This is a genomic window from Streptomyces sp. SM10 (assembly GCF_002910915.1).
In the GTDB taxonomy this organism is placed as follows: domain Bacteria; phylum Actinomycetota; class Actinomycetes; order Streptomycetales; family Streptomycetaceae; genus Streptomyces.
Map to the genome: position 1 here is coordinate 1 of NZ_NEUF01000121.1, position 57242 is coordinate 57242.

General features: G+C 68.4%; 47 protein-coding genes and 7 pseudogenes (1 of these 54 running past the window's edge). 23 read left to right on the forward strand and 31 right to left on the reverse strand.

The annotated features are described in order from the left end of the window. Window positions 1-54 precede the first annotated feature (54 nt). Window positions 55-1749: an ISAzo13 family transposase gene (locus B9S57_RS18725; protein WP_103514838.1), complete on the forward strand. Its 1695-nt coding sequence runs from the start codon at window positions 55-57 to the stop codon at window positions 1747-1749. 127 nt (window positions 1750-1876) lie between these two features. Next, a complete protein-coding gene (locus B9S57_RS36410) occupies window positions 1877-2368 on the forward strand; it encodes a transposase (protein WP_374935959.1) in 492 nt (163 codons plus the stop codon). 8 nt (window positions 2369-2376) lie between these two features. On the opposite strand, the pseudogene B9S57_RS35560 reads toward B9S57_RS36410, so the two are convergent. Further along, window positions 2377-2728 (reverse strand): annotated as a pseudogene (locus tag B9S57_RS35560) (DUF302 domain-containing protein); the annotation flags it as partial. A gap of 166 nt (window positions 2729-2894) precedes the next feature. Between B9S57_RS35560 and B9S57_RS18740 the strand changes: the two are divergent. Genes B9S57_RS18740 through B9S57_RS18750 form a run of 3 tightly spaced genes read left to right on the forward strand, consistent with a single transcriptional unit; the run spans window position 2895 to window position 5408 of the window. Further along, window positions 2895-4259 carry a rhodanese-like domain-containing protein gene (locus B9S57_RS18740; RefSeq protein WP_103516714.1) on the forward strand — a complete coding sequence of 455 codons (1365 nt, stop codon included), beginning with the start codon at window positions 2895-2897 and terminating at the stop codon, window positions 4257-4259. Window positions 4260-4302: 43 nt separating this feature from the next. After that, a complete protein-coding gene (locus B9S57_RS18745; RefSeq protein ID WP_103516715.1) occupies window positions 4303-4668 on the forward strand; it encodes a rhodanese-like domain-containing protein in 366 nt (121 codons plus the stop codon). Beyond that, window positions 4665-5408 carry a sulfite exporter TauE/SafE family protein gene (locus B9S57_RS18750; protein ID WP_103516716.1) on the forward strand — a complete coding sequence of 248 codons (744 nt, stop codon included), beginning with the start codon at window positions 4665-4667 and terminating at the stop codon, window positions 5406-5408. The genes B9S57_RS18745 and B9S57_RS18750 overlap by 4 nt, the downstream gene beginning before the upstream one ends. A 21-nt stretch (window positions 5409-5429) precedes the next feature. On the opposite strand, the gene B9S57_RS18755 is transcribed toward B9S57_RS18750, so the two are convergent. Then, window positions 5430-5708 (reverse strand): metal-sensitive transcriptional regulator, encoded by a 279-nt coding sequence (locus B9S57_RS18755; RefSeq protein WP_103516799.1) that lies wholly within the window; start codon window positions 5706-5708, stop codon window positions 5430-5432. Between the two features lie 84 nt (window positions 5709-5792). Between B9S57_RS18755 and B9S57_RS18760 the strand changes: the two genes are divergently transcribed. Continuing rightward, entirely contained in the window at window positions 5793-6359 is a 567-nt protein-coding gene (locus tag B9S57_RS18760) for a rhodanese-like domain-containing protein (protein ID WP_103516717.1), read from the forward strand. A 133-nt stretch (window positions 6360-6492) separates the two neighbouring features. Here B9S57_RS18760 and B9S57_RS36415 read toward each other — a convergent pair whose 3' ends face one another. The 5 genes and pseudogenes from B9S57_RS36415 to B9S57_RS18775 form a co-directional block, all read right to left on the reverse strand. Beyond that, window positions 6493-6726, reverse strand: coding sequence for an MBL fold metallo-hydrolase RNA specificity domain-containing protein (locus tag B9S57_RS36415; protein ID WP_365912223.1), 234 nt, complete (start codon window positions 6724-6726; stop codon window positions 6493-6495). Window positions 6727-6762: 36 nt separating this feature from the next. After that, window positions 6763-7065: pseudogene (locus B9S57_RS36420) on the reverse strand (MBL fold metallo-hydrolase); the annotation flags it as partial. A gap of 161 nt (window positions 7066-7226) precedes the next feature. Then, a pseudogene (locus tag B9S57_RS36425) lies at window positions 7227-7367 on the reverse strand (IS3 family transposase); the annotation flags it as partial. 115 nt (window positions 7368-7482) lie between these two features. Next, window positions 7483-7635 (reverse strand): annotated as a pseudogene (locus B9S57_RS36430) (DDE-type integrase/transposase/recombinase); the annotation flags it as partial. A gap of 58 nt (window positions 7636-7693) precedes the next feature. Beyond that, entirely contained in the window at window positions 7694-8086 is a 393-nt protein-coding gene (locus B9S57_RS18775; RefSeq protein ID WP_181011393.1) for an IS3 family transposase, read from the reverse strand. On the opposite strand from B9S57_RS18775, the gene B9S57_RS34510 reads away from it, so the two are divergent. Then, complete coding sequence (locus tag B9S57_RS34510) at window positions 8079-8264, forward strand: hypothetical protein (protein WP_219818572.1); 186 nt, start codon at window positions 8079-8081, stop codon at window positions 8262-8264. The two genes, B9S57_RS18775 and B9S57_RS34510, sit on opposite strands and share 8 nt — an antisense overlap. 9 nt (window positions 8265-8273) lie before the next feature. Here the strand turns inward: B9S57_RS34510 and B9S57_RS18780 are convergent, their stop codons facing one another. Then, the gene (locus B9S57_RS18780; RefSeq protein ID WP_258036443.1) at window positions 8274-8993 is read right to left on the reverse strand and encodes a hypothetical protein; all 720 of its coding nucleotides are present in this window, start codon (window positions 8991-8993) and stop codon (window positions 8274-8276) included. Window positions 8994-9466: 473 nt separating this feature from the next. Between B9S57_RS18780 and B9S57_RS18785 the strand changes: the two genes are divergently transcribed. Then, entirely contained in the window at window positions 9467-10537 is a 1071-nt protein-coding gene (locus tag B9S57_RS18785; RefSeq protein WP_103516800.1) for an alcohol dehydrogenase catalytic domain-containing protein, read from the forward strand. Between the two features lie 26 nt (window positions 10538-10563). Here B9S57_RS18785 and B9S57_RS18790 read toward each other — a convergent pair whose 3' ends face one another. Continuing rightward, entirely contained in the window at window positions 10564-11259 is a 696-nt protein-coding gene (locus B9S57_RS18790; protein ID WP_103516721.1) for a response regulator transcription factor, read from the reverse strand. A 205-nt stretch (window positions 11260-11464) separates the two neighbouring features. Between B9S57_RS18790 and B9S57_RS18795 the strand changes: the two genes are divergently transcribed. After that, window positions 11465-13195: a GAF domain-containing protein gene (locus tag B9S57_RS18795; protein WP_258036444.1), complete on the forward strand. Its 1731-nt coding sequence runs from the start codon at window positions 11465-11467 to the stop codon at window positions 13193-13195. A gap of 104 nt (window positions 13196-13299) precedes the next feature. Here the strand turns inward: B9S57_RS18795 and B9S57_RS18800 are convergent. Continuing rightward, window positions 13300-14257: pseudogene (locus B9S57_RS18800) on the reverse strand (acetate--CoA ligase family protein); the annotation flags it as partial. Window positions 14258-14375: 118 nt separating this feature from the next. Here B9S57_RS18800 and B9S57_RS18805 point away from each other — a divergent pair. Both B9S57_RS18805 and B9S57_RS18810 read left to right on the forward strand, forming a co-directional pair. After that, window positions 14376-15281, forward strand: a complete 906-nt coding sequence (locus tag B9S57_RS18805) for a universal stress protein (protein WP_103516722.1) — start codon at window positions 14376-14378, stop codon at window positions 15279-15281. Then, a complete protein-coding gene (locus B9S57_RS18810; RefSeq protein WP_103516723.1) occupies window positions 15278-15934 on the forward strand; it encodes a CBS domain-containing protein in 657 nt (218 codons plus the stop codon). The genes B9S57_RS18805 and B9S57_RS18810 overlap by 4 nt, the downstream gene beginning before the upstream one ends. 44 nt (window positions 15935-15978) lie before the next feature. Here the strand turns inward: B9S57_RS18810 and B9S57_RS18815 are convergent, their stop codons facing one another. After that, complete coding sequence (locus tag B9S57_RS18815; RefSeq protein ID WP_103516724.1) at window positions 15979-16434, reverse strand: universal stress protein; 456 nt, start codon at window positions 16432-16434, stop codon at window positions 15979-15981. 279 nt (window positions 16435-16713) lie between these two features. Between B9S57_RS18815 and B9S57_RS18820 the strand changes: the two genes are divergently transcribed. Together B9S57_RS18820 and B9S57_RS18825 are read left to right on the forward strand one after the other, a co-directional pair. Then, on the forward strand, window positions 16714-17586 hold the full coding sequence (locus B9S57_RS18820) for a universal stress protein (protein ID WP_103516725.1): 873 nt from the start codon (window positions 16714-16716) through the stop codon (window positions 17584-17586). A 194-nt stretch (window positions 17587-17780) separates the two neighbouring features. Next, window positions 17781-18473 carry a pyridoxamine 5'-phosphate oxidase family protein gene (locus tag B9S57_RS18825; RefSeq protein WP_103516726.1) on the forward strand — a complete coding sequence of 231 codons (693 nt, stop codon included), beginning with the start codon at window positions 17781-17783 and terminating at the stop codon, window positions 18471-18473. A 41-nt stretch (window positions 18474-18514) separates the two neighbouring features. On the opposite strand, the gene B9S57_RS18830 is transcribed toward B9S57_RS18825, so the two are convergent. The 3 genes from B9S57_RS18830 to B9S57_RS18840 are packed head-to-tail and all read right to left on the reverse strand — an operon-like array spanning window position 18515 to window position 21990. Further along, window positions 18515-19513 (reverse strand): Acg family FMN-binding oxidoreductase, encoded by a 999-nt coding sequence (locus B9S57_RS18830; RefSeq protein WP_103516727.1) that lies wholly within the window; start codon window positions 19511-19513, stop codon window positions 18515-18517. 29 nt (window positions 19514-19542) lie between these two features. Continuing rightward, window positions 19543-20481 carry a universal stress protein gene (locus tag B9S57_RS18835; protein ID WP_103516728.1) on the reverse strand — a complete coding sequence of 313 codons (939 nt, stop codon included), beginning with the start codon at window positions 20479-20481 and terminating at the stop codon, window positions 19543-19545. A gap of 45 nt (window positions 20482-20526) precedes the next feature. Then, window positions 20527-21990 (reverse strand): nicotinate phosphoribosyltransferase, encoded by a 1464-nt coding sequence (locus B9S57_RS18840; protein WP_103516729.1) that lies wholly within the window; start codon window positions 21988-21990, stop codon window positions 20527-20529. A 240-nt stretch (window positions 21991-22230) separates the two neighbouring features. On the opposite strand from B9S57_RS18840, the gene B9S57_RS18845 reads away from it, so the two are divergent. Both B9S57_RS18845 and B9S57_RS18850 read left to right on the forward strand, forming a co-directional pair. Next, a complete protein-coding gene (locus B9S57_RS18845) occupies window positions 22231-23127 on the forward strand; it encodes a universal stress protein (protein ID WP_103516730.1) in 897 nt (298 codons plus the stop codon). Further along, window positions 23124-23990: a universal stress protein gene (locus B9S57_RS18850; RefSeq protein ID WP_103516731.1), complete on the forward strand. Its 867-nt coding sequence runs from the start codon at window positions 23124-23126 to the stop codon at window positions 23988-23990. Before B9S57_RS18845 ends, B9S57_RS18850 begins: the two co-directional genes overlap by 4 nt. A gap of 108 nt (window positions 23991-24098) precedes the next feature. Here the strand turns inward: B9S57_RS18850 and B9S57_RS18855 are convergent, their stop codons facing one another. Next, entirely contained in the window at window positions 24099-24731 is a 633-nt protein-coding gene (locus B9S57_RS18855; protein WP_103516732.1) for a CBS domain-containing protein, read from the reverse strand. 46 nt (window positions 24732-24777) lie between these two features. Then, a complete protein-coding gene (locus B9S57_RS18860) occupies window positions 24778-25362 on the reverse strand; it encodes a hypothetical protein (RefSeq protein WP_103516733.1) in 585 nt (194 codons plus the stop codon). Window positions 25363-25798: 436 nt separating this feature from the next. Here B9S57_RS18860 and B9S57_RS18865 point away from each other — a divergent pair, with 436 nt between their 5' ends. Continuing rightward, a complete protein-coding gene (locus B9S57_RS18865; protein ID WP_103516734.1) occupies window positions 25799-26833 on the forward strand; it encodes an alcohol dehydrogenase catalytic domain-containing protein in 1035 nt (344 codons plus the stop codon). A 384-nt stretch (window positions 26834-27217) separates the two neighbouring features. On the opposite strand, the gene B9S57_RS18875 is transcribed toward B9S57_RS18865, so the two are convergent. The 6 genes from B9S57_RS18875 to B9S57_RS18895 all read right to left on the reverse strand — a co-directional run bounded on the left by B9S57_RS18875 (window position 27218) and on the right by B9S57_RS18895 (window position 39555). Beyond that, the gene (locus tag B9S57_RS18875) at window positions 27218-27736 is read right to left on the reverse strand and encodes a transposase (RefSeq protein ID WP_258036445.1); all 519 of its coding nucleotides are present in this window, start codon (window positions 27734-27736) and stop codon (window positions 27218-27220) included. Window positions 27737-28022: 286 nt separating this feature from the next. Beyond that, window positions 28023-35297 carry a LamG domain-containing protein gene (locus B9S57_RS18880; RefSeq protein ID WP_103516736.1) on the reverse strand — a complete coding sequence of 2425 codons (7275 nt, stop codon included), beginning with the start codon at window positions 35295-35297 and terminating at the stop codon, window positions 28023-28025. 552 nt (window positions 35298-35849) lie between these two features. Continuing rightward, window positions 35850-37190 (reverse strand): DUF1254 domain-containing protein, encoded by a 1341-nt coding sequence (locus B9S57_RS18885; RefSeq protein WP_103516737.1) that lies wholly within the window; start codon window positions 37188-37190, stop codon window positions 35850-35852. A 42-nt stretch (window positions 37191-37232) separates the two neighbouring features. Then, a complete protein-coding gene (locus B9S57_RS36435; protein WP_374935960.1) occupies window positions 37233-38543 on the reverse strand; it encodes an SRPBCC family protein in 1311 nt (436 codons plus the stop codon). A gap of 235 nt (window positions 38544-38778) precedes the next feature. Continuing rightward, complete coding sequence (locus tag B9S57_RS18890; protein ID WP_103516738.1) at window positions 38779-39060, reverse strand: SHOCT domain-containing protein; 282 nt, start codon at window positions 39058-39060, stop codon at window positions 38779-38781. A 51-nt stretch (window positions 39061-39111) separates the two neighbouring features. Further along, entirely contained in the window at window positions 39112-39555 is a 444-nt protein-coding gene (locus B9S57_RS18895; RefSeq protein ID WP_181011395.1) for a DUF6325 family protein, read from the reverse strand. A gap of 162 nt (window positions 39556-39717) precedes the next feature. Here B9S57_RS18895 and B9S57_RS18900 point away from each other — a divergent pair, with 162 nt between their 5' ends. Both B9S57_RS18900 and B9S57_RS35570 read left to right on the forward strand, forming a co-directional pair. Next, window positions 39718-40053, forward strand: coding sequence for a hypothetical protein (locus B9S57_RS18900; protein ID WP_258036447.1), 336 nt, complete (start codon window positions 39718-39720; stop codon window positions 40051-40053). Beyond that, a complete protein-coding gene (locus tag B9S57_RS35570; protein WP_258036448.1) occupies window positions 39975-40580 on the forward strand; it encodes a hypothetical protein in 606 nt (201 codons plus the stop codon). The genes B9S57_RS18900 and B9S57_RS35570 overlap by 79 nt, the downstream gene beginning before the upstream one ends. Window positions 40581-40704: 124 nt before the next feature. Here the strand turns inward: B9S57_RS35570 and B9S57_RS18910 are convergent, their stop codons facing one another. From B9S57_RS18910 to B9S57_RS18925, 4 genes are all read right to left on the reverse strand, one after another. Next, window positions 40705-42093: a DUF2252 domain-containing protein gene (locus tag B9S57_RS18910; RefSeq protein ID WP_103516739.1), complete on the reverse strand. Its 1389-nt coding sequence runs from the start codon at window positions 42091-42093 to the stop codon at window positions 40705-40707. Window positions 42094-42126: 33 nt separating this feature from the next. Beyond that, entirely contained in the window at window positions 42127-42534 is a 408-nt protein-coding gene (locus tag B9S57_RS18915) for an SHOCT domain-containing protein (protein WP_103516740.1), read from the reverse strand. After that, a complete protein-coding gene (locus tag B9S57_RS35575; protein WP_258036449.1) occupies window positions 42531-42680 on the reverse strand; it encodes a hypothetical protein in 150 nt (49 codons plus the stop codon). The genes B9S57_RS18915 and B9S57_RS35575 overlap by 4 nt, the downstream gene beginning before the upstream one ends. 380 nt (window positions 42681-43060) lie before the next feature. Then, a complete protein-coding gene (locus tag B9S57_RS18925; RefSeq protein WP_103516741.1) occupies window positions 43061-45415 on the reverse strand; it encodes an arylsulfatase in 2355 nt (784 codons plus the stop codon). 442 nt (window positions 45416-45857) lie between these two features. On the opposite strand from B9S57_RS18925, the gene B9S57_RS18930 reads away from it, so the two are divergent. Continuing rightward, a complete protein-coding gene (locus B9S57_RS18930) occupies window positions 45858-47219 on the forward strand; it encodes an anaerobic sulfatase maturase (protein WP_103516742.1) in 1362 nt (453 codons plus the stop codon). A 66-nt stretch (window positions 47220-47285) separates the two neighbouring features. Here B9S57_RS18930 and B9S57_RS18935 read toward each other — a convergent pair whose 3' ends face one another. From B9S57_RS18935 to B9S57_RS18945, 3 genes and pseudogenes are all read right to left on the reverse strand, one after another. Then, entirely contained in the window at window positions 47286-47483 is a 198-nt protein-coding gene (locus B9S57_RS18935; RefSeq protein ID WP_103516743.1) for a hypothetical protein, read from the reverse strand. 123 nt (window positions 47484-47606) lie between these two features. After that, window positions 47607-50159 (reverse strand): LuxR C-terminal-related transcriptional regulator, encoded by a 2553-nt coding sequence (locus B9S57_RS18940; protein WP_308457407.1) that lies wholly within the window; start codon window positions 50157-50159, stop codon window positions 47607-47609. Between the two features lie 268 nt (window positions 50160-50427). Then, window positions 50428-51654 (reverse strand): annotated as a pseudogene (locus tag B9S57_RS18945) (PP2C family protein-serine/threonine phosphatase). Between the two features lie 239 nt (window positions 51655-51893). On the opposite strand from B9S57_RS18945, the gene B9S57_RS18950 reads away from it, so the two are divergent. Then, on the forward strand, window positions 51894-52883 hold the full coding sequence (locus B9S57_RS18950) for a TIGR00341 family protein (protein ID WP_258036450.1): 990 nt from the start codon (window positions 51894-51896) through the stop codon (window positions 52881-52883). 10 nt (window positions 52884-52893) lie between these two features. Here B9S57_RS18950 and B9S57_RS34515 read toward each other — a convergent pair whose 3' ends face one another. Continuing rightward, entirely contained in the window at window positions 52894-53223 is a 330-nt protein-coding gene (locus B9S57_RS34515; RefSeq protein ID WP_181011396.1) for a hypothetical protein, read from the reverse strand. 185 nt (window positions 53224-53408) lie between these two features. Continuing rightward, complete coding sequence (locus B9S57_RS34520; protein ID WP_181011397.1) at window positions 53409-53732, reverse strand: hypothetical protein; 324 nt, start codon at window positions 53730-53732, stop codon at window positions 53409-53411. Window positions 53733-54388: 656 nt separating this feature from the next. Between B9S57_RS34520 and B9S57_RS18960 the strand changes: the two genes are divergently transcribed. The 3 genes and pseudogenes from B9S57_RS18960 to B9S57_RS18970 all read left to right on the forward strand — a co-directional run. After that, window positions 54389-55036, forward strand: a complete 648-nt coding sequence (locus B9S57_RS18960) for a site-specific integrase (RefSeq protein WP_258036451.1) — start codon at window positions 54389-54391, stop codon at window positions 55034-55036. Window positions 55037-55504: 468 nt separating this feature from the next. After that, a pseudogene (locus B9S57_RS18965) lies at window positions 55505-56331 on the forward strand (IS3 family transposase). 407 nt (window positions 56332-56738) lie between these two features. Then, window positions 56739-57242, forward strand: partial view of a MerR family transcriptional regulator gene (locus tag B9S57_RS18970; protein ID WP_103516746.1) — the 5' portion only. 231 nt of this gene lie beyond the right edge of the window; only the first 504 of its 735 coding nucleotides appear in the window; it begins with the start codon at window positions 56739-56741; its stop codon lies beyond the right edge, outside the window.

Sequence of the window (57242 nt, forward strand, 5' to 3'; positions counted from 1 at the left end):
GGGCCTGCCGGGAAACAAGCCGTCGCTTCCGGGATTGTGGCTCGTTGTTGTGGTATGGGGAGATCGGAGGGGATCGAGACCGGGCTGGCGGCGAAGTTTCAGGCGCTGTTCCCGCACTTGGACGAGCGTCAGCGGCGACTGACCATAGGAGCGGAGGCACGCTCGCTGGGGCATGGCGGGATCAGGCTCGTCGCTCGCGCGGCGGGGGTGCGTGAGGGCACCGTTTCACGCGGGGCTGCTGAACTTGAGTCCGGTGACGTGCTGTTGGGACGGGTCCGCCGGGTGGGCGGGGGCCGCAAACGGGCGGTGGACCTGAATCCGGGGCTGCGGCCCGCGCTGCTGGCTTTGGTGGAGCCGAATGTGCGTGGGGATCCGATGTCACCGCTGCGGTGGACGGTGAAGTCGACGCGGCAGTTGTCCGCCGAGCTGGTCCGGCAGGGCCATCGGGTCTCGGCGGACACGGTGGCGGCGGTGCTGCGCGAGGAGGGCTTCAGCCTCCAGGGCAACGCCAAGACCACCGAAGGCAAGCAGCACCCGGACCGGGACGGACAGTTCCGCTATATCAACGACCAGGCCAAGGAGTTCCAGGCAGCAGGCGACCCCGTGATCAGCGTGGACACCAAGAAGAAGGAGCTGGTGGGCAACTACAAGAACGGCGGGCGCGAGTGGCATCGCAAGGGGGAACCGGTCCGGGTCCGTACTCACGACTTTCCCGACGCCGATCTGGGCAAGGCGATCCCGTACGGAATCTACGACCTGGCCGAGGATGCCGGCTGGGTCAACGTCGGCACCGATCACGACACCGCAGCGTTCGCCGTCGCCTCCATCCGCCGCTGGTGGCATGCGGCCGGACATGCCGCCTACCCGCACTCCGGACGCCTGCTGATCACCGCGGACGCAGGCGGTTCCAACGGACACCGGACCCGCGCCTGGAAGTTCGAGCTGGCCGCCCTGGCCCTCGAGACCGGCCTGGAGATCAGCGTGTCTCACTTTCCTCCAGGTACTTCAAAATGGAACAAAATTGAGCACCGGCTGTTCTCCCACATCACGATGAACTGGCGAGGCAGGCCGCTGACCAGCCATGACGTCATCGTCAACAGCATCGCCGCGACCACCACCCGCACCGGCCTCGCCATCCGGGCCGAGCTCGACACTGCCCTCTATGAGACCGGATTGAGGGTCAGCGACGGGCAGATGACCGCCTTGCCGCTGAACCGCCACGACTGGCATGGCGACTGGAACTACACCCTGCGTCCCGAGGAGCACCGTCGGGATGGAATCCCTCCCGTACTGCCTCAGCTCCAGCCCGGCCCCGGCCGCGCCTGGCTGGTCCACCCGGCCCTGACCGGCATGGACGACGAACGATGGGGCCAGCTCATCGGTGAGCTGGCGGCGGCCCGCACGGCCCAGCGGGAAGACGACCTACACCAGCGGCGCGGCGGCGACCGGCAGAAGACTCCCGCCGCCGGCCTCTACACCGGCCGGCGCCCGGGCCTCACTCTCGTCGACCGGCTCCTGGCCACCCTCCTCTACGAGAGGCTCGGGCTTCCCCAGGTCGCCATCGCCCGCCTCTTCGCGGTCGCGCCCCAGACCATCAACCGGCGCATCCGCAAGACCCACCAACTCCTCGACGAGATCGGGCACATCAACGCCCCGGCCGAGCACCGCCTCGCCACCCTGGACGACCTCGCAGACCTCGCCACACAGCTCGGAATCACCCCGCCACCGGAGATCAAGACGGCGAGTTGATAATCGGCAGGCCCTAACTGCCCTTGGTGAACGGGCAGTTCGACCCAAGGGGGTGCATGGGACCTTGTCCCGGCATGACCTACTTCGCCTGCTGGAGTCACTGTGTTCGGCAGATGGTCTCGAACTTGTGCGTGAAGTCGCCGAGCGGCTGTTGCAGGAGCTGATCGAGGCCGAGGCCACCGCGCAGATCGGCGCGGAATGGAACGAGCAGACGGCCGGGCGGACCGGCTACCGCAACGGGCACCGGGACAGGACGGTGACCACGCAGGCCGGTGACCTGGAGCCGGCGATCCCGAAACTGCGGGCCGGCAGCTTCTTCCCGAGCTTGCTGGAGCGCCGGCGCCGCGTCGATCAGGCCGTCTACGCGGTCGTCATGGAGGCCTACGTCCACGGGGTCTCCACCCGCGGCGTCGATGACCCCGTGGGGCGTTTTTGCGTGCGGCGAACTTGGGTCCCCGCACATCGAAGACGAGCTCTACGTGGCTTTGACCTGGCCTTTTGTGGCCATGCCCCCGTGGGGGCGTCGTTGACCGGTCCCGCGACAACCAGCGACCGTGCCGAGCAGGTTGATGCCTGCCGATGCGCGGCGGCGGCTTGTACTACTCCTTGCCGACGTTGAGTGCCGACAATGCGGGCGTCCAGTCGACGGGTGGCTTCCTCTGCGACGGGCGTCCTGCCTGTCGGTGTGACCATGGTCCTGGGGGCGAGGGCCTCGACGGTCGTGCGCGCGCCCTCGGATCGGACGACGACGTTGCAGGGCAGCAGCAGGCCGATGGAGCGGTCCGCTTCGATCGCCTGGTGGGCCAGGGGCGGGTTGCAGGCGCCGAGGATCAGGTAGGCGGCCCAGCTTCTCCTTCAGCGTGGCCTGTGCGTCGATCTCGGTGAGGATGCCGAAGCCCTGCTCGGCCAAGGCTTCGCGTACGGCCCTCACAGTTTCCTCGAAGTTGCCGTCCACGTGCACGGTGCGGCTGTAGGTCACGGCCGCTTCTCCTTCTTCTCGTCCGGCGTGCTGATCCGTCCGGTGTCCGACGGTCCCGCCCCGGGCAGAGAGGATCCAGCATGCGGAATATACCCCGGGGGGTACGAGTGTTACGGTGGACGACAGATACCCCCGGGGGTAATTTTCAGGCGAAAGGAGTACCCGCGTGTTCTTCGTTGACACCATCGAGCTGGAAGGTCTCGGCAACCGCAGCTACTTGGCCGGCGGTGAGAGCGCCGCGGTTGCGGTGGACCCGCCGCGCGACGTCGACCAGGTCCTGGCGGCAGCCGCCCGACGCGGTGTGCGGATCTCACATGTGGTGGAGACCCACATCCACAACGACTACGTGACCGGCGGCCTCGAACTCGCCCGGATCGCCGGCGCCCGCTACCTCGTGCCGGCCGGCGCGAACGTCTCCTTCGACCGAGTCCCCGTCGCCGACGGCGACACCGCCGACATCGACCCCGACAGCCAGGTGACGCTGACCGCGATCGCGACCCCGGGCCACACCCCGCACCACACCGCCTACGCCCTGCGTGAGGCGGGGCGGCCAGTGGTCGTCTTCACCGGCGGGTCGCTGCTGATCGGCACGGTAGGACGGCCGGACCTGGTGGAACCGCGGCTGACCGAGGAGCTGGCCCGCGCGCAGCACGCCTCCGCCCATCGCCTGGTCTCCGGTCTTCCCGACGAGACGGCTGTGCTGCCCACCCATGGTTTCGGGAGCTTCTGCTCCTCGGCCCAGGCCGAAGGGGAGGCGACCACGATCGGCAAGGAGAAGAGCGCGAACACCGCGCTGACCGTCGACGTGGACACCTTCGTCGCGGACCTGCTGGCCGGCCTGGAGGACGTGCCCGCCTACTACGCGTACATGGGTCCGGCCAACGCCGAGGGCCCCGCACCGCTCGACCTGACCCCGCCCGCCCTCGCGGACGCCCATGAGATCGCTGCCCGCCTCGCGGCCGGCGAATGGGTCGTCGACCTGCGCAGCCGGGTGGCGTTCGCCGAGGGGCACGTGGCCGGGTCGTTCAACTTCGAGGCCGACGGCAAGATCGCCACCTATCTGGCCTGGATGATCCCCTGGGGCAAGCCGGTCACCCTGCTCGCCGAATCCGCCGAGCAACTCGCCGACGCCCAGCGCGAACTGGTGCGGGTCGGCATCGACCGCCCGGCCGCCGCCGCCACCGGCACCCCCGCCGCCTGGCTGCCCGCCGGACAGACTCCGGCCTCCTTCCCTCGTTCCACCTTCGCCGAGCTCGCCGCCCATGGCAGCGGTGAGGTGGTGGTCCTGGACGTGCGCCGTGACTCCGAGCGTGCGAACGGCTGGATCGAGGGTTCGGTGCACATACCCGTCCACGAGCTCCACGGCCGCCTCGCGGAGGTTCCGCCCGGGACGGTGTGGGTGCACTGCGCCGGCGGTATGCGGGCCGCCATCGCGGCGTCCCTGCTGGACGCCGCCGACCGCGATGTCGTCGCCGTCGACGACGGCTTCGACGCCGCCAGCGACGCCGGCCTGCCTCTGACCACCGGCTGACAGGCCTCCCACCCACCGCACGAGAAGGAGAGAGGAGAACTCGATGTTCCTCTTCCGCCGAAGCCAGCCCCGCCTCGGTGTGGACCAGGCCCGCGATCGCACCAGCGGAGACACCTCGCACGCGATCCTGCTCGATGTCCGCGAAAAGCCCGAATGGAACGCGGGCCACGCCCCCGGTGCCGTCCATGCCCCCCTGTCGAGCCTCGTTGCTGGCGCCCACCTGCCCGCCGAAGCCTCTGGCCGGCCGCTGGTGGTGATCTGCCGCAGCGGACACCGCTCCCAGCAGGCCGCGAAACTCCTCACCCAGCGCGGCCAGCAGGCCGTCGACGTCAAGGGCGGCATGAACGCGTGGGCCGCCGCCGGACACCCCGTCCTCGACGAACGCGGGAATCACGGCCGGATAGCGTGACCGCACTCGTTCTCGCCCTCATCGCCGGAGCCGTCGTCGGCCTCGCCCTCGGAGCCCTGGGCGGCGGCGGCAGCGTCCTGGCCGTGCCCGCCTTGATCTACCTGCTCGGCTTCAGTCCGTCCGCGGCCACCACCGCCAGCCTGATCATCGTGGCCGCCACCTCCGCCACCGCCTTCTATGCCCACGGACGCGACGGTCACGTCGCCTGGAAAGCCGGGTCACTGTTCGCCGCCGCCGGCATCATCCCCGCCTACCTTGCGGGGGCAGCCGCCGGACATGTGCCGGAAGCCGTGCTGACCGTCGCCTTCGCGGTCATCGCGGCACTGGCGGCTGTACGGATGTTCCGCCCTTCCTCGTCCCAGCCGCCGGAGCGGATACGGCCCGGCAAGGCGGCCGGGGCGGGTGCCGGGCTCGGTGCGGTGACCGGGTTCCTCGGCGTCGGCGGGGGCTTCCTCGCCGTCCCGGCCCTGGTGAGCGTGCTCGGCCTGACCATGCGTCGGGCGGTGGGTACCAGCCTGCTTGTCATCACCGTCAACTCGCTCGCCGCCCTGGTCGCCCGCACCGGGACAGGCGGTGGTCTGGACTGGGGGCTGATCGGGCCGTTCGCCGGAGCGGCGATCCTCGGCGCCTGGGACGGCAAACGCCTCAGCACCAGGGTCTCCGGCAACAGCCTGCAAAAGGTCTTCGCCGGGGTGCTCCTTGCGGTGGCCGTGTTCATGCTGATCGACGTGATCGCATGAACACTACGGCCACCGCGTCAGTCAGGCCAGGGACAGGAACAGCTCCTCCAGTCGGGTCCGCATCTGATCGCGGTCACCGGCCGCCTGCCCGCCCTCGGCCATGCAGTGCTGCAGGCCGGTCGCGATGATCGCGAACCCGGCCCGGTCCAGCGCACGGGAGGCAGCTGCGAGCTGCGTGATCACAGCCTCGCAGTCCCGGCCCTCCTCGATCATCTTGATGATCCCCGCGATCTGGCCCTGAGCCCGCCGCAGCCGGTTGAGGACCGGCTTCAGCTCGTCGGCCGCCATCTCAAGTTCCACCATCCACCTCCCTGCATACCCCTAGGGGTATTATACGGGATCGGGTCACCCGCTCCCGGAACCTCACGGAAGGACCACCCGCACATGACCACCCCCACCGCCCTCATCCCCGCCCAGGCCGCCGCCCGCCTCGACGACTACACGGTCATCGACGTGCGCACGCCCGGCGAGTACGCTTCCGGCCACCTCCCCGGCGCCCACAACATCCCCCTCGACCACCTCCACGCCGCTCTGCCCGCCCTCAAGAAGGCAGCCGCCCGCGGCACCCTGCTCATGGTCTGCGCCTCCGGCAACCGCTCCACCACCGCCTGCACCGAACTCGCCGCAGCCGACATCCCCGCCACCACCCTCACCGGCGGCACCACCGCCTGGGCCGGCGAGGGGCACGCCCTCCGCCGCCCTGACAACGCCTCTCCCGTCTGGCCCATGGAACGCCAGGTCCGCCTCGCCGCCGGATCCCTGGTCGTTCTCGGCCTTGCCTCCGGCATCCGCTGGCGCCCCGCCCGCTGGCTCTCCGCAGCCATCGGAGGCGGCCTGGTCTTCTCCGCTGCCACCAACACCTGCGGCATGGCCGCCGCCCTCGCCAAGCTTCCCCACAACCAGCCCCGCACCACCGACCTCCACGCCACCCTGCAAGCCCTGCAGGACTGACACAGGTCTGAAGTCCGTGGACCGGGACAACCGGGCTTCGAGATGCACGTTCTGTCGGACGCGAACGGGCTGACCCTCCTCCTCGGCGAACATCCGTGTCAGGACGGCCGGACCGGGAGCCCCTCAGTTGTCCTCAGCGGATCAGGACAGCTTCGCCGGAGCGGGGAACCACGGCTGTCCAGCCGAGTTCCCGGTCGATCCGGTCACGCAGGGTCGCGGACGCCGCTTCTTCTCCGTGGACCAGGTAGGTGGTGTGGGGCGCGGGCGCAGCCTGCAGCCAGTCAATGATCTGGTCGGCGTCCGCGTGTGCCGAGAAATGCGGGATGTTCGCGACTTCGGCCCGGACCGCGATGTGCTCGCCGAACATCTTCAAGGTGTGGGCCCCGTCCACCAGGTCGCGTGCCCGGGTGCCGCGGGCGGCGAACCCGACCACGACAACCGCGTTGCGCGGGCTCGGCAGCAGCCGGTGCAGGTGGTGCAGCACCCGACCGCCCGTGGCCATACCCGCGGAGGAGACGACGACGGCCGGTCCGTCGACGCTGTTGATGTCGATGGACTCCTGGACCGATCTGGCGGCGAGGAACGGCTCAGGGCTGAGGGCGGACGGCCCTTGCGCGAGAATCTCGCTTCGCAACTCGGGGGAGTGGTCGCGCAGGGCCTCGCGGTATACGTCGAGTGCGGCCAACGCCATGGGGCTGTCCACGTAGACCGGAACGGTCGCCGCCGGGTGTCAAGCCCCGGGTTTTGTGGAGAGTGAGTTAGCTGGAGTGACGCAGGGGGTTCGGCCGCGTAGTGGGTGGCCTCGCGCTCGGCGGGGGTGATGTGCCCGAGCTCGCCGTGCAGGCGACGCTGGTTGAACCAGTCGACGTACTCGGCGACCGCGATCTCGACGTCGTTCATGGACGTCCGGGGCCCCTTGTTGCGGATCAGCTCGGCCTTGAAGAGGCTGTTGAACGCTTCGGCGAGGGCGTTGTCGTAGCTGTCGCCCTTGGACCCGACCGAGGCCACGGCCGCCTCGTCGGCGAGGCGTTCGGTGTAGCGAATGGCACGATATTGACCGGACTCCGCGGTCCGAGTGATGCGTGAGACCGGCCAGGTCGGCGCCGGTGTGCCGGCGGCGCCAGATCGCCATCTCCAGCGCGTCGAGGGCGAGGGCGAGGTCGGTGTAGAGGCTGGTGGCGACCTGCCAGCCGACGACCATGCGGGAGAAGACATCGATGACGAAGGCCGCGTAGACCCAGCCGGAGAGCGTTCTGATGTAGGTGATGTCAGCCACCCACAGCTGATTGGGAGCAGTTGCCGCGAACTGCCGCTCGACCAGGTCGGCCGGACGGTCAGTCTCGGGGGGCGGGGCGGGTGGTGCGCGGGCTCTTGGCCCGGATCACGCCGCGAAGTCCGGCCGCTCTCATCAGGCGTTCGACGGTGCAGCGGGCCACCTCGACGCCCTCGCGGACCAGCGCGGCATGAATCTTGCGGGCCTCGTAGACGCCGTAGTTGTCGGCGTGGATGCGGCGTATCTCCTCGGTGAGCTGCTCATCGCGCAGAGTGCGGGCCGACGGCGGGCGGGAGTGGGCGGCGTAGTAGGTGCTCGGCGCGTCCGTCTCGGCAAGGACGTCACAGATCGGCTGGACGCCGAACTCTCCTTGTACTGGTCGATGTAGGCGACCTTCATCGCAGTGGACGGTCCAGCTCTGCGGCGAAGAAAGCCGAATGGACAAGTTGGTCAAGAGATTGCCCGTAGGCATCGACCAACTGAGGCAGGACCGCATCCTCGAAGAAGCCCTTGGCAACGGCGCCGACCCCCTCCACCTCGCACACGTCTTCTCCCTCGGGGCCAAGGCCAGCCTCCGCTACACCAGCGCAGTGGCCGAATCGGAAGTGGAGCAGGAGCCGAACACCCGCTGATCTTGAGTTTTACTCCGCAGGGAGCCGTCGCCGGCCCTCCGGGGTGAAGGTGAAGGTCTGGCGGAAGGGCCCTGTTCCGAAGCGCACTGCAAGCAGGAGGGGTTCCTCGTGCTCAGGTGACCATGATTGCTCGGCTCCCGGAGCACTGCCGTTCCAGAGATCGAAGGACACCATCGGGTCCTCCGGGTTCTTCGTCAGGTAGCCGAGGGTCTTGCCGTAGTAGGGGTTGTTGCCGCCGAACAGCATGGACGGGGTACCGAACTCGTCGACGACGTCCGACCACACACGGTCCTCACCCGCCCACTGGCGGACCGAACCCTGCAGGACTGCGTATTCCTCAGGGTCCAGTACACGGTCAGGTTTGAGCCAGCCACGGTGGTGCGCGAACTCGGCATACACCGAGGCAATGACGTACTCGTGACATCGGTCCGGGATCAGGTCACGGAACATGCCCGCGAGGCCGCTGCTGGACCCGGCGCCGCGATCGTTCCAAATGCGCCGCTGGTCGACCAATGCCTCGGGCTGGCACTCCACGAACAGCAGGTGATCCATCAGCATGCGGAAGGCCAGCTCCTTCCCATACACTCCGGGACGGCGCAAGGCCAGGTCCAACTGATCGACGAGATACACACGTATCTCGTCGGAGGCTGCAAGCGACCTGGAAGTAGGCACACCACAGTTTCGCGCAAAATGCCGCCGGATCGCGATCGAGGGCCGGCCATTTTCCACCTGAGCTGGCTCCAGGGCCTTCGCCCACTCCCGTTCACTGTGGCAACCCGCCACTTCGAGGCGGCATAACCGCCTTCGAGCCCCTGAGTTTGCGCTACGGAGCCTTCAGATTTCCTGAACCCACGGAAGATCGGTATCGGCTCGCGCTACCGGTTGTCCGGTGGGTCGAGCGCGAAGTCGCGGTGACGACGATCCGGGTTCCACTCTCGGCGGCCCGGGAAACTGGGGGAAGGGCCGTGCGGGCCCTCGCCGGGACCGACCGGCCGCTTTCGCAGCATGACCGACTCCGACCCGTCCGCTGTGTGGTCGGAGCATCCGTCGCGGAAGCTGGTGCTCGCCATTTCCGCGGCATACGACGATTCATGTGGGGCCTTGGTGGTCCCGGACAGGTGCCGACCGGCCCAAGCGTTGCAGGCCTCACGATTGCGAGTCTGGTGACAGGCGCGTCGAACACAGCGGAGAGGGACGACGTGATGAAGGCACTGGTTTTCCAAGGCAAGGGGCGAAAGGCCTGGCAGGACGTTCCTGACCCCGGCGCAGAGAACCCCGGAGACGCGGTGATTCGCGTCGACGCGGTCACCATCTGCGGAACGGATCTGCACATCCTGAATGGAGACGTTCCCGAAGTGAGGCCTGGCACCGTCCTCGGGCACGAGGCTGTGGGGGAAGTGGTGGAGACAGGGGGTGACGTGCGGAGCGTGCGACCAGGTGACCGGGTGCTGATCTCCTGCATCACCGCATGTGGCCGTTGCCGCTTCTGCCGCGAGAACCGCTTCGGACAGTGCCGGGGCGGAGGCGGCTGGATCCTGGGGCACCAGATCAACGGGACGCAGGCCGAGTACGTGCGCGTCCCCTACGCGGATATGTCCGTCCACCCCCTGCCCGATTCGGTGAGCAGCGAAGACGCCGTCCTGCTGGCAGACATTTTCCCGACGGCGTACGAGGTCGGCGTGCTGAGTGGCGAGGTGGGGCCGGGGGACACCGTGGTCGTCATCGGGGCCGGGCCCATCGGGCTCGCCACCGTGGCCACCGCGCGCCTGTACAGCCCGCGCCGTGTGGTCGCAGTCGATGTCGCACCGTCCCGGCTGGACGCTGCGCGATCCGTGGGCGCGGACGTCACCGTCGGTGCGGACGAAGATCCAGAGGCCCTGGTGGGTGACCTCACCGGCGGCCTTGGAGCGGACGTCGTCGTCGAAGCGGTCGGAGTCCCCGAGACGTTCGAACAGTGCACGCGCATGGTGCGGCCGGGCGGGCGGGTCGCGAACGTAGGAGTCCACGGGAAACCGGCGACGCTCCACCTGGAGAGCCTCTGGTCGAAGGACGTGACCATCACGACCGGTCTGGTGGACACCTACTCCACACCGCTGCTGCTGGAAATGACGGCAACTGGGCGCATTCCCGCCGCTTCCGCATTGGTCACTCACCGCTTCACGCCCTCGCAGATGGAAGAGGCGTACGACGTCTTCTCCAGGGCTGCTGACACCGGCGCGCTGAAGGTCGTGGTCGGTGCGCCTTCACACGACGCCGTATCGCTGCCCGCCTGACCCGGGGGCGTGGACAGCGGTGCGGATCAGCGTTCTGTCCGCTGGTCGTCCTGTACTTGAGTCGCGATGACCGCGGCCTGCACCCGACGCTCCACTCCTAGCTTCGCCAGCACGCGGGAGATGTGGTTCTTGACCGTCTTCTCGGACAGGTAGAGCTTCTTGCTGATCTGTCGGTTGGTGAGGCCTTCACCGATGAGATCGAGGACGGCCTTCTCGCGGTCGGAGAGCACGGACAGCCGTTCGTCCTCTTCCGCGTGGGGCTGCGTGGGGGCACGCAATGAGCGCATGAGCTGCGCCGTGGTCGCCGGGTCCAGCATCGACTGCCCGCTCGCCACCGTTCGTACCGCCGCGATGAGATCGACTCCCTTGATCTCCTTGAGTACGTAGCCTGCGGCGCCCGCCATGATGGAGTCGAGCAGGGCTTCCTCCTCGTCGAACGAGGTCAGCATGAGGCAGGCGAGGTGGGGCATGCTGGAGCGAAGTTCCCTGCAGACGGTGATGCCGTCGCCGTCCGGCAGCCGGACGTCGAGCACAGCGACATCGGGCCGCAGTGCCGGCCCGCGGGCGATGGCCTGCTGAGCGGTTGCCGCCTCACCGACCACGGTGAGATCCGGCTCGGAGTCCAGTAGGTCGCGCAGGCCGCAACGCACGACCTCGTGGTCGTCCAACACGAAAACTCGGGTCGGTTCCTTCGTGGGTGTACTGGCCGGCATGTCATTCATCGCGGCTCCCGGTACTCATCACGACACACCAGGCGCGCTGGGTGCGACCGGTCAGAGCCAGTATCCCTCCACGAACCCTGTTCGGCTCGGAGCGAGGATCCGCTGGCTCGTGACCGGCCCGGTTCCGGGCTGGCGCGCGGCCTGTCGCTTCAGGCCATACCGTGAAACAGGAGACCTTCCGTACGCGCACAGGAGGCTGCCTGTCGTGAGCGAGGGCGATGTGGAGTCCGGGTTGACACCCGACGAGCCTCTGAGCCGGCTCCAGGCCCGGCTCGATGCCGCCCGCGGCGCCCGGGATCGTATCCACAGCCTCCTGGAGGCGGTCCTGTCGGTCGGCCGCGATCTCGAACTGGCGCAGGTGCTGCACCGCATCGTCGAGGAAGCCACCGTCCTCGTGGATGCCGAGTACGGGGCTCTAGGTGTGATCGGTGACGATGACAGTCTCGCGGAGTTCATACCGGTGGGTGTGAGCGACGAGCAGAGGAACGCCATCGGTCGGCTCCCCGTTGGCCACGGCCTGCTGGGCGAGGTGATCCGTCACCCGCAGTCTCTCCGACTGGCAGAACTGTCCGAGCATTCCGCGTCGTATGGTTTTCCGCCGCATCATCCGCAGATGCATTCCTTCCTGGGGGTCCCGATCCGGGTAAGGGGACACGTCTTCGGTAATCTCTATCTCACGGAGAAGCGCGGCGCTGCCGAGTTCGACGCGGAAGACGAAGCGGTGCTGCTGACGTTGGCCGTCGCCGCGAGCATCGCCATCGAGAACTCACGGCTCTACGAGGAATCGCGTCGCCGTGAACGCTGGCTGGCTGCTGGCTCCGAGGTCACGAACAGCCTGATGTCCGGCTGCCCCCGAGCTGAGGTCATGGGCCTGATCATCGAGCGTGCCCGTGCGAACGTCTCGGCGGACCTTGGGGTGATCGCGGTACCCGTCGAGGGGGCGGGCAAGCTGCGGATCGCGCTTGCTGTCGGGGAGGAGGGGGAACGGCTCCACGGTGCGTTCGTATCCATGAAGGACGGCTACCTAGGCACCGCCTTCACCCGGGTAGGAGCGTCCGAGACCCCAGACATCGAGCACGATTCGCGGAGTCGGGAGGACCTGGCCCGGTGGGCAGGCTTCGGCCCGGCCGTGGCGGTCCCCATCGGATCCGGCGACGTGGTCCGCGGCGTACTCCTTCTGGCCCGGAGAAAGGGAAGAACCGTCTTCTCGCGTGAAGAGTCAGAACCTTTGACGGCGTTCGCCCGACAGGCTTCGCTGGCCATGGAACTGGCTGAACGGCGAAAGGACGCCGAACGCACAGCGCTGCTGGAGGACCGGGACCGCATCGCGCGTGACCTGCACGACCTGGCCATCCAACGGCTGTTCGCCACCGGCATGACACTGCAGAGCGCACAACGGTTCGTCACCCATCCGCAGGCCGAACAGCGAATCCGCAGGGCAGTCGACGACCTGGACGCGACAATCAAGATCATTCGTTCGACCATCTTCGGTCTCCGCACCCACGAGAAGCCCGGCGATGCTCCATCGGGGCTGCGCAGCCGAATCGCTGAGGCGATTGAAGCGTCCACGAGGCTTCTCGGCTTCCCGCCCGCACTGCGCATCGAGGGGCTTGTGGAAACCCGCGTCCCAGTGACTCTTGCCGATCACGTGGAGGCGGTACTCGTCGAGACGCTGAGCAACGCGGCACGGTACGCACGAGCGCGGTCGGTCGACGTACACGTCTGCGTCACTCCCGAGCGTCTCACGCTGACGGTCACCGACGACGGCGTAGGCATCCCGGGGCACGCCAGGCCCAGCGGGCTGAGCAACCTGGACGAACGTGCCCGGGCGGCCCGCGGAAGCATGAAGATCAATACTCCGGACAACGGAGGCACCGAAGTGACCTGGTCAGCTCCGTTGAGCACGGAGGGCGTTGTCGACGAGCCGGAGCATTGACCGCGCAGAAACGTTCGAGAAGCACTTGTCAAGTCATGTCAGGCTTCCGAGGTCCAAGGTCAGGTGACCGCAGGGCGCAGGTCGTGTACATCGATGTCGGTCAGAGGAGCCAGGCGCGCCGCGTGATCGGCGAGTATCTCGGTCGCGGTTCCGCCCGAGCCGAACAGCACCATGGGACCGAACACCTCATCCTGGACCATTCCTGAGAACAGTTCGATGCCGGGGGCCATCGACTGGACGAGCACCCCGGTCATGCGATCGCCGAAGCGCCCGATCAGGTCTCCGTACGCGGAGCGAACCTGGCGGAAGCCGGTCAGGTCCAGGACCACAGCTCCCCGGGTGTTCTTGTGGAGAGGACCTGGCCAATATGCCTTCAGCGCCACCCGCCCCGACAAGCCGCCGAGGCGCTCAGCTGCCCGCACCGCGCCGTCCTGGCTCTCCGCCCAGGCCCACTCCGCCAGAGGGACGGAGTAGTGACCCATCAGTTCCGCGGTCGTGGCGGGGTTCAGCCAGCCGCCGTCCTTGTGCTCTGCGAGGAAGCGGCGGACGACCCGCCCGGCTGCGCGGCGATCTACACCGGTGGGTTTCAGGGGACTACCGAGCGCTCACTGCTGCTGTCGCATCGACAGGGTTCGCGGCCGACGCCCCACGGGGACGTTCTGCCAGCACGGCATCGGCCACCTTGGCGCTCAACGGCGGCAGGGAGAGGCCTGCCTCGGTGCACGCATCCGCGGCGAGCACTCCGATGCCCCCGGCATTGGTGAGAACGGCCACGCGATCGGCCCGTGGGAGCGGCTGGGAGTGCGTCAGCGCCGCGGCATCCAACAGCTCCTGTGTGGACCTCGTGGCTGTGATGCCGGCCTGTACGAACAGGGCCTGGCGCGTCATGGGCCGTGTCGCGGCGGCGGCCGTGTGGGAGGCCGCCGCTCTACGACCCTCTGGGGACCTGCCGGAGTCGACCGTCAGGAGCGGCATCGCGTGAGCCACACGCCAGGCGGTGCTCGAGAAAGCTCGAGGGTTGCCGAACGATTCCAGATGCAGGAGAGCCAGGTCCGTCACGCCGGAGGGCTACCCAGGGCCGCCTGGGCTTCTGTGGGGCCCAGTCGGCCCTGGGACGCAGTGTCTGCCCGGTGGGACCGTTGCAGTAGCGGAAGGCAGGCAGCAAAGGGTGGTGAGTGCCATGGAGTCTCGTCCCATGGTTGTCGGTGTGGACGGGAGCGAATCGAGTCTCCTCGCGGCCGACTGGGCAGCCGATGAAGCGCTCCGCCACGAAGTGTCCTTGCGGCTCGTGTACGCCTCTCTGTGGCATCACTACGAGGGCGCCGTCCTCGCAACCAGCCTCTCGCGGCCCGGCAAACAGGTGATGGCCGAGAACATCGTCGGTTCCACCGCCGAACGCGTTCGGCGTCGTGCGTCGAACCTGCGGGTCACGACGGAGGTGGTGCCGGAGGAGGCGGCAGGCGCGCTGCTCAGACAGGGACAGAATGCTTTCGCCCTGGTGACCGGAGACCGAGGGCGCGGTGAGATCGCCGGGTTGCTTCTCGGATCGGTCGGCCTGGCGGTCGCTGCCGGGGCACAGTGCCCGGTCGTCGTCGTGCGAGGAGACAAGGCGGGCCGGGAGGGAGCGCACGGACGGATCGTGCTCGGCATCGGCGACACCGACGGGAACTCGCCCGCCGTGCGGTTCGCCTTCGCCGAGGCCCGGCTGCGGGACTGCGAGCTGGACGTGGTGCGTGCCTGGCGTTGCCCCTCCCACGAAACGGCCGATCATCCGCTTCTTGTCGGCGAACCCGCTCAGTACCACGAAGGGCGAGCTTCTTTTCTGCTCGATGAGGCGGTGGCGACCGCGGAGCGCGATTACCCGGACGTCGCCGTGCGGCGAGTCATCACAGAGGGTCCGGCCCGGAAGCTCCTCCTCCGACATTCCGCCGTGGCCGACGTGCTGGTCGTGGGAGCGCGGAGACGGCAGATCCATGTCGGCCTGCAGCTGGGCAGGGTCGCGCACACCGTCCTGCATCACGCCGCCTGTCCCGTCGTCGTGGTGCCCCGCGGAGCCGAGAGCGCTTCGGAGGGATCAACGCCATGACTGGTCGATCACCACACCGCGTGAGCGACGTGATGACCCGGACAGTCGTCGCGGTGGGTCTTGACGCGCGCTTCAAGGAGATGGTCGCCGCTGTCAATCAGTGGCAGGTGACCGCTGTGCCCGTTCTCGAAGGGGAGGGGCGAGTGGTGGGTATCGTCTCCGAAGCGGACTTGCTCGCGAAAGAGGAGCTGCGTGACGAGGACGCCACCATGATCGGTCAGCGAGACCGCTTGACGGATTACGCGAAGGCAGGGGCCGTGACCGCCCGGGACCTCATGTCGTCACCCGTCGTCACCGTTCCCGCTGACGCCACACTCCCCGAAGCCGCCCGGTTGATGGCGCAGCACGGGATCAAGCGTCTCCCAGTAGTGGATGGGCAAGGAATCCTCAAGGGGATCGTGAGCCGTGCCGACCTGCTCAAGGTGTTCCTGCGTGCGGACAAGGAACTCGCCGATGAGGTGCGGCGGGAAGTGGTCGACCGCCTTTTTCCCGTCTCACGTCGGGACATTCGCGTGGATGTCAGCGAGGGGCGCGTGACGATCGACGGGACGGTCCGCGACTCAGCTCTGATCCCCGTGGCCGAACGACTGGCCCGAGCCGTGGAGGGTGTGGTGGATGCACAGTGCCATCTGGAAGCCCCCAGCACACCGTGACGCCGCCGAGACCGGGCGCGTCACGGTGCGATATCCGGCCCGCCTCAGTGAGCCTCTGAGGTGCCGGGCCGTACGACGACCACCGGGCACTTGGCGTGCTGGGCGCACCGCTGGCTCACAGACCCCAGCATGGCCCGCGCGAAGCCTCCACGCCCCCGATTACCCACCACGAGCAGATCCGCCCCGTCGGAAGCTCTGATCAGGACTTCGGACGGGTCACCTCGTACGAGCATCTCGTGCACCTCGGCGGGCTTGACGTCGCCGAACACGGCACGGATCCCCTCCGCGAAGCGGAGCCGGGCGCGCTCCAGGTCGAAGCCCGCTTCCGTCGCGGGCCCCGCCCAGCCGATCTCCGATGGGGTGTCCCAGGCGCACACCGCCTCGACGACGGCGCCGGTGAGCTGAGCATGATGCGCTGCCCAGCGAAGGGCCTCCTGGGAAGGGCTGGAGCCGTCGACACCGACTACGACGCGGGGGATGGTTTCGGTATCGCTGCCCATGACCGCCTCATCGCTCGCCCGAGTCCTTCACCGCCCACAGTGCCTGCGCTCCGGGTGCCGCGCCAGCGGAGAGTGTGGCAACCGGCGGCGTTGTCCGCCCCCCCGGAGGGCCCTTCGCGAGGAACACATGCCCCCGATTGGTTGAACGTGTGCGGCCGCGAGGTGCGGGCCGCACACGTCGACGGGCCGACCGGCCCGGATGGTGCCCGCCCGGCCCCTCCTCGGGGCCGACGAAGTGGGCAACGCTGGCTTCAGGCCCTGTTCTCATGAGGAGCAACCATGTCCCAGATCGTCAGTGTCGGAATCGATGGCTCGCGGGAGAGTCTCGCGGCTGTGAACTGGGCAGCTGATGAAGCCCTGCTTCGTGGGTGTCCTCTGCTTCTCCTCCACGTATGGAGGGACGGCGACGCTCCAGCGGCCCATCACACGAACACGGAGACCGGACAGCGGTCCGCGGAAGTGCTTCTGCGCAGGGCCGCCGAGCGGGTGCGGCTGAACCATCCGCGCCTGCAGATCGACACGCAGCAACAACCTGGTGACCCCGTCGAGGAACTACTGGCCGCCGGCGAACGATCCGCACTCATGGTCCTCGGTTCTCGCGGGCTCGGCGGCCTCGGCGGATTCATCGTCGGGTCGGTCTCCTTGGCGGTTCTGGCTCGCGCGAGGTGTCCGCTGGTCCTGGTCCGCGCGGAATCCCCTGATGACCTGAGCACCAGGTCCTCGGCGGGCGACATAGTCGTGGGGATGGATCTGCCGGAGGCGGGCCAGGAGGTTCTGGGCTTCGCGTTCGCCTGCGCCGAGCGGTACGGAAGCGGATTGCGGATCGTTCACAGCTGGTCGCTGCCACCGCTGTTCGGACCCGGCACGACAGACGTCGTGCCGGCGCTGATGGAAGAAGTAGCGACCGGACGACGAGAGGAAATGACCCGGGCACTGGCGTCTTGGAGAGAAAAGTATCCGACGGTTCCGGTGGGTAGCGAATGTCTCCAAGGGCATCCGGCGCAGGACCTGGTCGAGGCATCACGCAAGGCCAGGCTGGTCGTCGTGGGCCTCCGTCGCCGTGCTTCGCGCCTGGGCGCACATGTCGGGCCGGTCGTCCACTCGGTTCTGCACCACACGGCGGCCCCGGTGGCCGTTGTTCCGCACGGCTGACAGGGAGGCCGCAGGGTCGCTGTGCCATGAGCGGTTCCTGGCCCCGCCCCGCGTGCGTACGGCGGACAGGCGCGGTGGCCGTGGTGCGGCGTTGCTCATCCGTGCCTAGCGTGAACTGACTGGGCTGTTCTCTGCCACGCCATCCGGCCTTGGGCAGGGTCGCTTCGCTGTCGACAGCAGGAAGGTGAACCGTCATGACTGATCGACCGCGGAATGACTCGCCCGGGCCCGATGGTGCCCCGGCACGCGGGGACTTCGGCAGACGTGTGGCGACGCGCCGTGAGCATCTGGGACTGTCCCGGAGGGAGCTGGCGCTGCGCACCGCTTCCGCTCCCGGATATATCGAGTACGTCGAAACGCAACAGGGGTCTCACGGGATGGGATTCATGGTGCGCCTGGCCAACGCGCTCGAGACAACGGTGGACGAGCTCACCGGAGGAACGATCGACCTGCCTCCTGGAGTGGGCCGGGCGGCCTATCACCCGGAGCTGGTGGACCTCGGTCAGGAGGAGTGCTGGAAGCTGCTCGGGACCCATGGAGTGGGTCGCGTGGTCGTCAGCGACGGCCGAGGACCGGCCGTGTTCCCGGTGAACTACGTCTCCACCGGGGGAGAGATCGCCTACAGGACCTCGCCCGACTCCGGCCCGGCGAACGCGGCCGGGCACGAGACCGCCTTCGAGGTGGATCACATCGACGAGGCCTTCAGCCGTGGGTGGAGCGTCCTGGTCGTCGGGGAGGCTGAGGCAGTGACCGCGCCGGAGGCTGTCCAGCGTCTCGAGGAGCAGGGGTCCGTCACGTCGCCCTGGGCCGGTGGACAGCGGGACATGTGGATCGCGGTGACGCCCGGCAGGGTGACCGGCCGCCGCATCGTGGTCCGCGACCGCTGACGCCGCCGAGCATCCTCGGTGATGCTCAGCGGCCTCGCCCCTCAGGGTGACGATGTACCCCGATCGACATCCAGCACGTCGCTCACCGCACGACGGGGAGTCGGTGGCACGGCAGGACCGTAGCCCAGCCGGAGCAGCATCTGCGGAAAGGCCGACGTCGAAGGCGAGTGAGGGTCCCGCAGGAGCCACCGTAGTTCGGGTCGTTCAAGGGCTTGCGAGTTGAGAGACGTGGACAACCCGTCCAGCGTCGACTGCAGCAGCACCCTTTCCAAGGCCTGGCCGCCGAGCAACCAGCCCCGAGGGTTGTCCTCGGACGTCCCGAGCACCGCCAGACAGGGAGTTTGCTCGAAGTCCGCCGAGCGGCGGTCAGGGACCTTGCGGCCCACGGCGAAATCCCGCACCGGTGCCCGGCCGCCGTGATGCCGGGGTCCGAAGGCGTAGGCGGGGATCCCGTCGGAGACGCCGTTGCCGGATCCCGTCCACCGGGTGATTTCCTCGCGGATGTCAGGAGAGAGAGTCTCGTCCTGCTCAGCCTCTCTGACCACATCGATCACCGAGTCGACCTGCCAGTCGCCGAGAACGGACATGGCCGCACCCTCCGACCGCGCAGCGCCCTTCAGGCCGTCGAGAAGCGCTTCGGGGACCGGCTCGTCGGTGAAGGGCTCGCGGCTGCTGCGCCGACGATCGATCGCTGGGTACAGACTGGAGAGCGCATCGCTCACGTCGCACTCGGCGAACACGACGGTGGCCAGCAGTGTTGGATCGTCCGGGTCGGGCAGCAATCGGACGTCCGTCGACCATCCGGAGTGTGCGACGGCCACGCGGAGGTTGAACAGCGCGGCGCCGCAACTGATGTGCATGCCACGGCGAGTCGGATCCGTACGGGGCATGGAGCGGGTCGTGTCCATGCGCAGGTGGAGAACATCGAACGCCGGCACGTAACGGAACTTCCAGGGCTGGGCATTGTGCATCGACGGAGCCATGGTGGCGTCATCGACCCAAGCGGTGACTGACGCGACGTCAGTGCGGCGGGTGTGCATCAGGGTTCCTTTCCCGACCGGAGCGGCCATCACGTGTGAGGGATCACGGCGACGGGGCACTTGGCGTGATGGATCACCGCGTGGGCCACGTGCCCGAGCCGGGGGCCGACCGGAAGTGGCCGCTTCCGGCGGCCGACGACGAGCAGTTCAGCCCCCGGAGACGCGTACACCAGCTCCGCCCCGGGTGCTCCCACCACCGCCCTGGCCTGGATCGGTACGTCCGGATATCGCTTCTGCCACGGCTCCACGGTGCGGCTCAGAGTCCGCGATATCTGGTCGCCCAGTTCCTCTCCTATGCCGGGGTCGGCGGTTTCGGCGTATGCGTACATGGCCGGCAAGGTCCAGGCGTGGAGGATCTCAAGCCGACTGTTCCTCCTGGCCGCTTCGGCAAAGCCGAATTCCAGTACCGTTTCGTGGTCCTCGTCGCCCTTCAGGTCGATACCGAGAACCAGCCGCCCGGTCTCCGCCGCCGTGTGGCCGCCCCCCTGTGCGTCGGAGTCGGTTTCCCGGGTGCGTACGAGTACCACCGGGCGTTCGGACGCCGCGGCTACAGGCAGGGACGTGGTGCCGATGAGGAAGCCGGTGAAGCTGTCGAGCCCTTGCGATCCCAGAACGAGCAGGTCCACAGCCCCAGGCGTTTCGAGCTCGGCCAGAAGGGCCCTGGGCGCGAGACCTTCGCCGACCAGTTCCTCCGCGACGACCGCCAGACCGGGCTCGGCCTGTTCGGCGACCCCGGCTGCCTGCTGGAGCAGATCCTCATACTGCCTGGAACGCTCCGGGGGTACGGGACCTTCAGGGGTGGAACTCCATTCCGCCACGTGCTCCAGGCGCTCGGGAGGAACAGGCCGTTCCTGCACATGGATGACGCGGAGTGAGACTCCCCGCAGCGCCGCTTCCCGGGCTGCCCACCTGACGGCTGCGACACTCTCCGGAGATCCGTTGACGCCTACTGCCACATTTCCTGTCATGTCCGGCTCCCAGAAGCGATTGTGTATCTCTCGTCATCTCGCACATCACCGGCTGTGTCCGCTCTTCGGTGGGCGGGTGGCGTCCTGCGTCTGACCGTTGTCCGCGAGATTCGGATGTTCTGCGGTTCGCCGGGCCCCAGGAAGGTCCGAGTCCTGCGAGTCGGTCCCACCAGTGCGCCGCTGTTCGACGCTCTGCTCCAGGAGCTGACGAACGTCGGAGGTCAGTGTCGAAAGCCGAGCGGAAACCGCGGCGACCGGCGCCTTGGGCTCCCGGATCCGGCGGGCCTGCTGCGGTAGGGCAGCCAGGTCGCCGACGAACCGCTCGTGGGCGGTGGCAAGAGTGTCGCGTGCGCCGGTGCGGTGACCTGCCGACATCACTGTCCGCAAGAGCGCCTCCCGGCCCTCGGGTACGTCCTCCTCGACCAGCGCGATCACATCGTCCACCGCGCCCTCTGCCCGAAGGACTTGCTTGCGCCCGGGTGCGGTCACCTTGGCAGCGGACAGCTTCATCACCGGCCGGCCGTCGTATTCGACCAGCTTGTAGGCCGAGTCCAGATACGGGGCGTCGGACGACGTCCCCACCTTGGTCCCGACGGCGTACACGTCGATCGGTGCGCCGGAACGAACCAGGTCGTCGATGCGGTACTCGTCGAGACCACCACTCGCGATGATGCCGACGTCCGGCAGACCTGCTTGGTCCAGGACTGTCCGTGACCGGCGGGCCAGCTCGGCCAGGTCGCCGCTGTCCAGGCGGATCGCGGAGCCGGGGCCCCGTTGCAGGGCGTTCAGGACGCGAGCCGCGGTCACGACGCCCTCCACTGTGTCGTACGTATCGACCAGGAGGGTGATCGGACCGGCACGGCTGCGCGCGAAGGCCATGAACGCTGCTTCTTCGTCGCTGAAAGCCTCGATGTACGAATGCGCCATGGTTCCGGAAGCCGGCATCTTCCATCGGAGTGCCGCAGCGACGTTACTGGTGCCGGCGAAGCCGACCATCGCGCTGACGCGGGCCGCCTGCATGCCTGCCTCCGGCCCGTGCCCGCGGCGCAGGGAGAAGTCGACGACAGGGTGCCCGGCAGCGGCAAGGACGCACCGGGCCGCCTTGGCCGCCACGGTCGTCTGATGGCTGACCTGACTCAGCAGCCACGTCTCGACGAGCTGCGCTTGCGGCAGTGGTGCGGTGACTTCCAGCAGAGGCTCACCGGGCAGAACGATCCGCCCTTCCGGCACGGCTCTGACTTCACCCTCGAAACCGAGCCCGACGAGGGGTTCCACCTCGTGCACCGGACGTCCGAGAGCGGCTGCGAAGTCCCGTGCGTCATCCGCGGTGACGCGGAAATCGGTCAGGAAGTCGAGAACCGGCTCCAGCCCCGCGCTCACCAGGAAGCCGCGGCTCGGGGCTAGATCGCGTACGAAGAGGCTGAACGTGGCGTCCTCCGTCATTCCCTCTCGCAGGTAGGAGAGGGCCATCGACGCTTCGTACAGATCCGTGGTCGTGGTCTGTGACATGGCGCTCAGTGCTTCTTCCTGATCGTCGGAGCCGCCTTCCCGACCGGGACGGGTCCGATCACCCGTACAGCATTTCTCGGGGCGACCTCCTTCGGGTAGGGCCGAGTGGGGCACCTTCGGCGAGATGTCGGAGGACCCTCCGAGGACCTTTCGGTCCTCGGATGGGACCGCCGTGGCCCTGCCGTCCACTGGCTGGTGAGGGCACCTTGAGATCGAGTGCATGCGGCCCGAGGAGCGGATATGAGCACTGAGACGTTCCGAACAGCGCGACCAGGACAGGTCGTCGTAGGCATCGATGGTTCCGCCCACGCCAGATCGGCTGCTCTCTGGGCGGCGGCCCAGGCCGATGCGTGCCGACAGAGGCTGTGTGTTCTGTACGCGGCCGATCTCGACCGGCTCTCCAGATTCGCCTCCTTCCAGACGGTTGAAAGCGTCCGCGAGAAGGCGCGCGAACGGCTCTCCGAAACTGCGGAAGCGGTGCAGGAGCGCTTCCCGTCTCTAGACATCGCCGGGCAGCTCAGCCGCGGGGAGCCGGTATGGGCTCTGCATGAGGCGGCCGGCCCGCGGGACTCCATCGTCGTGGGGAGCCGTGGGCGTGGTGGCTTCAGCGCGCTCATGCTCGGTTCAGTGAGCCTCGGGGTGACGGCGGGGGCCACCGTCCCTGTCGTGGTGGTACGCGGTGCGTCCACGTGGTCGGAAGTTGAGAGCGTTACGGCGGCTGTTCGAGGAGCCACGGACGGGGAGTGGCTCGAAACCGCGGCGCAAGAGGCGCAGATCCGGGGTGCGAACCTGCGTCTGCTGGGGGTCAGGAGCATTCTGGCGAGGGCGGTCGATACGACGCCGCTCCCCGGTGCGGACGAAGGTGCCGACCGCCGGAACGAGCAGCAGATGCAGGACCTCGCGGCAGGCGTTCGTCAGAGGTTCCCTGGGACGACCGTGTCCACGGAGGTGGTGACAGGGAGATCCGCAGCAGCAGTGCTCGTCGAGGCGAGCCGTCACTGCGGCCTCATCGTCCTGGGAGGACGCCGAGACCTCGGGGTAGGGGCCGGTCCTGGTCGCCTCGCTCACGCACTGCTGCACCATTCCCACTGCCCCGTCGAGATCGTCCCCCGGAGTGTCACCGAGGAGGTCACGTGACCATCTCCAGCACTGACCAGCAGATAGTGGTCGGTATAGACCCGGGTGATCCCTCGGTCCCCACCCTGGCGTGGGCGGCGGACGAGGCCGACCGCAGAGACCTGACGCTGCGGCTGGTACTTGCGATCCCACCAGCTCATGACACCCAGCACGTGGACTCGACACCCCACCACCTCTCGCTGCAGGCACGAGGCCAAGACGCTCTGACCGCGGCCACGGAGACCATCCTCCGTCTCACCCCACACGCGCATGTGGTGACGGAACTCGTCGACGGGCTCCCCGCACTGGTGCTCTGCCGGCGCGCGACGGACCCCACCCGCATGATCGTGGTCGGCTCGCGGCGGCTCGGTCACGCAGCGGAATTCCTCAGCACCCGGTCGGTGGCCGCGCCTCTCAGCGCGCAAGCGCACTGCCCTGTGGTCGTGGTGAGAGCACCCGAGCACACAGCGGAATGGCCGGCTCAGCTGATCGTCGGAGTCGACGGCAGTGCCTCATCACACGAGGCGGTGAAGTTCGCCTTCGAGGAGGCGGAAGTGCGAGGAGCTGTCCTCCATGCGGTGTGGGTGTGGCCGCGACCCGCCGTGGCGTTCAAGGGGAGCGAGGCCGGACTCGAAGAGCGCACTCAACTCCTTACCGAGGCGATTGCCGAGTGTTCCGCCGGACATCCGAGTGTGGAAACGACCCAGGAGGTGCGTCGGGGGCATCCCGTGGAGGAACTCGCCCGCGCCTCCTCCACCGCGCGCGCAGTGGTCGTCGGAAGGCGTGGCCACGGTGGATACACAGGCATGCGCCTCGGGTCGGTCGTCCACGGGCTCCTGCAGCGAGCCGAGTGCCCGGTGATCACCGTTCCCGGTGAAGAGTGACCGGCCGGTCCCGCGCCCGATTTCCGGCACCTGAGTTGGCGCAGCCGCCTGAGAACGGGCAACTGAAGCACACGTGCGTCTCCCGCTCGTCGCGGGCTTCGGCAGGCCTCAGCGGTTGCCGAAGTCGAGGCGGATGTCAACCACACCTTCCACGGCCCGAACGGCTCGGGCGAGGAGCGGGACCAGCGCCCGGTCCGCCAGAGCCCCGCCCAGGGTGACCACCCCGTCGGAGACCCGTACGTCGACGTCTGCCGCAGCCGGAAGTCCGGACAGTACGCCGCGCGCCTCGGCTGCGATGTCATCGTCGGAGCGCAGGAAGACTTTCAGCAGGTCACCTCTGCTGATCACGCCTTGAAGCAGTCCACCACCGTCCACCACCGGCAGACGCTTCACGTGGCGCCGTGCCATGATCCGTGCCGCTTCAGCCACTGTCGCGTCCGCGTGCACGGTGACGGCAGGGGTCGACATCAGCTCCTCGGCGTATACAGCGTCAGCCTTGGCAGAGTCCGCGAACGGGCGATCACTCGGCCCGGAGCCCCCGGTGGGACGGTTCCCCTCCTTGAGGAGAAGGTCCGCCTCCGAGACCACCCCGATCACACGGCCTTCGCCGACGAGCACCGGAAGAGCGCTCACCTTCCACTGATCCATGAGCTTGACGATGTCCTTGTACGTGGCTCTGCTGCCCACAGCAACCGCGGTGTGCGTCATCAAATCACTCACGGTGTGAGGCGAGGTCGTCATCACAAGCTCCCCTGGTAGGCCAGTTCGCACATCGTCCGGTCGGAGGTCAGGCGCGGCGACTCCATTCCGGCTCCACTCTGCTCCACTCGGACTCCCACATGGTCGCGCGACGCCGGTTGCACCCCATTCGCACGGCGATCCCGGCCAGTGCGCCTGCGCCGAAGGTCACGGCGGCGCTGCTTCCGCCCACCAGCAGCGCTTCGGCCCATACGTCGCGGTACTCGAGTGGGGCGGAGGTGACACTGCCTCGGCTGTCCAGCCAGAGCCTGGTTCGTTCGCCGCGCTCGGTCCCCGGTGGGACCGGCACCTCTCCTGTAGCCTCGCCGCCGGTGGCCGTCACCCAGCGGACCGGCACCGGGACGCGTTGGTATTGTCCCGACTCGTCCGTCCACGGCGTCGACGTGGCCGCGTCGCGCAGGACCGTGGCACGTACGAGATGCCGGTCGGCCCGCTGCTCCGCGACCACTGACTGTTCGCGCTCGAAGGCTGCCCATCCGTGCGCGATGCCGATCGACGAAGCACACATGAGGGTCAGCGCCGCAACAAGAAGCCACAGCCGGGCCTCCTGGACGTCGACCTTCCGGCGCAGAGGATGCGTACGCCACCGGCGGCTTCCTACTACTGCGTACATAGGGTCACAGCCCTTCAGGCCATGCTCTGATCGCGGTGGCCCGCCTGAGACGACGGTGAAACGGCCCCTGCGCGGCGGCTTCCCGCGCGTACGCCGGTGTCCTCGACTCCGAGTCTCCGCACACACGCGGGGACGATGAAGGGCCATCCGACGCATTCGGCTGGGCCGACTGGTCCTTGGCTGCTGCCCCGGACAATCACAGGAATCGTTCGCCACGGTCAGACAGGGGCCGAATGTCCCCGAGGGCTACCCCTTTCGTCTCTCGGAAGCGACCCAACGCGAACCGAGACTGGAACAGCGTCGCCAGAGTAAGGAAGGTCGGCATGGGCTGTGCGAACAGACGGACCGCAGCAGGATTGCGTGGCCGTGCTCAGTGAATGCCTGGGTATGGCTGCTGACCGTTAGGCAAGCTGCCGTGGGATAGGGAGTGAGCACTTTGCGTGCATTTGTTTATCACGGCCCCGGAATAGGACATTGGGACAGTGTCCCGGACCCGGTGATCGAGCAGCCTACCGACGCGCTCGTGCGGGTCGACGCGGCTTCGGTCTGCGTAGGTGACCTGTACATGCTCCGAGGGGAGGACAGTGAAGTGCGGCCAGGCGCGGTTCTGGGGCACGAAGCCGTTGGCGAGATCATGGAGGTCGGCCCCGAGGTGCACTCAGTGGTTCCGGGGGACGAGGTGATTGTCTCGTCCATCTCCGCCTGCGGGTACTGCCTTTCATGCAGAGAAGGTATCTATGGTCAGTGCAAGCAAGGGGGCGGGTGGCTACTGGGGCATGAAATAGACGGCACGCAGGCGGATTTTGTCCGTGTTCCGTTCGCGGACCACTCGACGCACAAACTTCCGTACGGCCTGGACATGAATACGGCAGTATTGTTCTCCGAGGTGCTACCTGCGGCTTTCGAGCTCGGGGTGCGCAACGGTAAGGTGCGGCCAGGAGTTGTGGTTGCGGTGGTAGGGGCAGGACCCGTCGGATTGGCCGCTGTGAGTATTGCTGAGATGTTCGGTCCTTCCCGCGTTATTTCGGTTGACCTGCTGCCGCATCGATTGGAGATGGGTACCGAATTGGGGGCTGATGCCGCAGAACTTCCGGGACGTCTGATAGCGGAGCTGTCGGAGGGCCCCGGAGCTGATGTAGTCATCGAAGCGGCGGGCACTCCTGATAGTTTCACTCTGTGTACGAGAGCGGTGCGATCAGGCGGCCGCATCGCGAACGTTGGTATGCACAATTCGGCAGTCACCCTGCACCTTGAACAATTGTGGCGCAAGAATATCACCATCAGCACTGGTCAGGTCGACGCATCGTCCACACCTTGGCTTCTCGATACGCTCACTTCGAAGCAAATGCAGCGCCTCTCGCGAATTATTACTCGGGAACTGGAATTCGATCAGACGGAAGAAGCCTACGAGATTCTCGCTACCGCGGCTGAAGCAGGAGAATTGAGAACTGCTCTCCGGCGGCCTGGCTGATCGGCGCTACCGTAACCGTCGGCCCCGGCTTCTGAGGGGGCGTCCTCGATGCTCATGCCGGCCGCGTGCTCAAGCGTTTGCGGCTCTGTCGGTCGGTCAGGTGGTCCGCGATGCGGTGGCCTTCGTCGGATAGGCCGGGGAAGGAGTCGCGACCGCCGGCCAGGGCCTGGGTGTACTTGAGTGCTGCCCTACAGGTCGGTGATGCGTGGGCGCACGTCATCCGTGTGTGCTGAGGGGCCTCCCGCATGCCTGATGGCTCATCAGGTAGGTCAGCATCCGGTCAGCATGAGTCCCCGCGCGTCCCGGGGTGATCGTCCCAACAGGCGCCGGCGCGAAGGGAAAGCCCTGGTAAGAAGCCGCCTCGCCCGACCGGAGCGATGTTCCTCACAAACACCGAACGGGGTGTCGGTGTAAGGTCGAGACCGCCCTTGACCTGCAAAAGCAGGCACGGAGCGGTGCCCGCTGGGCGGCTTCTTCCAAGGCCGCGCGCACCGCTTCGAGTAGCAGCTCCAGACTGGTGAGGTCCCGCGCGGCGGCCAGGACTTGGGTGGAGTCGGTGCGCTGCCTCCCGCGTTCGGCGACCACGCCGGCTTCCCGCATCCGTGTCAGCGACAGGGAGAGCAGCTGGTCCGCGCGGTCGTCCTCGCACAGGCGATCACGGAAGTCCGTCAGCACGCTGTGGTGGAATCCCGGGTCGTCCAGGTCCAGAGCGAGTGCGTACGTGAAGTCGATGCGGCACCGCACGGCCTCGGCCGCCTGCCGGTCGGAGAGATTGAGCAGAAACTGCAGAACACAGACCGTGGCCAGCTGGGCCGGTGAGATTCCGGGGCGGCCATCGCGCGGGTACCAGGAAGCGAAGTCCCTGTCGTCCCAGAGACCATCGAGGTGATCACGTACCCACATCGCCGTGGTGCCGCTGGGTTACTGGCCCGCGCCATCTGGGCGGTGAGCTCGGGAACCACCGCACCGGACCGGGGGCGAACGGACACTGACCACCTCAGCAGGACGGAACTACGCAGGACCGTCCGAAGTGTTCCAAGCACCAACAGCCCCCGTCCCGAGAACTCCAAGATCCCCGACAGAGTCGCTCAGTGCCGCGGGGATTCCAGGTGGTTGCGGGCTCTCGGGTGCGGTTGGCCGCGACGGTATGCGGCCCGGCCCTCCAGTGTGTGGGAGGGCCGGGCGGCTGTCAGTCCTCCACTGTCATGCCGAAGTAGCGGCCGAGGTACGTGATGATCTCGGCGCTGTGGGGGAGCAGTTCGGGCAGCTGGGCGGCCAGGGTGTCGCGGGTTGCGGTGGCGAGGGCGGCGCTGCTGGTGGCGGCGGGACGGACGTACGGTTCGAGACGCTTGATCAGTTCGTAGTTGCTGTCGATGTTCTCGGCGCGCATTGCCTTCTCCAGCGGCGGCGCTCCGGGCGGCGGGACGGGCGCCAGCAGCCGACTGACGAAGGTGACGCGGTGCAGAACCCGCCAGCACGGGGGCTTCGCGGAGTTCTGGCGGGTCTGCCGCAGTGCGGCGGCGTCGGAGGCATCGCTGCCCGAGAGCCAGGCCGGGTCGACGACCTTGTGGTAGAAGTCGTCGAAGTTGGCGCTGGTCTCGCCGAGATAGAAGGTGAGGAAGCGGTAGGCGTCGACCTTGCCCGGCACCAGGACCGGCTTACCGGCGATGTCGTAGACCGGTTTGCCATCCTTGTCGCGGCGTTGCAGGTCGCCGGAGGGTGCGCACTGGACGTTCAGGCCGAAGGAGCGGGAGGCGTCTTTGCCCTTGGCCCGGGTGGTGCTGAAGCCGCCGCCCACCGAGGCGTCCATCTGGCCCCAGAAACCAAGGCCGAGAGCGCCGAAGCTGCCCTCGAAGCTGACGCCGAGCTTGCCGCTGAAGGCGTAGGAGCCGGAGGTGGTCTCGCTGACGGCGTCGGTGGCCTCGGTGGTCTCGGCGAAGAAGCCGCCCTTCGCGGTCCAGACGTAGGTATTGACCAGGTCCCGGTGCGAGAAGCCGTTGGCGGCGGCGCTGCCGGCGGTGTTGCGGCCACTCTCCTGCTGCCCGGCGGACATGCCCATCGAGTGCAGCACTGCGGTGGCCTGGGTTTCGGCCGGGTCCCGGCGGTGCGGGTCGGTGGAGATCGATTCGTAGAAGGCGTGCAGCCGCTGCTGGTCGCGGGTGATCCGGCGCTTGAGTGCGTAGGCGTCGCCCGGTTTGAAGTAGCTGTACTCGCCGTAGTTGGCGGCGGTGGGGTAGTCGGGGTCGAGGACCTTGCCCCGGTCGTTGAAGCCGACCGCGCCGTCCAGGGTGCCCTGCTTGGTGTAGCGGGGGTTGATGGGGAAGTGGATGACGTTCCAGTCCCGCGGGATGTCGGGGTTGGGCAGCATCCGGTAGGCGACCAGGGCGCCGGTGTGTGCCAGGCGCAGGGCGAAGACGTCGGCGGTCTGCGACTGGACCAGTGCCAGGCCGGTGTTGGCGGGTACGTACCGTCGGCCGATCGCGGCGTTCAGCACCTTGGCGGGGTCCTCGGTGTGGCCGGTCAGCGCCAGGCTGGTCTTGCGGGCGGTGTTCTTGCCCTGGCTGACCCTGGTGTCCTGGCTCCACGTGTTGGCGTATTCCAGGCTGCCCGACAGGCCGAACTTCATCTGGCCCTCGGCCAGCGGGGTGGCGGTGCCGAAACCCAGTGGCGCCGTGATCGTCATGACACTCGCGTCGGTCTCGATGCCCAGGGCGATGTTGAATGCGGCGTTCACGCTGCGGGTCTTGCTGGAGGACAGGCTCTGCACCACCTGGTCGGCCTCAGCGAACTCCACCGAGGAGGCGCCGGCGTAGCCGTCCCCCTTGTCGGTGAGGTTCTCCGAGGGCACCGGCGGGGCGCCCTCGACGTAGCCCATGAGCTGCGGGTCGAACTGGGCCTGGCCGACCCACTCGGTGACCAGGTCGCCCACCTTGTAGCCGGTGACCAGGTGCCAGCGGCCGCCCCGGACGAAGCCGTAGCAGCGTTTGAGGACGCCGAGGGTATCGCCCTTGGCGTCGAACTGGAGGTCCGCGTACTCGGTGGCGCCGGGTGCGCCGGCGATGGTGTCGTGGAAGGGGGTGCGGACGTCTGCGAGGGCCGAGCGCACCTGGGCGGTGTCGGTGGACACCGGCGCGGTAGAGAGCAGGATGCGCGGCCGCGTGGCGGAGAAGCCCAGGTCGTTGCCGCGCAGGCCCTCGTCGCGCACCTGGGTGGTGCCGGGCGTGGTGGAGTCCCGGTCGAAGGGCCAGTAACCGAGCAGGTCCTGCTTGCCCCCGTGCAGGCGGGTGAACAGGTTGTCGGAGATCTGCTCCCGGGTGCGGACGGTACGCCAGATCCGCACCTCCTCCAGGGTTCCGGTCAGCAGCTCGGTGGGCATACCGGCGTCCAGACGTGCGCCCAGGGTGAGTTGGAGGTCGCCCCAGGCGCCGGTGTCCTGCGCGGTGATCGCACCCTCGGACAGCGGTTCGCCGTTGCGGTACAGCCGCAACGGACTGGCCAGGGGGTCGGGGTCGCGGGTCCAGCGCGCGCCCCGCAGCTTCGCGGGGAAGGAACCGGAGGCGTCGAAGGTGACGTTGCCGGTGTTCTCGTTGAAAGCCCAGCGGGCCACGAGCCCTTTCTCACGCGCGGTGACCGGCAGGCCGAGCTGGACGGCCGGCCGCGCGGCGTTCCACAGCCGCACCTCGCCCAGGACGCCGCGCAGCCCGCGGCCGATCTCCAGTTCGCTGCTGTTGGCCTGCGCGCCGGGGCCGCTGTACAGGTGGCTGCCGACGAACCCGCCGTCGAGGTAGAAGCGGATGTCTTGCTCGGGCTGGATGTTCGCGTTCGCCGGCGTGGCGGCGGAGACGTCGGGTTCGCGGCGCTGGCGCACCACGCTGACGCGATGGAAGGCGCCGGCGGTGACGGCCCGCTCGGAGGTGTACCGGACGGCTTTGCCGTCGGCCTCGGTGAAGGCGAACTCCACCTTGCCGTCCGCCAGGACGCTCAGCTGGTACGGGACGCCGTCCCGGCCGCCGTTGACGACGGTGCCCTTGGCGAGCAGGCCCATCGGCGTGCCGAGGCGTTCGATCTTGACGAACGCCTCGATGGTGAGGTCCTCCAGAATGTCCAGCGTGTTCTGCGAGGCGACCGACAGGCCCTCGCCACCGTCCAGGCGCAGTGCCCAGGACTGGGAGAAGGTGGCGGCGAGGTGCGCCCATTCGTGGCAGGGGAAGCGTTCCGCGGAGCGCAGTACCCGGTCGCCGACCCGGGCCACCACCTGGTAGCCCTTGATCGGCGAGGCAGGGCTGCCCGGCCCGTCGAAGGTCCAGTGGCCGAGCAGCGCGGGCTCCCGGCCGGAGAGCCGCTGGTTGCAATCGGCGGAGATCTCCTGCTGGGTGCGCGCCCGGCCGAAGACGCGGACCTCGTCGATCTGGCCGTCGAGGTAGGTGCCGGTGAAGGACTGGTGGCCCAGGACCAGCGGCCCGTTGCCCGTGTAGACGCCGGTGGAGGTGCGGCGGCCGACCTCGGTGCCGTCCCGGTAGAGGATCTGCTCGCGAGTGGCGTGCTTGTACACCGCTGCCCAGTGGTGCCATTCAAGGTCCGGGTAGGACTGAGCGGTGGTCAGGTCGTCGCTGAACAGCGCGAAGCCGAAGGCGGCGTTCGGCTCGTAGTACAGGTGCAGGGTCTGGTCCGTCCGGCCTTGCAGGGTGCCATGGGTCAGTAGCGGCTCGCGGCAGCCCCGGGACTGGTTGCGCTTGGCCCGCACTTCGACGGTGAAGTCGCGGTTGGACAGGTCGAGGGAGGGGGTCAGCTCGACCTTGGTGTCGCCGATGAACTGCTTGACGGGCAGCCCCACGGGGGCCAGCGCCAGTGAGTAGGCGGACTCGTCCGTCTTGGCGTGGATGATCCGGCCCTGCCCGGAGTCGGGGTGGACCCAGGCTTCCAGGGTCACGTCGCCGGTCGGGGTGACGCTCGGCAGTTTGGCGGCGGGCAGCGTCAGGTACTGGTCCTTGCCGTCGAGCAGGAAGGCCCGGCCCGGCATCTCGGCCCGCCAGCGGCAGCCGCGGCCGGTGATGCTCGCCCTGGCCGTTCCGTTGGGCACGGAGTCGACGCTGCCCGTGGTCAGGGAGATCAGACGGGAGCCGGTCGACAGCAGGACCCCGGGCCGGGTGGACTCGGCCCGGGCCCAGTCGTATCCCACCAGGCTGACCTTGTCGCCGGGCTTGATCGCGGTGACCGCCGTCGAGAGGGTGAGCGTCTTGGAGCCGGTGGGGGCGTCCGCGTCCACCGCGTACCCGGCGCTGCCGATCATGAGGTGGGCCTTGGCCGCCACCGGGGCGGTGGTGGCCGCGGTGAGCTCCACGGTGCTGCCGGTCACGCGGGCTACCGCGCCCACCGTCACCGGCCGGCCGGGGTTCCCGGCCAGGGCGGCCGCCATCTGGTCGGTCTTGCGGGGAAGGGACTTCCAGGTCTCGGTGTCGGCGCCGACGGTGACGGTCAGGTCGCAGCGGCCCGGGGCGTCGCCGTCGCCGACTTTGATGGTGGCGCCGTCCAGGGTGATCCCGGGGTCGCGGGCGAGGAAGGTGAGCGTGCCGCCGTCCCCGGCCAGCGTCTGGGCTCCGCGGACGACAGCGGTGTCGTAGTACACGGCGAAGAACTGGTCGTCGGACCCGCGAAAGTACAGCACGACGTTGCCGGTGCCGCTGTCCAGCAGCGCGGGCCGATCCGTACCGCGGGCGAATACCAGCAGGCCGCCGGACAGGCTCAGACCGGTGCTGTCCACCGCGAGCAGCGGCATCGCCACCGTCAGGTCGTCGTCACCCTGCAGGGCGCCCGACAGGCGGCCCAGCTTGTCCCGGGCGTCCTGCAGTTCCGCCTGCTTGGCGGTCAGCGTGAGCTTGAGTTCGCCGACACGCTGCTGGGCGGTCTTCGCCTCCTGAAGCAGGGCGCGGGCGGCGTCCATCTTCTCCTTGGCCGCGAGGTACTGCGCGTCCAGACCCGAGCGCATGGACAGGCGCGTCATGCGGAACAGGCCCGATTCCGCCTTGAGGTGTTCGCTCGACTGAACCGGCACGGGCACGTCGGCGTTGGAACTCAGGCCGATCGCGAGGCGGCTTCTGCGGTTGACGATGCGGACATACTCGCCCTCGAAAACAAGCTGGAAATGCTCGGACGGGTTGCTCGCTTCGCGCGAGAGAGCCGTGACCAGCCGGGCGTTGTCCGCGGTTGAGTTGCCGGCGACACGCAGGTCCGCGTTGCGCTCGTGGGCGACCAGGAAGTAGCAGGGACGGCCGTCCTGGTTCGCCCCGACCTCCTCCACCCGCCAGTTCCGCCCGGCTGCAGAGGCGACAGCGGCGAACGTCACCGCGGCCTCGTTCTGCGAAGTGTGGGCGGGGAAGAGCCGCGACGGTGCCGTGCCGTCCACCGTGCCCGGCTTCTTGAGCTCCAGGCTGTAGATCCAGGCGGTCACCACGTCCTTCTCGGCGAAGTAGCGTCGCTCCAGGTCCTCGAAACTCGCCTTCAGCCGGTCGTGTTCCGCCTGCCGCTCGGCCACCTTGCCCGCGGTGGCGTCCAGCCGGGCGATCTCCGGTGGAAGGTTCGCAACCTCAGGCTCCAGCCGCCTGATGTCCTGCTGGAGCTTGCTGATCTGCTCCGAGTCCTGGCCCTTCGTCGGCCGCTTGAGCAGCGCCGGGTCCAGCACGTCCGGCACCTGGGCCAGCCGGCCGTCGCGACCGACCGCGAAGTCCAGGCTCGCCAGACACGGGTTCTGGCCGTACTTGGCGGCGAACGCCAGCATCACCCGGGCCTGCCGCTTGGCGGGCTTGGGATCGGGGCGGTACCCGGCGACGGCACTCTCCTGCTGGTGGTAGAGCACCGCCGACATGCCGGACACCACCGAGCGGCCCTTGAGCACGAAGCTGTCACGCCGCACCCCGGGATGGTCACCGACGGGTGCGTCCGAGCCGGTCCACCGCACATCGGCGCCGAGCGTGCCGTGCAGGGCGTTGTCCGTCTGGTCGTAGGCAGTGGTGCCCGCGCCCTCGTCGAAACGGTAGTAGGCCACCAAGCCCGGCTCGTTGCCGACCAGCCGGTAATTCATGTCTTCGGCGAGCTCGGCCGCCGAGCGCTCCCGGTTCCAGATCCGGACCTCGTCGACGTCACCCTTGAAGTAGCCGACCGTCCGGCCCTGGTGGACCTTCTTGCCGATCAACGCGACCGCGCCGGCGTCGTCGACGAACGGCATGTCCCCACTGCCGGACAGCCTGCCGTTGACGTACACCCGCGCGGTCTTGCCGTCGAAGGTGCCGGCGATGTGGCTGTACACGTCCTTCGCGATCCTGTCGCTGGAGCTGATCAGCCACGGGCCGGCGTTGTGGGCCAGGTACACCGTGCCGTCAGGGCTCAGGGCGAGCTGGTACGCCGCGCCCCTGGCCACCACGGGGCCGCTGAGCTCCTCGGGCTTGACCCACGCCTCGATCGAGTACGGCTTCCCCCCGAACCGCAACGCCACCGGATCGCCCAGGTCGACGTGGGGATCGGCGCCGGCCAGCCGCACCGAGGTCTCCGCGTACCCCTCGGTGCCCGTCACCGGCACCAGCTCGCGCTTGGTGAACGGGCAGGCCCCGGGGCTGCGCTCGAACACCGCGTCCCGGTAGAGCGGGTCCGGGCTGGTGTAGAAGCGGGTGCCCTGGGTGTTGAACAGGCCCTGCGCGCCCTGCTCGATGTTGAAGGAGTCGATTCGCCCGGTGGCGTCGTTGTGGGCGAACAGCTGCCAGCGCTGCGCACCGCTGATCGCGGTCGGCACGAGCACCGCGGCGAACCGGCCCTGGGTCAGGTGCCGGACGAACGACAGCGCTTGGGTCGGCTCGTAGAAGGGGCGGCCCTCCATGTCCTCGGTGCCCAGGCTGTCCTTGGCGGTCTCCGGGAGGGTGGCGTGCCGGCTGCGCTTGTAGCGCACTTCCAGGACCGGCTTGAGCTTGCCGTCCACCAGCAGGAACCGGTCGCACAGCAGGGTGTCGCGCACCAGCGGCACCTTCTTCGTGCCGCTGAGCGTGTAGTCGTTGCGGGACGCGTCCGCTGAGTAGCCGCCGCCGGTCAGATTGAACACCGCGGCGGGGTGCGTCTCGTTGATCGACTGCCGCAGGACCACCACGTACGTGCCGTCGGACATCACGTGGAACGGGGCATCCGCGGTCAGCCGGGCGGTGGTGGACAGGAAGGAGTCCGTCTCCTCGGCCGTCGGCCGCTCAGTGGCGGCCGCCTCGGCCCCGCCCCGCTTGACCGTCGGCATCGCCGTCGGGCCGACGACGGCGTACCCCACCTTGGCCACTTCCCTGGGGAAGGGCAGCTCGGCCGGGTTCTCGCTCCAGTACGCGGCATCCGCCTCCCCCTTGGTCGACGGGCCGGACAGGTCCAGCACGGAGTAGACGATCCGATGGGACGTGTCCATCGCGAACGCGATGGTCGTGCCCTGATGCCGCGCCATGGTCACGTGCCGGTACGAACGGTCCCCGTAGACCTTGAATAAGGAATCCTGAGATGCCACTGTTCCCCTCCCACGAGCATGAACGCCGGGCCTCCGGTTCCCCCTGCGGTCCGGAGCGGCGATGGACTTGCGGTGCACCCTGTGGGATGCACCGGGCAGTCTGACATGTGGGCCCTTAGTGAAGGGGTCGTTTCGAAATCACCTCATCAGCAAGTGACTTGATGCTATGTCAGGAGGCCGGACTGTGCAGTCCTCGGCGAGGTCGAAGGCTGCCGCCCGGACGGACCGTCAGGCGGCTGTACGCCCGCACAAGGCCGCTCAGCGAGATCACCTGCGGCCAGAAACCGGACCAGCCGCAAGCGGTCCGGTGCCTCCGCCTGGACCCTGGACGACCGTGACCGCACCTCCGCCCACCTCCGCCGCAGCCCATTCGGGCCATCCACTGTCCGCTCACCGCCGCGCCGCTTCCCGGCGCCGCTCAGCTCACCTCACCATCGGGCCCTGACCAGGGACTCCTGGCAGGCATGGACCGTGACCTCGGCGGTCGGCGGCCTATGCGGGGCTGTGCTGGGGAGTGATCGGGGGGAGGTTGTAGGTTCCGTCGAAGACGGCGGGGCGTGGCTGGTACATCCGCAGGACCGGGCGGAAGGGCCCGGGCGGGGTGGGCAGCCAGTTGGCCGCTGCTGCCGGGTCTGCTGGGCGGTCGGGCTGGAGGTGCAGGGTCAGCGAGCCGTCACGCTCGTAGTGCAAGCCGGGGGTGCGGTCGCCGGCGGAGTAGCGGTTGATGGGGTTGGCGACGAGGTAGTAGTCGGGCAGGTCGTACATGGTGATCGACCAGAAGGCGTCCACCGGCGGCGTGGTCTGGAACCGCAGTGTGTACGCCTGGGTGCCGTCCAGGGGGCTGCCGTCGCCGTCGTTCCAGGTCATCGCGTAGGCGGCTTCGTAGCCGTGGTTGCCCCACAGGCCGGCGCGGGCGGCCGCCGCCCGCACGACCCGGGCGGTCGCCCGGTCGGAGAAGACCCATTGAGGGGTGTTGAGGGTGCCGGGCCCGAAGAAGTCGAGGTTGTAGTTGAAGGCGTCGTAGGCGAGCTTCCAGCCGTTCTGCTCCGGGCTGCTGCCGTGAGTGGTGGCGTGCTCCACCCGCTCCTTGCCCGCGGTGTGGCCGGCCCGCAGCGCCTGCTGCAGCCCGGCGGGCGGGTCGCTGTAGGGGCTGGCGGATTCCAGCAGCCCCAGTGGCGCGAATCTCTGCTGGTAGTCCTGGTCGGCGCCGGCGGGCGGGAACGCCCGCATCCGGGTGCGGAGCTTCTCGAAGAACAGCAGATCGCTCCCTTCGACGGCGGCCTCCGGCGCGGGGAGCCCGGCCGGCGCGGCACGGTCGCCGAAGGGGGTCAGGGCGGTGGCCTGCTGCAGGGTTCGGACGGCGGACAAGTCGTCGTGGCCCTCGCATGCCCAGCGGCCCACGATCGAGGCCACCGAGGTCGGCGAGGCGATCCGGACCGTACCCGCGGGGACCTCGCCGCTCCAGCCCGGCCCGGTGAGCAGGAACGCCCCGGCCGCGGTACCGGTGGCCCGGCGGCCGACGTAGGCGAAGTTGTTCGTCCACGCGTCGACGAACTGGAACACGTAATACCGTCCACCCGTGTCGGGCACCCGCAGCAGCAGCGGCCCACCGCTCAGGTCCAGCTGCGCCATGGAGTAGACGGTGTCGTTGTTGATGCTGACGAAGGTGTCGTCAGGCCCTGCCAGGGTGTCGGCATGGCTGAACCTGTTGAAGGCGGTCGGGGCCAGCGACCCCATGCCCTTGCGGGTGAAGCGCTCCACCTCGTCCAGGTTGAACACCAGCGGGAAGCCGTACACGTACGCCTCCGCCGCCAGAGCCTCTAGATCCGACACCGTGCACCGCCCTCGTCTGCGAAACAGCCCGAGCCGCCATCGTCACCCGGACCACCTCGGCCCGCGACCGGGACGCACCGGGGAGCAGCGAGCCACCCACCTGGCCCCCCTGCCGGGTGTGTCAATCGCAGGGCCCTGCCGCACATCCGGCAGCAACGGGGTGCCAGATTCCCCCACCATCAGCTGCAGAGCGTGCGAATAGTGCCCTGCTCTCGATGTTCCGTAGGCGAACGCGACTGCCGTGCGGAAGACGCCCCCGCGCGCGGGGCTCCCGTCCGCGGGCACCGTGCGGGTCTGCCGACTCCGGGACCTGTGACTCTCCGACCGGGCGGGTCCGCCACCACGGATGTGCGACGGAGTCAACTGTTCACAGCCCCGCGCTGGCGGGCTTGCTCTGAGCACTCGGGGTGGTGCCGTCGCGTGCATGTCGCTCAGGACGGCTGGCGCTCGCTGGTCGCGGCAAGTGCGAGAGCGCCTACGGCATTCTGCGAGGGCATGGGGTCGATGCCGGTGGTGATCACTGGATCGGATGAGGCAGCACTGGCGTCCGGTCACGCAGGGCTCTAGTGCGATCGCGCTGCGCGACGTCGTTGCGCTCTCACGGATTGAGGTTCTATGAGGTTTCGGCAGCACCCACTTTCCCGGCTCGCCGTCTGCGTTGCGGCGGTCGGGCTCGCGATGTCGGCCGCCGGGCCGGCGTTCTCCGCGCCGAGCGCTCCGGGGCCGCCTTCGGCTCCGCCGCTGATGGGCGTCGAGGTCGTGAAGACCACGCGGAGCGTTCCCGACTACGAGAAGGTGCGTATCTTCTGCCCGGACGGGAAGACACCCAGCGACATACTGCGGCATGGGAGCGGAGGACGCGCATGACGCGGCGTTGCAGGAAGCGGGTGATCGGACTGCCTGCCCACACGAGGGGTGAGGCCAGTGGGCGGGCTTCGACTGCCAGTGTTTAGGGGTCAGGCGCGAGCCGCTGGGGGTGGGTTCGATGATCCAGTCCTCCGCGGCACGGCGCAGGCCGGGCAAGGATGCCTCGACGACGGTGTGCGTGAACTGTTTCGTCTCTTCCCAGCGGAGGAAGCGCTCGCGGACGGTGAGCACTCCCAGCAGTGTCACTTCGCGGATCGATCCGACGCTGATCGGAGGTGGCGGGCCCCAGCGCATGCCGGTGAACACGTACGCCCAGCGGACCAGTGCGTCGCCGGTCAGTACCTTCCAGATCCATTCGGGCGGGGCGGCGATCTCCACCTGGCGCTCACAGCGAAAGCGCGCGGACTTGAGGAAAGTGTCCCCGCTCGTGGCGAGCGGGCCCCAGTGTCCAGCGGTGACGTCATTCTTCCGTCGAGGACGTTCCACTATACATCAGGGCAATCCTCCAGGAGCGATACGGAGTTCGAGGAGAATTTGGGGGGCTACGCTGATCCTTCTCGTCTTCGGAGCCGTGTCGCTCGGCCCGGCTCTGGCGCCCCCGTACTGGCGGCTCGTCACATACGCGGTGCTTGCGGGCGTGCTGGGGAGGCTTCTCGGTGGTAGGTCGGGGTTCGCGGAATCGACGCGCGTTGGCAGGATCGCGCATGTGGGGTCTTCGGGGTCAGGGGCCGAGGATCGTGCGCTTCTGCGCTTCGAACTCGCTCTCGGTGAGGATGCCCTGAGCCTTGAGCTCGCCGAGTTGTTTCAACTGCTCGATCTTGCTGGTCATATCAGGACTCGCCGGAGCCGGCTCGGCGTAGGACGCCGCCTGAGCTGAGGGTGCCGCGGATCCCTGCTGCTCTGCCCAGCGTCCCTGCTGGCGGCGTGACACACGGTTCGACACGGAGGTCGCGGTCCCGGCGATGACTGCGGTACGCGCGACCCCTCGGAGGAGACCTGGCATGGCTCTTTCCCTTCTTCTCGGAACATTTCAGCAACCGCTGGCGGGTGTGGTTCAGGGAGTGGCCTCGGTCGCGTCGAGCGCGTCCAGGACGGCTGACACGGGGATTCGCCCGGAGGCGACCATTCGGGCTCCGCCCCGGCGCAGGGCGGCGGCGAAGGGGGCGGCCCACAGGTTCTCGTATACCAGGATTCCGGCGGAGCTGCCCGGCTCCAGTGCGGTGCCCGCCTCCTCGATGTCGTCCTGGCCCAGGAGCCCGGAGGACGCGCCCTCGAAGAGGGCGAGGTCCAGTTCGCCGTCGCCGGTGAGGTCGGCGATCTCCATGCCGCTCACGGAACCGTCACTGTCCTTCCTGACGAACGTCAGGTCGAGGATCCGGATCAGGCCGCGGTCCACGAGATCGACCAGAAGGGGGAAACCCTCACCTGTCATTTGGTTGCCAGGGAATTCGACGACCAGATAGTCGATCGGGCCGAGTTCTTCGATTTCGTCATTCAAGGCGTCGCCTCCGTTGCCTTTCGGCGCTCGTGGTTTCCCCCTTGGCCCGATTGCATCATCGGCCTGCGGCCCGCGCACCTCAGGAGTGCCCCCGCTCACCCGTGTGGTTCGCCCGGTTCGCACGGTTCGCCCGACCCGCGCCGTACGGATGCTGTTGTTTCCATGACTGACAACGGCGATGGCCGGCCCTCGGCCGGGGAGCTCGGGGAACTGGACGAACTGCGGCGCCGGCTGAGCGCACTGGAGAAGGGCGGGCCGTCGGCGTCACATCACCGCTTCCGCTCGTTCGGCTCGGTCCTGCTGACCCTCCTCGCCGCGCTGCTGTCGATGCTGTCCGTCGTCGCGGTGCGGGCGGACAGCATCGTGGGGGACATCGACCGCTACGTTGCCACGGTCGGGCGCTGGCCGGTGATCCGGATGTGCAGAAGGCGGTCACCAACCGGGTCACCGCCGCCGTGCTGGCGGAGGTCGATGTGGAAGCCCTGGTCAAGGAGCTGACGGCCGCGGCTTCGCAGTTGGGTGTCCCGCCGTGGGTGGCCGAGTTGCTCGGCGAGCTGGACGGGCCGATCGCGAACGGTCTCCAGCGGTTGGTCAGCGGCACGGTGGAGCGGGTGGTCACCAGCAGTGCCTTCGAGACGGTTACACGGATCCGGCAGCGGCCTGGGACGCCCCGGGAGGCAGGTGGTCAAGGCTGGTTTGTTCGCCGGCGAGACCGTGCTCTCGCTTCCGCCCGTCAGAGCCTCGTCTGGGTGAACGGCAACCGCAGGGCACACGCGGCGTTCGGACGTGGCGGTGTCGGCGGGGCTTCGCCTGGGTCCGGTCGGGCGGTTCGTGCACCGTTTCAGGTACTGGATCGGGGCCGCCATACTGCCGCGGCGATCGTCCTCTTCACCTGGAGTTACCCGACCCCGATGGTCGTGGTGTGGACCGCGGTGCTCACGCTGGTGGGCTTCGCGATTCGCGAGTTCTTGGAGGTCGGCTCCGCCCCGCCTGCCGACTCCCGCGCTGGAGACGCCGCACTCTGAGCGGCGCGCGGCGCTCGCGGAGGCGTTCGTACGGAGGACGTGGTGCCTCTCCGGGCTGCTTGGCGCGGGCAAGGCAAGACGAGGCAGGAGAGGCACCGCCCCTGAGACCTCCGGCCTTGCCCTTTCAGGCCGATGCGGTGGGCAGGCGTCCCGCCTGGACGGCGGCCACGAGAGCTTGATGGTCGAGCTCGTTCTGGTCGGCGTAGCTCTCGGCGAAGGTCACCAACGCTCGGTCGAAGAGGTCCCCGCCGCCCAGATAGGCGGCGATGGCGGTGCGGTCGCCCGATCTCGCGTGCGCCCGGGCCAGCGTCGCTCCGCACAGTGCGCCGAACGTACGCATGCCGCGGGGCACCATCTCCTCGGCGGTGGCGACCCACTTCCAGTCCCTCAACTGCCTTACGTAGAAGTCCCGCCGTCGACCGTCGATGCCCTCGACACGCTCCCAGCCCAGGAAGATGTCGCTGGTCGCCTGCATCAGGCGCTGCCCGGCGACCACCCGTTCGCCCTGTGTCCGGTACGCGCCGGCCCCCACATGAGGTGCCAGCACCGACTCGTCGGCCTCCTTGGCCTGGAGGAACAGCGGATCCTCGTCGTCCCGGCCGAGCAGGAGCACGATCCAGCAGCGGGTGCCCACACTGCCGACTCCCACGACCTTTCGGGCCATGTCGGCCACGCGGTACTGCTCCAGCAGGAACCGCCTGTCGGACGGAAGACTCTGGCCATAGCGATCGATCAGCCCCTGGATCTCCTGCCGCACTGCATCGCGCCGGTCACCCGCCAGGAGGTCTTCAAGGGGGGTGATGAGGGGTGGATCGGGGGCGATGCGGCGTTTGCCGTCGACGACGTGGGTGAGTTTGTCGAAGGCCTGAAGGGTGTCGTGCGAACGTGCCTTGGTCACGGCCTGCGACCACCGTGCGCGGCCCCGCGCGGACAGGTCCGCTCCGAACCGGTCCCGTATCCGGTCGACGTCGAACTGCTCGTACCAGACCGCCATGTTGCCGAGCGCGGCGTAAGAGCGCATGGTCTCGCGATAGGACCGCACGGTGGCCCGTACGATCGTGGCCCGTGTCTTGTCGCTGAAGCCGTTCGATCGTCCTGCGATGACGAGGCTGCTCGCCAGGCGTTTGACGTCCCACTCCCACGGGCCGGGAAGTGTCTCGTCGAAGTCGTTGATGTCGAACATGAGCCGTCGCTCGGGCGACGCCAGAAGCCGGAAGTTCAGCATGTGGGCGTCGCCGCACAGTTGGGTTCGAAACCCGGTCGTCGGCGTGCCCGCGAGGTCCGACGCCATGATGGCGGCGGCCCCGCGGTAGAACCGGAACGGAGACTCGGACATCCTGCCGTAGCGGATCGGCACGAGCTCGGGCAGCCGCGTCGCCGACTGCTTCTCGATGATCTGCAACGGGTCCGGCCGCTCCGGCCGGGGGGCGAACTCGGCGTGGCTGGAGCGGGGTGCCGAGGCCCGTGCGGCCTTACCGAGTGCGGCCCGCTCCTGCGGGGTGTGGTGCCGCATGTCGTCTCCGTCCTTCCGTGTGCCGGGACAGGGCTAGTGGAGGATCTTCTCCTTGGCCCGCTGGAACTCCTCGTCGGAGATGTCCCCCTTGGAGCGGAGGTCGGAGAGTGTCGCTAGCTGCTCCGTTTCGCTGCCTGGCCCCGCGCCATCGCCGGCGGTGGCGCGGATGTAGTCGTCGAGCGTCTGCTGCTGGGCTTGGGCATGGCGCACCTCGCGCTTGCCCATGCCCTTGCCGCGGGAGAGGACGTAGACGAACACGCCGAGGAACGGGATCAGGAGGACGAAGACGAGCCATCCCGTCTTGCACGCCCCGCTGAGCGTGTCGTCGCGGAAGACGTCGCCGATGATCCGGAAGAGCAGAACGATCCACAGGACCCACAGGAAGATCCACATGACCGTCCAGAACGCTCCGAGGACCGGGTAGTCGTAGCCCAGATTCATGTCACCGCTCCTTCTTCCTCGCCACCGTCGGGCAACATGGGCAGCCCGAAGGCTTCAACGATGCTGCGGGCGGCGGGCACCACGGGGGCGCTGCCGACCACGGGGGCGACTGCCACGAGGGTGCCCTGGATCCGTTCCCAGGGCACGCCGAGTTCCTCGGCGGCGCCGAGGTTGAGCAGGTACGAGGCGGGGGCGCGTCCATGCCCACCAGCGCCGCGATGCGCGTCAGCAGGTAGGTCTCGGCCCCCAGTCCCGACCGTTCGAACGTGTGGAGCGTCATCTGGACAAGCACTTCGAACACGGGGGCGTCGGCCCCGGCGAGGGCGCTGACACCATCCGCCCCTATGGGCTCGTCGGCCATGGTTCAGCTCCTTCGTCAGCGAGTGTGGTGAGGTTGTTCCTTCACAGCTCCTGTTCGAGCCCCGTCAGCTTTGAGTGGCATCGCCCGCAGCGGGTGATCGGATACGGTGTCGGCCCGGCGGCGTCGGCGATGTGGCGCGGGGTGAAGCGTCGGCGGGCAGCATCGTCAGTCGACCGTGAACCAGCCGCGTACCTGCGCCTGGTGGTCGATGTAGCGTTCGCCCGAGACATCGACGACGACCTTGTCGATCGTGCCCCCGGTGAACGGGAACTGCCCTTCGTAGTCGGGGGTGACCGGTGAGGCGTCGTCGCGGCCCACGCAGATCCCGTCTCCGACGACGCAGAAGTTGCCGGGCTGGGTAACGATGTCGTCGCTGCCCACCCGCTGGTCGTCCACGTAGAGGGTGAGCGTGCCCGCGGCGCCGGGCATCGCCGCGTCGGTGCTGCGGCCGGCGACCGCGAACTCGGCGGTGAGCACGTGCTTGCCCGGCGGGATCTCCCGGTCACCGTCCACGACCTGCAGCTCGCTGCCGACCCAGTTGAACGCGTAGTGCAGGCGACGGTCCTTGACGTAGAGGCTGTGACCGCCCGCCACACCGCCGTGGGCGTACAGAACGCCCTCGGCGTCGGCCGAGTCGACATCGACTCCGGCGGCTATGGTGTACGACCGGCCGCTGGTCACGACGCCGGACTGCTCGGGCACCGCCGCGCAGTCAGGGTAGTACACGTAGCGGTCCCGCTCGGGTGTTCCGTGCGGGCGTTCGGCCAGGATCTGTTCCAGGGCGGTACGGTCGTCCAGCGGCAGCCCCTTGTAGATGCCCGCGTAGTAGTACCAGAGGTTCTTGAGAGCCTCCAGCCGGGCAGGTTCCCGTGCCGCCAGGTCCGTCGACTGTGCGCGGTCGGTGGTGAGTTCGTAGAGTTCCCACACGTCGTTGGCGAAGTCGCCCCAGCCGCTCAGCGGCGGGTGAACCGTGCAGGCCAGCCACCCTTCGTGGTAGATGGACCGCTGCCCGAGCATGGTGTAGAATTGGGTCTGCCGTCCCGGCGCATCGGGGTCCGTGAGCGAATCCCGGAAGCTCTCGCTCTCGATCGGGTTCTGCGGGTAGCCCTTGATCACCTCGGGTGGTTCGGTGCCGAGCAGGTCGTAGAGGGTGGGCACGACGTCCACCGCGTGGACGTACTGCTGGCGTACCTCCCCCCGGGCCTCGATCCCCGCGGGCCAGGCGACCAGGCACATGTCGGCCACGCCACCCTCGTAACCGGCCCAGCGCTTCCAGTACGGGAACGGGGTGTCGAACGCCCAGGCCCAGCCGGTGTTGTAGTGGTTGTACGACTTCGGTCCGCCGAGCTCGTCGATGTGTTCCAGCGACAGCTCGGCCGGCGTGTCGATGCCGTTGAAGAACCGCCACTCGTTGAACGTCCCGTTCGGTCCGCCCTCACCACTCGCCCCGTTGTCGGAGACGGCCACGATGATCGTGTTGTCGAGCTCGCCGGCGGACTCGAGGAAGTCGAGCACCCGTCCCAGCTGGTCGTCGCTGTACGAGACGTATCCGGCGAAGACCTCGGCCATCCGGACGAACAGCCGTTGCTCGTCGGCACTGAGGTCGGCCCAGGGCCGGACCGTGTCGAGCATCGGCCACAGCTGGCCTTCAGGGCCGGTCGCCGCGGGCTCGCCATGGGGGTTGATCCGGGAGAGCTCGGTGTCCTCCGGCAGCAGACCGATGTCCTTCTGGCGGCGCAGGATCCCGGACCGGATCGCTTCGTAACCCTCGTCGAAGACGCCCTTGTACCGGTCGGCCCACTCCTTGAAGACGTGGTGCGGCGCGTGGGCCGCGTCGAGCGAGAGGTACATGAAGAACGGCTTGTCGGGGTCGACGACCTTGGCGTCCTGGATGAACTGGACGGCCTTGTCGGAGAAGTCCTTGGCGATGTGGTAGCCCTCTTCGGGCGTGGCCGGCGGTGACACCGGGTGGTTGTCGTGGATCAGGTCCGGGTACCAGCATTTCGACTCGCCGCCGAGGAAACCGTAGAACCGCTCGAAGCCGCGCCCCAGCGGCCAGCGACCCTTGTACGCGGCCATGTTGGTCTCTTCGCCGGGGGTGAGGTGCCACTTGCCGACACAGTAGGTGTTGTAGCCGCGCTCGCTCAGGACCTCCGAGATGAATCCGTTCTCGAACGGGATGCGGGTGGATATCCCGGGGAAACCGGAGCTGAACTCGGCGATCGTCGCCATCCCGTTCGACGTCGCGTTCCTGCCGGTCATCAGCGAGGCTCTGGTCGGGGAGCACAGTGCCGTGGTGTGGAAGTTCGAATAGCGCAGGCCCATGTTCGCGATCCGCGTCATCGTCGGCGTTCTGACCGGACCGCCGAAGCAGTCCATCGTCCCGTAGCCGACATCGTCCCACGCGATCACCAGCACGTTCGGGGCGTTCTCGGCCGCCTTGGGCGCTAGGAAAGGGCCCCAGTCCGGCTGTGAGTCATGGATGTCGAGGGCGATCTTCCCCCTGAAGGGCTTGGCCATGACGATGCTCCTCGTTCCCCGAGTTCTCAGAAGCTGTCGTCTTCACCATGGCCCCGGCCTTCGGGGCATGCCTCACCCCGTACGGGTGACTGACAGAAACTCTCGGGTGGCACGTTGGCACGCACGGTGGGCGTTCGACGTCATCGAGTGCTCCCCGTCGCTCCGCGCCGTGGGGAACGTGAGTGGCCTCCCGTAGCTCTCGGCCCCTGGCAGTGGTCTCCGTGCTGCTGCCTGTGGACGCCGTGAGCGCCGCACGCCCGCTCGGCCCCAAGGAGGTACGTCGGCCTCGCGGTCTCACAGCGGTGGTCACGCTGAACGTCGCCCATGGTCTGCTCGAAGTCGCGGTGCGGGAGCAGGACGGGTCGCCCGTCCGGCGGGGTCCTTGAGCGCGTCACCCGTACAGGGTGACGCGCTCAAGGCGCCGGAGCTCCATTCTGGGAGGATGACCAGCGTAGAACTGCCCGATCCGGATATCCGCCGCCGACCGTTCCATCTGCTGGCCAAGCCGGCCGGGGCGATCTGCAACCTGGACTGCACCTACTGCTTCTTCCTGTCCAAGGAACTGCTCTACGAAGGCAGCCGATTCCGAATGGCGGAAGGGCTGCTCGACGCCTACATTCGGCAGCTGATCGAGGCGCACGGCTCGGCGCCCGAGGTCACGGTGGCCTGGCAGGGGGGTGAACCCATGCTGATGGGCCTGGACTTCTTTCGCCGGTCACTAGACTTCGAGCGCCGGTACGCGCGCCCCGGGCAGCGGATCGTCAACACCATCCAGACCAACGGAACACTCGTCGACGAGGAGTGGGCACGCTTCTTCCGCGACAACGGCTTCCTGGTCGGCCTGTCGATCGACGGGCCGAGCGAGCTGCACGATGCCTACCGGGTCGACAAGGGAGGCAAGCCCACCTTCGATCGTGTCATGAGCGGGCTGGGCCAGCTGCGCGAGCACGGCGTGGAGTGGAACGCGCTCACCACGCTGCATGACATCAACGCCGGGCACGGCCGTGAGATCTACGCCTTCCTGCGCGACGACTGCGGTGCGGACTACATCCAGTTCATCCCGATCGTGGAACGCACCACCGCGCGCACCCTGCCGCTGGCCAACGACGGCTGGGGCGCCCGCGCGAAGGACCGGCCCCTGTACCGGCAGGAGGGCCACCGCGTCACCGACCGGTCGGTGACGGCCGAGCAGTACGGCAGGTTCCTCATCGACGTCTTCGAGGACTGGGTACGCCGCGATGTCGGTCAGGTCTACGTCCAGATGTTCGACGTCGCCCTGGCCAACTGGTACGGGGAGCAGCCTTCCCTGTGTGTGCACTCCAGGACGTGCGGCGCCGCCCTCGCCCTGGAACACAACGGAGACCTGTACTCGTGCGACCACTTCGTCGAGCCCCAGTACCTGTTGGGCAACATCGGCGACCGGCACATCCTGGAGCTGGTCGACTCACCGCAGCAACGGAAGTTCGGCCAGGACAAGTACGACACCCTCCCGCAGTACTGCCTCGACTGCGATGTCCGCTTCGCCTGCCACGGCGGCTGCCCCAAGGACCGCTTCGACACCACACCGGAGGGCGAGCCCGGCCTCAACCACCTGTGCCCGGGCTTCAAGGCGTTCTTCCACCACGTCGACCGGCCGATGCACACGATGGCCGGGCTGTTGCGCCAGGGACAGGCCCCCGCGCTGATCATGCGCCAGTACGCGAGCGCCGACGCCGAGCGGGCGCACAACGCGCCCTGCTCGTGCGGAGGCGGACGCAAATGGGCCCGCTGCCACGGCCGACCCGTCGCGACAAGTCAGGCGTAGCTGTCACGATGTGTGGAGTGCCGGCTGCTGAGCGCCGCACCCCTGGCCACGGCCCGCACTGGGCGATCACGGAGCCAGCCTGCGCATCTCCACCACATGCGGTCCCAGTGACTGGAACCGCGCGAGCAGCCCGTACAGATGCGCCTCGTCGACGACCTGGCCGAAGAGCAGGGTCTGCCCGAACACGACGCAGCTCTCCAGCTCCGGGAACGCCTCGGTCATCGTCCTCGACATCTGCCCTTCGACGCGGATCTCACAGAGCATGAGCACGCATCCCTTGCAGCGGTACGGCCGCTCCCGGCTGTCCCCCTCACTCTCATGCTGTGCCGTCGCGCGGCGCACATCATCACCCTGGCAGGGTGACCCCGGCCGACTGCCGGACCGGCTTCACAGCAACCCCGCCTCCCGGGCCCGGCGCACCGCCTCGCCACGCCGAGTCACCGCGAGTTTGCGATAGATGTTCCTCAAGTGGGTCTTGATCGTGTTGACGGACAGGAAGAGGTCGGCGGCGATCTCCTCTGTGGACATCATCTGCGCCAGTCGGCCCAGGACTTCGCGTTCGCGTTCGCTGAGCGGCTCGAGCACCGGGGCCCGGGCCGGCTCGCCGGAATCCACCGTGGACAGACCGGTCGAAAGCCATTCTGCTACCTGCCCAGGAGCGGGACATTGGTCGAGCAGCTTCCGAAGCCAGGGGCCGGCCTCCAGGAACGGCCGCCTCAGGCGCTCGGGTCCGGCGGCGGTCAGGGCGCGGGCCACGAGGCGCCGCGCCGAGGCGGCGTCACCCAGCGCGTCGGCGGCCTGAGCCCGCACCAGCAGGGCCGGGACCCTGACGGCCGCTCCGCGGCCGTTGACGCTGGACAGAGTGCCGAGGAGTGTGAGTGCGGCTTCGGTGTCGCCGGCCGTCAGCAGGGCACAGACCGAGGCGGTCGCACATTCCGGCCCGGCGTCCCTCTGCTCGGCCAGCGCCGCCACCGCTGCCTGCGGGTGTCCCCGGGCCATGTGCACGGCGGCCGCGGACAGGGCCACCTGTGTGTCCACCCACGGCGAGGGCGTCTCGGCGAACGGTGCTTCTTCCACGTTGTCGAGGAGTCGGAGGGCCTGCTCGTGTTCGCCCCGGGTCAGCAGCAGCCGGGAGCGCACGATGGCCTGCCACGACGTCACGATCGGGTCGCGGTTTCCGGCAGCGGACACGGCCGCCTGGTGGAGATGTGTTCGTGCGGCGATGAGATCGCTGCGGTCGATGGCGACAGCGGCCAGCACCAGCTCCCCGACAGAGGAACGGGCGGCGGCCGGCAGCCCGGAGCGCTCCGCCTCGGAGATCGCCTCGCGCGAGAGCGCCTCCGCCCGGCCCGGCCATCCCGGCAGGAAGTCGATCAGGGCGAGCCGGCCCAGGGATTCATGCCGGGGGACAGCCGTCGAGGGGCCGCCGGGCGCCTTCGCCGCTTCGGACAGGGCCGACCGGGCCGCCTCGAAGCGGCCTGCCCACAGCCGAGCCGATCCAAGGCCGGCGAGCATCAGAGCCGGAATCTCCGGATGCGCCTCCAGGCGCTCGGTGAGCCCCTCCCGCCCGTTGAGTCTCCCGGCACGCCGGGCAGCGGTCTCGGCCATCTCCGCCGAGCCGAGCAGGCAGGCGGCCCGGATGCGCAGCAAGGCACAGCTCAGCTGGGCGGCCGAGCTGTTCAACGCCCCAGCCTCGGCCAGGAACGCCTCGGCCCGCTCCAGACCCTCTAGACCTCGATCGATGTCGTAACGAGCCAGCGCAGACGCCGAACGGATCAGGTCCGAAGCAGGGCACGAGGTCTCCGGCGCCATCCGGGCGAACAACGCGCCGAGGCGGTCCGCGCCGAGCCCCGTGAACAGTTGCCCGATCGCCAGATCGTCGACGAACCGGTCCGCGGCGAACTCCCAGTCCTCCGCATCGGCGGCGTGCGGCAGAGCTTCCGAGAGCCGCCCGGCGTCGCTCAGCCATCTGGCTGCCGTGCCGTGCAGTTGCCGTTCGAGCCCGGGATACCTGGTGTTCAGGTGGGCCCGCAGGATTTCGGCGAAGAGAGGATGCAGCCGGTACCACGAGTGACCGATGTGCTCGACGAACGCGTTGGCGTCCTGCAGCTCCGTAAGGATCGGCGCGGCATCGTCCCGTCCGGTGAGGGCGTTCGCCAGGCCGGGGTGGGTCCGCTCACAGATGCTGTTCCTCAGCAGCAGGTCCTGACTCTCGGCGGGCTGGGCGTCGAGCACCTCGGCCAGCAGGAAGTCCGCGATCGTGCTCTGTCCCGTCTCGAACTCCTTCAGGAAAGTCTCCGGGTCCTCCGCCTGCTGCGCCGCGAGGACGAACAGCCGCAGACCCGCGGCCCACCCCCGGGTACGTTTGGTCAGGGCGCGGGTGCCGTCATCCGGCAGGGACAGGCCGTGCCGGACGGCCAGCTCGGCCGTTTCCTCAGGCAGGAACGCCAGGTCGGCGGCACGGATCTCGGTCACTTCGCCGGCGGCCCGGTACCGGTGTAGCGGCAGCAGCGGCTCGGTACGGCTGATGAGGACCAAGCGCAACCCCGTGCCCGAGTGGTGGAGCACGAACTGCAGCTCGTCGGCGATCTCCGGCGAGGACACCCGCTCGAACTCATCAAGAACAAGGATCACCGGCTCGGGCTGTCGGCTCAGGTGAGCCGCGAGCCGGGACAGGAACGAGGGGTCCACCTCGTCCGGGCGAGCCGGAGTGCCGACGTCGTCGGACACGGTGAGCCCGTGGTGTCGCAGGGCCCCCAGGAGGTAGGACCAGAAGATTCCGGGGGCGTTGTCACTGGCCTCGACCGTCAACCACGCCGTCGGCCCCGGTCGTGGCGAGGTGGCGACCCAATCGGCGACGAGCAGTGTCTTGCCTGCTCCCGCAGGCCCGTTGACCAGTACCAAAGGCCCCGCCAGGGCCTCGGTTAGGCACTCGGTCACGCGCGGTCTGCGGACGAAGGTCTTCGGCGCAAGGGGCACAGTGAACCGAGCGAAGAGAACAGGGTCGCCGTTCGGCGTCGGTGCCCCGGCAGCGGCGCCTTCGCGGGAAGTACCGCGGGATGTGTGGGGCATGGCATTGACTACGCTGCCAGAAATGTCCGAAGAATCAAATCGGCCATGGTGCCGATCCTCACGTGCGCGAGATGCGCTTCCATCGTGCTGCCGCCGATCGCCGGCGCGCTCCTCACCACGTGCGGAGTAGGACGGGTCACAGGCGGATGATGACCAGCGCCGTGTCGTCGCTGTTGCCGGTGGGCGGGAGGAGGTCGGCCAGGAGGGAGTCGGCCAGGGCCTCGGGGGCGGCCTTCCTATGGCGGACGAGGGCGTCGGCCAGACGGGTCAGGCCGACGTCGATGTCCTCGTGACGACGCTCGATCAGACCGTCGGTGTACATGACCAGAGTGGCTCCCTCGGTGAAGGCCGTACTGGCCTCCGGCCGTGGGACGTGCTCGGGGCGCGCGCCGAGAGGCGGATCGGTCGCCTGGTCGAGGAAGGTCACGGTGCCGTCGTGGTGAAGCAGGGCGGGTGGAGGATGGCCCGCGCTGCTGTACGTGATGGTGTGGGTGGCCCAGTCGATGAAGGTCTTCACCACCGTGGTCGACTCGGCACCATCGACTTGCCGGGCGTACAGGCCCAGAGCTTCCAGGGCGCGGGCCGGGCCGTCGGCGACGCGAGCGGCCGCGCTCAGCGCGCTGCGCAGTGCCCCATGACGCAGGCGGCTTCCAGTCCGTGGCCGACGACGTCGCCGACGGCGACCGCGATGCGGTCGCCGGGCAGGTCGACCAAGTCGTACCAGTCGCCGCACACGTTCAGGGTGCCGACGGCGGGGCTGTAGCGGACGGCTGCCCGGTGGTGCCCGACCGGGTCGGGGGCGGGCAGCATCGCCGCCTGCAAAGCCAGCGCGACCTCCCGGTCGCGCGCCTGGGCCCGACGCAGACCTTCGTTCGCCTGCTGCAGATCACGGGCGCGGGTGTACAACTCGGCCTCAAGGACGCGTGTGGAGCGGTCACCGCCGCGGTCGCCGCGAGCGCGGATGAGTCCGGTGACCTCCTCCACCCGGTGCACGATCAGCACGACGTCACCGTCCGGGCCGAGCACCGGCGCGTTGACCGGACTCCAGAAGTGCTCCACCCAATGGCCGGGCCGCTCGCGGTCCTCGATGTCGTAGCGCAGCAGCGCCATGGCGTCGCGCTCGCCGGTGGCCACTACGCGCAACATCGACGCCTGGGTCTCGCGCATGCCGGCCGCTGCTGGTTCGTCGGGGTGCTCGGGAAAGACGTCGAAGATGTAGTGGCCCAGCAACTGTTCTCGGGTGCGCCCGGCCAGCCGGAGGAAATCTCTGTTGGCATCTGCGTACACCAGCAGGCGTGAGCAGAGCCACCATGCCGGGCAGGGCGTGGAAGACCGCCGCGTAGTCGATCTGCGGCTTCCTCATGTGCTTGCCGCCTCGGTGTCGACCATCACTGTGCTTTCCACGATAGGGGTGAACGCGCCACGGAGCCCGGGCACTGCTCCCTCCCGGCCTCCGGCGGTCACATGGGCGGCGGACCCGCCGAAACGAAACGCTCGACCGTCGGCCTTGTGAAGCTCCGGGCCGGAGCCGGAGCCGCCGCGCGCGTGTCCTGCCCGAGGGAAGCGTGCCGGGCGTGGTTGTTTGAGGACATGTTCAGCAAGATGCGCGCGCGTGTTCTGCCGGCCTCCCAGCGCCGCTCGCTGGACGAACTGGCCCATGATCTGTACCTGTCGTCCGGGGACACCACGTCCAAGCGCTCGGCCTTCTGGACGATGCTGACGCTGTCGTCGGTCATTGCCGCCGGCGGGGTGCTCACAGACTCGACGGCGACCGTGATCGGCGCGATGATCATCGCGCCCCTGTCCACCCCGATCATGGGCATCGCCCTGGGCTCGGTGCAGCGCCGCCGCACCGGATCTGCGATAGTCGTCCTCCTTGCCTGCCTGCTGGTGATCGCGATCGGGATGGTCATGTCGCTGGTCCTCCCCAGTGACTTCGACCTGCTGTCCGACAGTCAGATCTCGTCGCGGACGTCACCGGGCCTGATGGACCTGGTCGCTGCCCTGGCGACCGGTTTCGCCGGCGCAGTGGCGCTTGCCCGTCGGGACGTCGCTGCCGTACTGCCCGGGGTCGCGATCGCCATCTCCCTCGTCCCGCCTCTGGTGGTGGCCGGGGTGTGCCTGGGACAGCTGTCGGGATGGCTGGCGCTGGGAGCGCTGGTGCTGTTCGTCTCGAACCTCTTCGCTCTGGTCTTCGGGGGCATGGTCGTCTTCGCCTCGCTCGGCTACGGCGTGGAGGCCGACAAGGCAGCGGGACGGCCCGCCCGAGGGGCATATGCCGCCATGGCCCTGCTGTTCGTCGTCGTGTTCGTCCCGCTGACGGCCAACACCGTGGTCACGGTTCTGCTCAACGTCTGGACCGGCCGGACGAAGACCGCGGCGGAACAGTGGCTCGCCGAAGAACCGGGCGCGTCCGTCACGCGTGTGGACGCGACCTCCCGGACGATGTACATCCACGTCCGCACCCCCGGAGACCTCCCGCCACTGGAGTCTCTGCTCGAGCGGCTCGAGGGACGGATTCCGGACGGTATCCCCGTCGTGGTGGACGCGTCACGCGGTCGGCGCATCGACGTCGGAATGGTCGGCGACTGAGTGCCGGACCTCAAGGCTCACGCGCTCGCGGAGCCTTTCGGGGCCGCTTGAGTTCCTCGCGCTCGGTGCCGGTCAGCTCGCCGGAGCCGACCTTGCCCCGATCCGCCTTCGCCCGGCGGTACCAGCCGAGCGGGGACTCCGAGCTGATGCCAGCTCCCGGGCACCGCGGTGACCGTCCTGCTCGGGAAACCACGAGCGCGACCGAGTCCCGCTTGAACTCCTCGGCGTGCCGCTTCGTGTGCGTGAACCACCACAGCCTGGCCCACCGGGGTGTCTCCTCGCACCGGGAGACGGCGGTCGCCGAGTCGGTCGTGATGAAGGCACCGGTCGATTTCCACAACCGGGCCGACCTCGACGTGCTGCAACGCGTCCAGGCGATCCTCTTTGAGGACGACACACCACGGAGAGGAATGAACCGATGCCGGGAGTGCGCCGGTGGATCAGCCTCTCGTGACGCTCGTTTGACGCTCCGGGTGCCCACGCGCGACACGGAGAGTCAAGGAACCTTTTCTGACCTGCTCTTCCTCACGGTGGGAAGGCCTGTCGCCAGGGCTCGGGGTCGGACGGCATCGCGGGGTGCAGAGGGACCTGGAAGGCGTCGGCGAAGTGGACCTTTGGCAGTGCGCCGGGCAGCAGCAGTGAGGTGGTGGGAGGATCGACCTTGCGCGGCCGGTACCAGAACAGGCGGTGCAGCAGACGCACCCAGCATGAGCGGCTCGCGGGCCGGGCCACCCGGTCTACCGAACTGCACGGAAGATTGTCCAGGGCTCCCTCGATGACCGTGTCGTGCAAGTGGCCTGCCGCGAGCGGCCAGCGCAGCAAATCTGCGCGGGGGGTGCCGATGAGCATGTCGTGGCGGGCCAGGCAGCCGCCGCCGTCCAGAGGGTGGATGAAGAACTCGTGGTAGCCCGCGCGGGGCGGGCCGAACCGGAAGCGGACCCGGGTCCCGGGCTCGTACTCCTCGACGGCGTAGCCCGTCCGCGAGCCGACAGGATCTGCTGGAGGCTGTGTGCGCCTACCCCTTGCGCAACGGCCTCGGCATCTTGTCGCTGCGCCCGCTGGCCGAGGAGATCCACTCCAGCCCACATGTACTGATCTACCTGTTCGGCAGCAAGGACGGCCTCCTCCGCGCCCTGCTGGCCCGGGCCAGATCAGACGAACGGTTCAGATCCAGCGGATTGCCGACTTCCGGAACGAGAACGCCCACGACGGTCTGCGTTCGGCCGCTCGATCGCTGTGACAGTGGCTGTCCGAAGACTCCCGCCGCGGCCTGCTTACGCTCTGGATCGAGAGCTACGCCCACTCCCTCCTCCACCCGGACGGGCATGGGGCCGGTTTCGCCCGCGACACGGTCGACGACTGGCTGAACCTGCTCGCCGCCTGCCAGCCCGCCGCGCTGCGCGACACCGAGGCCGGGGCCACACCGCGCACGCCTTGCCGTTTCCCGTCAGGTGTTCACAGCCCCGGCGGACGACCCGGTCAAAGGAGTCCAGGAACCCGAGTACGTGCGTGAACAGGTCGCCATTCCGTCCCTCGCCTACGTGAAGAAGGCACTGACGGTCGCCGACGAGGACCTCGCACTGGAGATCGCCATGATGACGGGATGCGGCCTGCGCAACGGCGAGGCGCGGGCGGTGAACGTCCACAACGTCGTGGCCCAGGACGTGTACCGGGTGCGCGAGCAGATCCATTCCAACACTCAAAAACCGGCGAAGCTGAAGCACCGCAAGACGGGGGAGTTCCGCGAGGTGCCGTTGCCCCGGTCTGCCCGTGAAGCGATCGAGCGCTACGCGGCCAAGCACGCCACCACGAAGGACGGCTACCTGCTGCGCGGCCCCAGCGGCTGGTACACGGAGCCGATGGAGCGGCGCCGCGTGAAGCGGCTCTTCGAGAACCTCCCGCCGGAGGAAGGGGTGGGGATGTACGGCTTCCGGCACTACTTCGCCTCGAACGCCTTCGGCAACGGCATCCCCATCACCGACGTCGCGGAATGGATGGGCCACAAGTCCATCGAGGAGACGTACCGCACCTACCGGCACCTGATGCCGGGCACATCACCAAGGCCGCCCGGATCCTCGACGTCGGCCTCTGGGAAGCAGCCTGACGAGCGCGTAGGGGCCGCATGGTCTACAAGGGCGAGGAGATCTTCTTAAAGTCATCATCCAGGTGGCCCTGACCTGCAGGAATGTGAGCGATCAGGTGCCTGGCCTGCGTTGATCCTTCTTTCGTGTTCTTTCAGGCTCGTACCCGCTTGGGTAGTCGATTCTCCCTACGCTCTCCCCAGAGCTGCTCGTGCTCCCCAAATTCTCCCCAGAGATGACCCGAGCTGCGGCCACAGGCGAGGGGGGAGCCAGTCCAACTCGGGCGCGGCCGTGTGCACGCTGGGTCTCGTACGCCTCCTTGATCAGAGGTTTCAGCTCCGCGTCGCGGATGGTTCGAGCCGCGGGTGCGGCCTGGCGTTTACGGTGGGCGTGGTAGGTGGAGGGGGTGATCCTGCAGGAGTGCTCGGAGAAGACCCGGAAAATCGGCCCGACGCCGCCGAAGCGGCCCTCGAGCCGTCCTGAAGTTCTCGGACAGTAGTGTCCCCATAGGATCGAAGTCCGGAACGGCGGAGAGGGCACGTGACACAGAAGCGTAGGGAGTTCAGTCCCGAATGCAGGGGCGAGGCGGTCACGATGGTGATCGTGGAGTCTCGGCCGATCGCCGAAGTTGCGAGGGAAATTCAGGTGAACGAGGGAACGCTGGACACCTGGGTTAGCCGCTATTGACAGGACCACGCTGGCGAGGAACCACCCCTGGACATCAGTGAGCGCGCTCGTCTGTGCGAGCTGGAACGCGAGAATCGGGAACTGCGGATGAAGACCGAATTCTCGGCGTGACCACCCTGGCCGACGAAGCGGCGCCGGCCACGCCGGACGTGACGGCCCGGGATTACACCGCGGACGCCCCCGGCCGCAAACTGGTCAGCGACATCACCTACATTCACACCTGGGCCGGATTTCTGTATCTCGCAACGGTCATCGACTGTCATACCAAGGCCGTTGTTGGCTGGGCGACGGCTGACCACATGAAGACGTCTCTTATCGTGGACGCACTCGATATGGCGGCCCGCGATATCGATCTCTCCGACGGATGTATCTTCCATTCCGATAGGGGCAGTCAATACACTTCCCGGGAACTTCGAGGAAAACTCAGGGTGTTGGGGCTGAGAGCATCGGTTGGCCGTACCGGAGCCTGTTGGGACAACGCGCCGGCCGAATCGTTTTTCGGCGCACTCAAGAATGAACTCGTATACCGGGCTTCGTTCCCAACACGTGCCCATGCGCACCAGGCAGTCGTCCGTTACGTCGAGATGTTCTACAATCGGCGACGCCTCCACTCCGGGCTTGGCTACCGAACCCCCGCAGAAGCCCACGCCGAGTACGAAGAGTTGCAGGTCGCAGCATAGGAATCCCTCGAAGTCGCTGTTCGAGAAGCGCAGGGTGCCTCAGCCGTCCGTGCCCCGGAGAGCGCGCTCCTTCGTGACTGCCGGTCGGTTCCGCACCGAGCAACGGACGAGAAGACAGATCGCCGGGTCCGGCGAGAGACTCGTTCCGCCGCGTCGACCGGCCTGGTCAGGCACGCGTTCTCCGAGGAGGGACCCCCTTTGACGAAACCACTTCACGCATGCGCGGATCCGGTGGCCGAGGGTGAGGGCACCGGACCGCCGCCCGGTCCGGACGACGAGCGGCGGCAGCCGCCCACGCCTGCACGCCCGCAGCACCTCGCCGAGGAGCCCGGCGGCAGCCGGGGGAGTCTGTACGTGAGGACGGGACCCGGCACTCCGGCGGCATCGCGGCAGATCGGCGGGGCCTCATGACGTTGGCGGAACTCAGCAGCCTCAGCGGGATGCCGGCCGCGACGATCAAGTACTACCTCCGGGAAGGGCTGCTGTCCCCGGGGCGGCGCGTCACCGCGACCCGCGCCGAGTACGGCGACGCGCACCTTCACCGACTGCGGTTGATCCGGGCGCTGATAGGTGTGCGCCGGCTGTCGGTCGTGGCGGCCAAGAGGGTTCTCGGCACCATGGCGCGGCAGCCGGATCCGCACCGGATCCTCGGAACGCCGATCGACGGCGGGCCAGAGTTGCCGGACGGGGACCACGAGCGGGCGAAGGCTCCGGGCGTCGCGGGCGCGCGGAGGCTGATCACCGAGATGGGCTGGGACGTCGACACCGGTACCGTCGCCGCCCGGAGTCTCGGCGAGATTCTGCACGCCCTGTCGGAGCTGGGCACGGGGATCGACTGGCGGACGCTGCTGCCCTACGCGCGATTGGCGGACCGCGCATCGGAGCTGGACATCGAGCAGCTGAACGGCGCC

Excerpts from the sequence above, each read along its gene's own strand:
- B9S57_RS18845 (WP_103516730.1), top strand. The coding sequence starts at position 22,231 with ATGAGCACTGAGACGTTCCGAACAGCGCGACCAGGACAGGTCGTCGTA.
- B9S57_RS18880 (WP_103516736.1), bottom strand. The coding sequence starts at position 35,297 with ATGGCGCGGCATCAGGGCACGACCATCGCGTTCGCGATGGACACGTCC.
- B9S57_RS18815 (WP_103516724.1), bottom strand. The coding sequence starts at position 16,434 with ATGGGCAGCGATACCGAAACCATCCCCCGCGTCGTAGTCGGTGTCGAC.
- B9S57_RS18935 (WP_103516743.1), bottom strand. The coding sequence starts at position 47,483 with ATGCTCTGTGAGATCCGCGTCGAAGGGCAGATGTCGAGGACGATGACC.
- B9S57_RS18900 (WP_258036447.1), top strand. The coding sequence starts at position 39,718 with ATGACTGACAACGGCGATGGCCGGCCCTCGGCCGGGGAGCTCGGGGAA.
- B9S57_RS18835 (WP_103516728.1), bottom strand. The coding sequence starts at position 20,481 with ATGACAGGAAATGTGGCAGTAGGCGTCAACGGATCTCCGGAGAGTGTC.
- B9S57_RS18925 (WP_103516741.1), bottom strand. The coding sequence starts at position 45,415 with ATGGCCAAGCCCTTCAGGGGGAAGATCGCCCTCGACATCCATGACTCA.
- B9S57_RS18910 (WP_103516739.1), bottom strand. The coding sequence starts at position 42,093 with ATGCGGCACCACACCCCGCAGGAGCGGGCCGCACTCGGTAAGGCCGCA.
- B9S57_RS18820 (WP_103516725.1), top strand. The coding sequence starts at position 16,714 with ATGTCCCAGATCGTCAGTGTCGGAATCGATGGCTCGCGGGAGAGTCTC.
- B9S57_RS18890 (WP_103516738.1), bottom strand. The coding sequence starts at position 39,060 with ATGCCAGGTCTCCTCCGAGGGGTCGCGCGTACCGCAGTCATCGCCGGG.
- B9S57_RS18825 (WP_103516726.1), top strand. The coding sequence starts at position 17,781 with ATGACTGATCGACCGCGGAATGACTCGCCCGGGCCCGATGGTGCCCCG.
- B9S57_RS18760 (WP_103516717.1), top strand. The coding sequence starts at position 5,793 with ATGACCACCCCCACCGCCCTCATCCCCGCCCAGGCCGCCGCCCGCCTC.
- B9S57_RS18860 (WP_103516733.1), bottom strand. The coding sequence starts at position 25,362 with ATGTACGCAGTAGTAGGAAGCCGCCGGTGGCGTACGCATCCTCTGCGC.
- B9S57_RS36415 (WP_365912223.1), bottom strand. The coding sequence starts at position 6,726 with ATGTTCGGCGAGCACATCGCGGTCCGGGCCGAAGTCGCGAACATCCCG.
- B9S57_RS18915 (WP_103516740.1), bottom strand. The coding sequence starts at position 42,534 with ATGAATCTGGGCTACGACTACCCGGTCCTCGGAGCGTTCTGGACGGTC.
- B9S57_RS18830 (WP_103516727.1), bottom strand. The coding sequence starts at position 19,513 with ATGCACACCCGCCGCACTGACGTCGCGTCAGTCACCGCTTGGGTCGAT.
- B9S57_RS18840 (WP_103516729.1), bottom strand. The coding sequence starts at position 21,990 with ATGTCACAGACCACGACCACGGATCTGTACGAAGCGTCGATGGCCCTC.
- B9S57_RS18810 (WP_103516723.1), top strand. The coding sequence starts at position 15,278 with ATGACTGGTCGATCACCACACCGCGTGAGCGACGTGATGACCCGGACA.
- B9S57_RS34520 (WP_181011397.1), bottom strand. The coding sequence starts at position 53,732 with ATGCTCATCGGCACCCCCCGCGCAGATTTGCTGCGCTGGCCGCTCGCG.
- B9S57_RS18855 (WP_103516732.1), bottom strand. The coding sequence starts at position 24,731 with ATGACGACCTCGCCTCACACCGTGAGTGATTTGATGACGCACACCGCG.
- B9S57_RS18930 (WP_103516742.1), top strand. The coding sequence starts at position 45,858 with ATGACCAGCGTAGAACTGCCCGATCCGGATATCCGCCGCCGACCGTTC.
- B9S57_RS18785 (WP_103516800.1), top strand. The coding sequence starts at position 9,467 with ATGAAGGCACTGGTTTTCCAAGGCAAGGGGCGAAAGGCCTGGCAGGAC.
- B9S57_RS18725 (WP_103514838.1), top strand. The coding sequence starts at position 55 with ATGGGGAGATCGGAGGGGATCGAGACCGGGCTGGCGGCGAAGTTTCAG.
- B9S57_RS18745 (WP_103516715.1), top strand. The coding sequence starts at position 4,303 with ATGTTCCTCTTCCGCCGAAGCCAGCCCCGCCTCGGTGTGGACCAGGCC.
- B9S57_RS18805 (WP_103516722.1), top strand. The coding sequence starts at position 14,376 with ATGGAGTCTCGTCCCATGGTTGTCGGTGTGGACGGGAGCGAATCGAGT.
- B9S57_RS18875 (WP_258036445.1), bottom strand. The coding sequence starts at position 27,736 with ATGTGGGTACGTGATCACCTCGATGGTCTCTGGGACGACAGGGACTTC.
- B9S57_RS18950 (WP_258036450.1), top strand. The coding sequence starts at position 51,894 with ATGCGCGCGCGTGTTCTGCCGGCCTCCCAGCGCCGCTCGCTGGACGAA.
- B9S57_RS18790 (WP_103516721.1), bottom strand. The coding sequence starts at position 11,259 with ATGAATGACATGCCGGCCAGTACACCCACGAAGGAACCGACCCGAGTT.